Below are 57671 nucleotides of genomic sequence, written 5' to 3' on the forward strand. Positions count from 1 at the left end.
GGTTCACCAGCGAGGCACTCAGGTCACTGCTGATCAGAATCCCTGATCCCGTGTTTCCTGAGAAGGTCGTGTTCGCCACGGTCTCATCGCCGATTGTCAGGTTTGGAGCCGACGCATTGTCGGTCAAGCGAACGGCAAGTCCTTCCGCTCCGAAGTCAGGATCTGAACCACTTCGTGTCGAGCTGATATTGGTATTGGTAATGCGAAGATCTCCGGTCGCGTTCTGTGACAGTGAGATCCCAATCCCTGCGTCCACGTTGTTCGTGATCACGTTCAGGTCCGTATCTTCGCTTCCAGCACCTGCATCGAAGACCACGTTTGTGTTGTCTTTCGCATCGATACGAAGACCGAACGAGTTGTTCCCGTCGAGGTTGTTGCGGGAGAAGTCATTCACTTCGATCGAAGCAGAGTCCGAAAGGTCGAGACTGATTCCGCGATCCCCATGGAAGGCGATCGTGTTGTCGGTCATCGTGGTGACCATCGACTCAGTTCCATCGAGAGCGATGTTGATTCCGCGACCACCATTCGATCCGAAGGTGTTGCCGGTGAATTCGAGTTCAATCGTATTCCCGTTGGTCGTTGGATTCAGCATTCGGAAGGCGTCACCGTTGGCGTGATCAGTAATCACGTTTCCGGAGACAACTCCGCCGGTCAGATCACTATTGGTCAGACCAATGTTGATTCCGTGACCTTCGTTCATCTGAAGCGAAGCCAATGCTTCTGCACCAACTGCGAGTGCTGGCATGTCACCATACAGTGCTTCGAGGTTATCCATGTCAGCCACAACGCTGTCAGGACGCATGACGATTTCGTCATCTGCCTCGACACTGGCTGAACCGCCTGTGACGGCTGCCAGAACTGCTGGCGATGGATAGGTGTCCGCAACGTTTGGATCGACGACGTACCCGATGTCGGCAAGACTTTGAATCGTCAGCTCGCTCAACGGATTCGGCACACCATCGTTCAAGTATCCGGTCATCAACTCATTATCGAAGACAGATTCTCGCCAGTGCGATTCAACAGTTCCAGCACCACCGATGTTTTCAAGCGGCACGCTTGTTTCAGTCAGACCGAACAGTGAGTTGTAAGCATCGATCGTATTGGTTCCGGTGAACCGTGGATCGTTCGTTCCTGAACCGGAAACAAGACCAAGGTTGTTCCAGATCGTTCCAATTCCGAGAACGTGCCCCATCTCGTGCAGGATGATTTCATCCAGTTGACCGGCTGCTTCGCGATCAGCGAGGTCAGCTGTGTCGAACTGCATGACTCCCTGGAACGGCAGGAAGCTTCCGCCTCGCAGACCAGTCGGACCAGCTTGTCCGAGAATTCCGTTGACACCATCGATTGGAATTCCAGAAGCGTCAATGACCAGATCATCGATGAGTCCGACATCCAGAAGGTCTTCGGTAATGATCTGTTCCCATCGAAGCTCTGCCTGTTGGAAGAGAAGCTGCTGACTTGGAGTCAGACCACCTGAGAAGTTCACGATGATGTCGAATTCATTCGCAGGAGTGGGCATCAATGTTCCCATTCCGTTGTTTTCAATCAACAGACCGTTGATGTCGGAGTTGTCCATTTGCAGACTGATTCCGTCACGGCCGTTCATGTTGATATCAGCATGATCAACGATTTCGAGGTTGGTGACTGGCGAATCAACGAAGTCCAGAAGAATTCCGTCGCTGCCGTTGCTCATGACGCTGTTCATCGCCATTCGCATGTCATCCAGTCGCGATCCGTCAAACTCGAGGACAATTCCTCCACTCAAGTTGCTGCTGACGTTGTTCAGCTCAATCGTTCCTCCGTTCAGACCACCGACATCGCTGTCAGTTGCTGAGATCGAAATTCCGCGAGCGTTGTTGGACTCAACATCGTTCTCCGAGATGTTCAGAGATTGAATGTGTGATCCGTTTCCGGCGTTCAATTGGAAACCGTCTCCACCGTTTCCGACACCGGACAAGTCTCCACCGATCGATCCATCGCGAGAGAAGAAGATGTAACGACCGTCATGCATCGACTCGAGGCTGTTCTGAACCAGACTTGTCGCTGCGGGACCACTGTCGAGGAAGGCACCGTTCACACCTGATCCAGCAAGCTCGAATGAGGTGTCCACACCGTTGGAGTAACCAACCCGTGCGGAATCTCCGCCGAGACCGAATGCATCAGAACCACTGGCTTCGCCAGCTTCCCAGAGAATCTCGCCATAGTTGAACTCGATATCGAAGTCACCCGGTCGAATATCTGATCGGTCGACCAGGACCAGTTGGAACGAGTTCGTCGGAAGTCCGTTGTTTGTGCCTGTCACAGAGAAGTGACGCACGTCGAGCCAGTTGACGCCGAATGCCTGTCGGCCATTCACGACGCCTTGACCGAATGTGACTTCGCCAGACATGGCACCCGTCGAGTCAGCACGCGTATCAACATCCGCGAAGAACGGAGCGATGATCTGTCGGCTTGTGTCTTCCAATCCGAATGGAGTGAACGTTCCAAGCGGAGCATCAAAGGTGATGTTTCCGTTGTTGTTGACGAAGGCCGAATCGAAGAGCTGTCCGAAGAAGTTGGCATCGAAACCGAGAGGAATCAGGCCGGTAGACAGGTCATCGTTCGCAGCCAGCGTGTTGAAATCGAATCCGTTTCGGATCAGTGGCAGCGAATCGTCGATTGGAGTCGAAGGATTCGCGGTCGATCCAGGAAGAATTCCGAAGGTGTTCCCCACGACATTCAGGTTCTCGATGGGAGTATTGTCGAGATCCATTCGCATTCCGTTTCCAGTATTCACGGATGCGACGCTGTCGAGGATGTTCAAATTCGTGACCGAGCTGTCCGTCAGATCGATGTGAATTCCGTCAAACATGTTGAGGGTACTCACAACGTCTGCAAGTTCGAGAGTCTCGATCGTCAGGTTGGAACCAGTGATATCGAGACCGTGTCCGAAGTTTCCGGAAGTCTCGAGGTCGCTGACATTCAGACCCGCAACGGTGACAGTCTGAGTCAGAGTCGTGACATCGATATCACTCATGAGACCGACATTGTCCAACACAAGATTGAACCCGTCTCCGAGGTTTCCGGATGTTGTCGTCGTTCCGCTGTCGCTGTTCACGTCAACAGCCAGATTGGTGACATCCGTCGCTTCGACTGAGATCCCGTGACCGTTGTTTCCATCAATATTTCCGGAAACCTGGACCGCGAGTTGATCAATGTCCGCTCCGGTCACGCTGACACCGCTTCCGTTGTTGCCGGAAACGTCGTTTGGTCCGGTCATGATCAACGCAGCCATGGTGTTAGCTCCGGTGGCGTTCAACTCGACACCGTTTCCGTTGTTGCCGGTGATCTCCATGTTTCCAGTGTCGTCGGTGCTCGACAACAACTCTCCGATGAAGGCTCCTCCGTCTGCAACGTCCACCGAAATCCCGGCTCCGCTGTTGGAGTCAACGAGTGTGTTTTCGATGCTGATGCTCGACGTTGAGCCCGCACCACTCACTTGCCCCTGAATTCCGCTCAAGCTTCCGCTTTGCCCGTTGTTGGCAAAGGTGCTTGTCGTATCCAGAATTGTCAGGTCGCCGCCAGAAATTGCTTCGAAGGCAAGCCCTTCTTCACCGTTGTTCTGAACAAGCATTTCTGACGAAGTGACGTGCAGCTCTCCGTTCGATGTCGCTTCAAGATTGAAGCCTTTCTCAGCATTTGTGGCTGAGGAAACCGTATCGAGATTCAGATCGATGCGGCCGTTGTTGCGAGCTGTCGCTGTCAGACCGTCACCGGATGTTGCGTTCACCTGTCCGTTGTCGTTGAGTCCGACATCAGTCAGGTTGATCATGGTGTGTGTGTTTGCACCGTTAGTGTCGACGCTCAACCCATCTTCACCACTGAACGAGAGTGAACCGTCGCTGTAGTCGAAGACAAGTGTTCCCCCTGCGGAGTTGGTGAACAATGCCCCTTCTTCACCCGAACCCGTTGCAGGAGCCCCGGAAATTTGAACCATGGCTGTTGAGCCGATTCCGCTGACAGTTCCCTGAAAAGCGTTCCCCAGGTTGTTCGAGAAATCGTTGACCGAGTCCTCTGCTGTTGCAGCACTCAGAGTCGCTCGTGATGTGACATCAAACTGGAAACCGTCCATGCCGTTTCCGGTCGCCTGAACACCGTCCAGAACGATCATCCCCGTCGCACCATTTCCGGCGATCTGATAGTCGAGACCATCGCCACCATTTCCCTCGAGCGTTGTGTCCACCAACATCAGATCGAGAATGGAACCCGTTCCGCCCGAAGTCAATCGGGCGTCAATTCCGTCACCGGCGTTGTCATTGATCGCAACGTCATTAAACAACACGCCAACCTGTGAACCACCACCGACTGACTGAACAGTCACACCGGTCGAGTCTCCATTCGAGATCGAACCACGGATCCAGTTGACCTGCAGCTCGCCTTCGTTGTCTGATCGCAAGATGACGTTTCCGTCGCTCGCAAGGTTGTCCGCTGTGACATCGGTGAAGTTAACGTCAACCATGGAGTTCCCACCGGCTTCCACGTTAACAGCACTGTTTCCGGAGTCATCAAACGTTCCGTTTGTGAAGTTCGCAACGACGTTCGATTGGTTATTCACCATCATGTCGAGACCATCTTCACCTGATCCCGAAGCGTCGAAGTTCAGGAAATCAAGATTCGCGGTACTATGGTTTGTGACCGAACCGGCAATCGCATTGTCGATGCTGCCCGACATGTCCACGTCTTCGAACAGAGAGTTCAACGTGGAACCGGACGCGACGACAAATTCAAAGGCATTGTCTCCCGCTTCAACGAGTGAAGTCGGATCGACAATCAGATCAAGAATTGACTCGTCGAGAACAGTCGTGGCGATGTTGTCGTCACCGTTGCGATCGATCGTCGAATCGAGAATCGCAACTCCGAAGTCTGATCCATCCCCTGCAACGATTTGAACACCGTCGGCTCCGTTGTCGCTGGCATCAAGGCCAGTCGCGATGACGGAACCTGTCGCGTCGCTCAGCAGAATTTCAACCCCGTTTCCATCGTTGTTGCTGACAACAACGCCATCGAGTGTCGCAGACAGGTCAGCACCGAATCCGGCGAGACCCAATCCTGTTCCCGTTGTTCCGGAAACGTTGACGTCGTCGATATCAGCCAGCAAGTCGCCGGAATCCCCAACAAACGCGACTCCTGTATTTCCACCTGTGACTGTGACGTTGTCGACATCGAGAGCAAGTGGCTGATCAGGTGCCGTGAAGATGTAGGCACCAATTCCGTCGTCTCGCAACTGAAGATCGATATTGGAAAGTGTTCCAAAGCCAGATGCGTTTTCAATGATGATTCCATCGAGAACATCATCGCTGGAAACGGAATCAATCAGGAAGTTCTCAACACCGTCTCCTGCAATTCCTGTCATGCCTCGCAACTGGAAGCTGCTGACCACGTTGTTATTTGCGAGAGAAATGATCGGCAGAAGATCCGTCCCTTCACGAAGGATCGGAGCGGCTCCAGTCGAATCGAATGAATCTGGAAGCGGAATGACTCCCAGTTCTTCGGTGTCGATGAAGTGCTGAAGCCCTTCCCCGAACATCTGCTGATTGTCGAGCAAAGCGATGTTTCCGAGTGTCTCACCTGATCCCCGTCGAACGAGAATCAAGTCAGCATCGTCGGCTGTTCCTGGCAATTGATCGAAAGGATTCTCAAAGGACCCGTTTCCGCTCGAGCCATTCGTATTGTCGACCCAAACAATATCGATGGCGTTGCTGGTTCCAGGATTGCTGAGAGGAACGACGACGTCTTCTGTTTCAACAGTCGTTTGAATCGGCCAGACACGTCGAACCTGATCGTATCGGCGATCCGCCATCAACCCGGATTCGAAGCGGGTCGGCATGGTTCCTCGGAAGCGAACTTCGACTCCCAGGTTCACGTTTGTTCCGAACTCATCATCTTCGCTGACGACGAGGTTCAGATTCACACCTTCCATGAAGCGTGCTTCTGCACGTCCTCGGAAACCGACGGTTGAATCATTGTCGTGAGAAAGCTGATAGATCCCCGCATAGCCCCGAAGCCAATCCATTGCTCCCGGGACAGGTCCCCCTGCTTCCAGATCCCAACCGGCGAGACTTCGTTCAATCCGTCCGGTCGCATCGACAACAATGTTGTTGCCGCTGAAATAAGGATTGTCGCTGAAGCCCGAGACAGCGAGCATGTGTGACTCGTCGCCGACTGGAATGTAACCGTTCGCCCGAATGTCAAAGAACGGACTGAGATACTCAAGTCCGGTCGTGAACTGTCGATAGCGGTTTTCGTAGCTGGTTTCGTAATCATCAAACCAGCCATGAATTCCGATCAGGCCGTTTCGCATGGGAGTTCGATAACCACCCCCAACGTTGAAACCGACCTGACCACCGTCTGTGATCAACGCATGCAGCTCACCAAAAATGTGATCCGCACCCGGTTCCCAAAGTCTCGTTCGAACCCCGATCCGGGAGTATCCGTCATCGAAACCGGGACCATCCCCGATCATTTTCTGGAAGAGAATATAATTCCCTCCGTCGCTCGATAGGGCCATTGATCCACTAACATCGTCCAGAAAAACAACACCCCCATCGGATGTGGTGATCTGATCTTGTCCCTGAGCAGCATCAAACGTGCTCCAGGGTAGTAGACAAAGGCAAAGCAGGCCGACTCGCCGAGTCCATTGCATGAGTCTCTCCAACATCCGCTTGCAGGTAAAATTCTTCAGTTGATCCATCCGTCCCGAAAAGAGTGCCCCGGCACCGCTTCGAGCCCGATAGTGACACGCTTGCTTCCGCGTTGCTGACACATTGCTTGATCCGTCAAGCAGGTGCAGCAAGATTGAGGGCGCGGTATCTGCGCGTTCTTTCTGATTATTCGGACGATTCCCATTATTCGGTTGAGTCAAAACTTATGGGTTAAATCGAATGAAGCAGTTCTTCCGGCGATTCTGGCAACATGCCGACCACCTAAACCCTCCCATTCCCCCACAGCCACTCCAACGTATGAACGAATGTTGAACTTTGGGAAATGTCATCTACCACGATTCTGAGAATCTGCGAAGCCCAGAGAGTCTTCTGCCCTAATCGAACATGCTTCGTTCGGCAAATCTGACCAGTTGCGGGTTGGTCATGCGGATTTCTTCCACCAATTGCTTCGCTTTCGTGGCGATTTCGTGGCAACCCGGGTTCGCTTCCGAGTCACAAGCATCCGCAGCAGCCAGCAGGTATCGAACAATTGTTCGCTGGGTCGCGGAGTCCGAATGGTCCGGGCTGTTTCTCAATTCATCGATGAGATTGAGTGCGTCCCAGTCCTGCCAGCGAGTTAAGTCGATCACAGCCAGCATCGCCAACTCCGGATTCTTCAACAGCTTTCGCATTGAATTCTTCAAGCGATCGGGCGAAATCTCATGATCTTTGGACTCCCAAAGAAACCGAAGTGCCTGCATCGTCGAAAACCGAGCGTCTCGAGTCGCTGCGGGATTGTCGAGAAACTTCTCATCAACCTGAGTCAGCCCATCCTCTGAAGTCAGCAAAAGATAGCCCGCAATCAGACCATTCAATCCGATACGAACTTCGGTTGTCGGGCGAAAAATGGTCTCCGCTAGAAAGTCCGCATCCTCCGCTTCCCCGCAATAGCCCAACATCAGCCCATAAAGCCCGACCCGTGTCCATCGCCCCGGTGACTCGTCAACGGTATCAATCCACTCTCTCAATCGAACACGCGGGAGAGATTCTCGCAAAGCAGCAACATCCGTCGCGGAAACTTTCGCAAACTCTGAATACGCATCCATCGCGATTTCGGGATCGCTGTGCTCAAGATGGTCGATGCAATACTTCAGCCGAGAATCCGGACGGGTTTCAAGTAGACCCTGAAAATACAGTTCGATGCGCAGATTGGAATCCACAATTGAATTCCACTTCACGGACTCCGCATCACTCTGACCGAAGATGAGATATCGATCATTCGACCGGGCCTCCGGAAGTTGCTCCGACCGAACCGAATCTCCCCGGCTCAGAAGTTTGCCCTTCGACTTCAGAACTTTTTCGATTCGCCAACCCGAAACCGGGACATCTTCGGAAGTCGCTTCATCGCTTGAATCACGATCAACAAAGACAGCGACCGCGACGAATTCTGCGTCAGCTGCGTATTCAGTTAGCGTCCGCTGCGGTTCCATGCAAAACGGACACGCGAGAGTCGTCTGATGAAAGATGATCCCAAAGCACGCGATCAAAACGAGTGAGAGACCGAGCCGTTTTGTAGATGTCGTGATTCGCATTTCTGCCCCGCTCGATCAGATGGCGTTTCTGTTCACTCGTTTGAACGAACCCAACTCACGCGGAGTCATAGCACGTTCGGAGTTGTCGAGAAACGCCAATCTGGAGCAGCGGAGATCAGTTGAAAAAATCCGATCAGTCGAAGAAGTAACGCTCGGCCGCCTTCACGGTCTTCGGATCTTCCTCACGAAGTTTCGCAAGATATTCCTTGGCCTTGGCAACGTGTTCCGGGACTCCGCCATCCGCAGTCGTCGTCGAATCTTTTTCCGTGATCAGAAAATACCGAACGATCGAGCGTTTGATTGAGGGAACGTTGTACTCCTCAGAGTTGTAGATCGTGATCAGCCGATCCATCACACTCACGTCTTTCCATCGAGCCAGATCGACGATAACCAGATCGGCGAGATTTGGACGATCCAGCAAGATTCGCATCGATTGGCGAAGCCGCTCCGGAGCGATTTCCCCATCGCCACAAGTCCACATGAATCGCAGTGCCTGCATGGCAGCGAATGTCTCACTGAACGGAACGTCTCGGTTGGCGAGTTTTGATTCATCGAGAACATCAAGCCCCTTGTCGCCGGTCAGGACCAGATATCCTCCCATCACACCATCAATCCCCAGGCGGAAATCGTCGGTCTCTTCCAGAATCATATTCTTGAGAAACTCCGCGTCCTCTTCCTGCCCACACAACCCCAACATCAACCCGTAAAGACCATAACGGGTCGGAGTGGTCTGAGGATCGCTGAGCCATTTCCGGAGATCTTCGCGAGGCATTACAGAACGCAGGGGAACAATATCCTCATACGGTGCGTTTGCGAATTCTCCGTAAGCATCGTCAGCAATCAGCTTGTCCGGATACTCAAGAAACTTCATGAAGTAAGCAAGACGTTCGGTAGTCGCTGCTTCCTTGGTTGGAGCCTGCCGCATGTAGTTGTAGCTCGCTTCGGTCACTTCGAGCGGACTGCTCCATTCGATCCTTCCGTCGCTGAGAGTCCCAAGCAGAACGAACAAATCTCCTTTTTGAGCAGCTCGATATCGGTCGAGTTGGAGAACCTGCTCCTTCTCAAGACTTCCTGAATCATCGTGAACGATTTCCAGAACCTCGTAATTGGTCGTTCCCGCGAAGCTCTTTTCTCGATTGGGCTCCTCTCCTCCCGACCATTGAACCAGAACTGCCGCCTGCGAAGCATTCAACTGCTCAGTCAGAGTCAACGACGGAGCAGAGCAGAACGGACAGGCCCATGCGGAACTGGCGAACATCAATGCGCAACTGAGGAATGCCGCCACAACGACACGACGAGCAAGAGAATACAACATGAAACAATTCCTTTTCCGGCTGATCACTGCAACTGCCTGCTCTTAATGTTCAAGAACTTCAGCATCTTCGATGTGGTAGAGCAGATCGAGTTCGTCATCGAGAATCCACGGGTCAAGAACAAAAGTCCCGACGACATCAAACGGGCGACCTTCAATGTATCGAGTTGTTTCGCCCTCTTTTAAGGTGACCCCCAGTTTATCATAAAGCTTGGCCATTCGTCCAAAACAGCAAATCCCATTGTCCCGGACGAACAGAAAGCGTTTGATCCCTTCCGACTTGACCGTCGGAAACATCCAGCCTCTCAAGACAATCCGCTGACCATCCAGTTCTGTCAACCAGTTCGGAAGATGCTTGTCCGCGTCGACCGGGACCGGCTCCATGTTCAGCACTTTCAGAAGATCAATGTCATCGAAAGTGATTCGAAGCGCCCCGGTCTTTTCGTCCCGAGAAAATTCTTTATTGGGAATCAACAACTTGATTTCCCTCGGTTCACCTCCGGCTGCATCGTCCGACAATCCGAGCAACTTGGCTCTCATCGCAGCCATCTCTTCCTCAAGGCTCCGCGGTCGATTTGGTTTGGCGTTCTCCGACGGGTCAGTTTCTTCCGCAGATTCCGCCTCGGGATCTGCATCCGGGTTTTCGGAATCGAGAGTGGGAGAAGCATTACTATCCAGGCTCGCGAGCGACTCCTCTGAATTCACGTTCGGAGTCGGCATTGGCTCAGATTCGACAGCTGCATCGTCGCCGGTCGGAGCTTGTCCCGAGCCTGCATCAGCTTGAACTTCTGATAACGAATCATCAGCGTCACTTGCTTGATCGTTCGAAGCTTCAGTCGGTTCCATTCCTTGGGACGGCGTCACCGTTGCATCAACCGCGACAGATTCGGAATCGACGTCCTCGCCCTGCTGAGCGCCCGTTGTCTCTGCAGCACCAATGTCGCTGCTTTGAAGTTCGATTTCGGATTCCGGTTCCTCGCTGGAATTGTCGGAAACCTCGATCTCGCGAAACCCATCGTCCTGCCCGGAACAGCCCAGCATATTGAACGACACGATCACCACCAGGAAACCCAAAAAGCAGACCGAGTCACTCATCAACTGGTGCGAAGCGCGCGTTTTCATGAATTTAGACATCAGTTGAGAAGTCTCCCAGTCGTTACAAGGCTGTCTGGTGCACACGGTGCACAAACTCTTGTGAGTGAGCATCGAAGGCGAATCACATCGAAGCTGAAGACAAGGTCTCGACACTTCCCAGCGACGGCATTCCTTCGGTCGATTGAGTTAGAAATCGCTCACTCGGGTGGTGAATAGTTCCCCATCCAGAATGTAAAGCGGTTCCAACTGATCGGTATTCGTGAACTCATTATTGATTCGGAACGTCCCGGCAATCGCCACTTTCCCGCCGACGTAATCGATGGAGTTCCCATCTTGCATCACCACGCCAACTCGGTCAGTGACAGCTGGATTGGCTCCGAAGCAGCAATCCTGATTGTCTTTGACAAACAGAAATGAATGCAGGTCTTTCATCTTCCCTGTCTGATAAATGTATCCCTTCAGGAAGACCTTTTTGCCATCCAAAGATTTCACATCCGGATGAACATCTGCCACTTCCCCTTGGGGCACAAGCGGCTTGTCCGCAATGTCTTTCACAAAGCTGACACGAGTATAACCGTCGGGAACCTCTGTCTGATAGATGTAAATCTGAAGCGCGATTCCACCCGCGAAAAAGAGAGTCGACAAGATCACTCCAGACGCAGCCACGAATGTCCCGCCGTAGGCTCCTTTTGAACGTCGAATGACGACAATTGCCGCCACACTCAGCACCAATCCGATCAGGCACAACGGAAGCGCCAACCAGACGAACACTCCAATGAAGGAGAGCAATGCCACCACCAGCCCGGATACCGCGATCACGGGAACCGGACGGTAATTGAATTCGTTGAACCCATCGGCTCCAACCCCGAAGTCCGATGGAACATTGCTGGTTTCCCCAGCTTCAACCTCGGGACTTTCCATCACTTGGATCATGACGAGTCACCTCATATCTCAATAAGAGTGAAAGACCAAACAGCTGAGAGAATCCCTGAAAGAAATAATACGAAGCGGCACTCCCTCAGAAACGTCGCACTCAAATCAGCGCATATCGCCTCGTCTCAAATTATACGTACCCGCAATTCCGATTCCTCAAGGGGGAGCCTCAGATTGTCCAAGTTTTTCCCGAAAATCCAGATTTTGAGTCGGGTTCGGGCGTTCAGCGGAAGTGTTTCGAAACATTGCATTGTTTGCGGTGTTTGAATCCCAACGTCCCATCACAAGCAATTCACCCACAAATTTTCCAACACGAGGATTTTCATCATGAATCGGTTGACACTGCTCGCAACCGTCCTGACGACCTGCGGGCTCTCTGCCCCACTGTTCGCACAAGACGCAGATGATGTTTTTCAACGGCTCGACGCCAACGAAGACGGAATCTTGACCGCTGAAGAAGTTCCGGAAGCCCAACAGCGATTCTTCGATCGTCTCGTTCGATCCGGCGACAAAAATGAAGACGGAAAACTCTCACAGGCAGAGTATCAAGCCACTCTCACCGAGGACGACGCACCTCAGGACCGCGATCCAAGTCGACGTCCCGGAGAAGGTCGATTCGGCCAGGGACGCCCAGGTCAAGGACGTGGTCCAGGAGGCCCCGGCGGATCTGATTTCTTCGCTCGCTTCGACAAAAACGAGGATGGAAAACTCACCATCGATGAAGCTCCGGAACAAATGCGAGAACGCCTCCAGTCGATCATGGATCGACTCGGAACCGACGAAATTGACCTCGAACAGATGAATCGAATGCGAGGACGCGATCGGAGCGACCGACCATCTCGTGACGATGATGAATCCGCAATGCAGCGTGACCGACCTGATCGATACTCCTCCCGAAACCGAGACGATCGCGAAGATGCCGAACGCCGAGAAGGTGGCCGCCCGGAATTTGGTCGCCCACCCCGTGGTGGCGGATTCGCATTCATGCGGATTCTGGACGCTGACCGAAACGGATCAATCAGCAAGGCGGAAGCACTGGAAGTCGGAAAACTCTTCCGGGAACTCGATGCCAACGACGACGGAGAACTCGACGACCGTGAACTCATGGGATTCGATGGCGACCGACCACCTGGAATGGCGATGGGTCGAGGCGACGGACGACCACCATTTGGTCGACCAGAACCCGGTGATCGCCCCGAGGGAGCTTCGGATCGTCCGGAACGCGGGCGTCCAGAAGGCGACCGACCTGAACGAGATCGGCCCGAAGGCGGACCACGCGGACGATTTGGTGACAGAGGTCCAGGACAAGGACGAGGACCGAACCCGATGGAAGGCTTCATCGAACGGTTCGACACCGACAAAGACGGAGCAATCTCAAAGTCAGAAGCCCCCGAACGAATGGCTGAAGGCTTTGATCGTCTCGATACCAACGGGGACGGAAAACTCACCGCTGATGAATTCGAAGCAATGGCTGGCGGCCGACGTCGAGACGGCGATCGCCCCGGCTTCGGACGAGGAAGACCCGAAGAACGGACAGACCGACCTGCCCGCCCAGAAATTGAAGAGTAAACCGAACGCCACTGTCGCGCGGCATCGATACCCCTCGGTGTCGCGTGACAGCTCCTCCCAATAAAAAAGCCCTTCGGACCGCATTCGATCCGGAGGTTTTTTTTCGTAGTAAGAGTGACTTCACCTTTCGGTTTCAGCGAGTCGCCGAAGAACTCCGCAATCTCGCTTACAGTTCTTTGCGCATCAGAACATGAGAGATCCCAGCTTCGGTGAATGAATCACCATCTTCGACGTAGCCCAACTGTCGGTAGAATGGAATAACCACAGTTTGAGAGTGCAGCCAGACGCTCACGAGATCTTCCCGCTTGGCAATTTCCTCGAGAGCCCGCATGATCAGCGTTCCGAAATTACGATTTCTCGATCGCTCCAGAACAGCCAACCGTCCAATCTTTCCATCGTGTTCCAGATCGATTCGCCCTGTGCCCACGAACAATCCATCTTCCACCAAGACGACATGCTGAGAGACCTCATCCCGGTCGTCCCGCTCGATTTCTGGCGGAACACCCTGTTCAACGACGAAGACCTGCTCCCGAATCGGGATCACAATTGGGCCCAGCTCCTCAAATGACCCAACCCAGATACTTCGACTCACATTGAGCCCCCTTGAATCAGACGGAATGACAACTTGCGACGCAGCTCACGAGGGAATCCGCGAGGTCGCTCCTGCAAACAGGGACTTATCCATGCATCGACGAAATCACAGTTCGGAGCGATTTGAAGCGATCCGCTGAAACCGCTTCATGTGATGAAAGTCGGACTGCTGAAGCTGACCGCTGAATACCCGCGATGAACTGACTCTTGCAGAAGACGATCCAGATGAAAGAGCGACTCGCTCTAACCACCAAAGTCGTCGTATGCAATATTATCGGGTTCAACTCCGAGGCTGTCCAGCATATTCAGCACCGCCTGAAGCATCATCGGTGGACCACAGATGTAGTACTCGACGTCTTCGGGAGCAGGATGGTTCTTCAGATATTCATCATGCAGCACTTGATGAATGAACCCGGTATAACCTGTCCAGTTGTCCTCAGGAAGCGGATCGGAAAGCGCGATATTGAACTGGAAGTTCGGATGCTTTTCTTCCAATTCACGGAATTCATCGACGTAAAACAGTTCTCGAGCGGACCGTCCCCCGTACCAGTACGAGATCTTCCGGTCGCTGTTTCGTTCTTTCAGCAGCTCGAAAATGTGAGACCGCAACGGAGCCATTCCGGCACCACCGCCGATGTAGACCATTTCATTCTTGGTCTCTTTGATGAAGAACTCACCGTAAGGACCGGAAATGGTGACTTTGTCCCCGGGCTTGAGCCCGAAGATGTAACTCGAAACTTTTCCGGGAGGAACATCCGGCATGCGGGGCGGCGGAGATGCAATCCGCACGTTGAGCATGATCACGCCCTTTTCCCCGGGATAGTTCGCCATCGAGTAAGCACGATAGACAGGTTCTTTCACCACTGACTTAAAACGCCAGATGTCGAACTTGTCCCAGTCTTCGTGGTATTCCTCTTCAATCGCGAAGTTTTTGTAATCGACTTCATGGGCTGGAACATCAATCTGAATGTATCCACCCGGCTTGAAGTCGACAGCTTCATCCGCGGGGAGTTCCAGAACCAGTTCTTTGATGAAGGTGGCAACGTTGTTATTCGACCGAACCGTACATTCCCACTTCTTCGTTTCGAAGACTTCGGGCGGGACTTCAACTTCCATGTCCTGCTTCACAGTCACCTGACAGGAAAGCCGTTCGCCTTCACGCTCTTGCTTCTTATTGATGTGTGTTTTTTCCGTCGGGAGAATGTCTCCTCCCCCGGCGTGAATTTTCACTTTGCACTGAGCACAAGTTCCTCCTCCACCACAGGCGGAAGAAACGAAGATCTTATTCTCCGCGAGTGCGTTCAGAAGCTTTCCACCAGTCGGTACGGTCAAAGTCTTCTGATTGTTCACGACAATGGTGACATCACCAGACGGAACCAGAAGCTTCTTCGCCAACTGGATGCACAGCACCAGAATGATGACGATCACGGTGAAAAACAAAATGCCGAGGAGGATTTCAATCACGATTGCGAGATCAGGTTGAGGGTGAAGAAGCGAGTCGGGCGACAACTCGAATCAGATATCAATTCCACCAAATGCCATGAATGCCATCGCCATCAAGCCGACGGTAATGAAGGTAATTCCGAGGCCGCGAAGCCCTTCCGGAATGTCGCTGTACCTCAGTTTTTCACGAACACCAGCCAGGCAACAAATGGCCAGCGCCCAACCAACTCCGCTCGAAAATCCGTAAGTCACACTTTCCGCAAGCGTGTAATCACGCTCCTGCATGAAGAGCGAACCACCAAGAATCGCACAGTTCACTGTGATCAGCGGCAGGAAAATTCCAAGAGTGTTGTAGAGAGCGGGCAGGTAGCGGTCCAGAAACAATTCGAGAATCTGCACCATGGCCGCAATCGTGCCAATAAAGCTGATCAATCCCAGAAAGCTGAGATCGACGTTATTCAAGTAGGAAATTCCCGTCCAGGAAAGAGCTCCCTCGCGAAGGAAATTTCGGTAGATCACATTGTTCACAGGAACGGTCACGCCTTGCACGACGATGACCGCAATTCCCAGCATGAATGCGTTCTTGACGGTCTTGGAGACAGCCAGAAACGTGCACATTCCAAGAAAGAATGCGAGAGCCAGATTCTCTGAGAACACTGACTTGAAAAACATACTGCCTATTTCTTCGAGCGTCATTTTCTGACCTCAACCTCGGTTAGTCTCTGTCGTTCGCTGCTCTGCTTTGCAAACTCTGTGACGCTGACTGCCTGTGACAAACTCTAATGTCGCTTCAACTCTTCGTTTGGTTCGTTCTGACCGGAACCTTGTCTCATTAATCTCGTGTTGGATCTTTCGCTGCCTGATCCGTTCGGAACGAACGCAAGACCCAAATGAAGAGTCCAATCAGGAAAAACGCACTCGGTGGAGTGAGCATGAGTCCATTGCGAACGTAAAAGCCGCCTTCTGTCGCAAGCGGCAGAATCGTGAATCCCAGCAACGTTCCGGAACCGAGCAACTCGCGGAAGAATCCAACCGCAACCAAAATCAATGAGTAACCCAATCCGTTTCCAACGCCATCAAGGAAGCTCCGGAAAACGCCGTTCTTCATGGCGAAGCCTTCGGCACGTCCCATCACGATACAGTTTGTGATGATCAGTCCCACGAACACGGAAAGCTGATCCGCCACAGACGGAACGAACGCTTTCAGAATTTGATCGACGACAATCACCAGCGATGAAATCACGGTCATCTGAACGATGATTCGAATGCTGTTCGGGATAAAGTTCCGAATCAACGCAATGATCGCATTCGAACAGGCAACAACGACAGTCACCGCCAAGGACATGACGAGGGCTTTATCGAGCTGAGTCGTCACGGCCAGCGCAGAACAAATCCCGAGAACCTGAAGCGCAATCGGGTTGCTCTTGAAGACGGGGTCAAACAGTACGTCAGTCGTCTTACTGGCTGCCATATTTGATACTCTTCAAATGACGCGAACACGGCTCACACACAGGTGAGGTTCGCCTCACATCCTCATACTTGTTACTGAACTACTGCTCACGAATCCGATCGAGGAACGGCCCGTAAGCATCCTCTCCCAGCCAATACCGCACAGTTCTCTCAACACCACTCGATGTAATGGTCGCGCCTGAGAGACCATCCACCTGATTGTCCGCCGTCGCGTTCCCGGGTTTGGTGACCTTCAAATCAGGCACACCATCTGCGCTGATGATCTCTTTGCCGACCCACTGGGCTTTCCATTTGGGATTGTCGACCTCTCCTCCCAGCCCCGGTGTTTCCCCGTGCTGGTAGAAGGTAATTCCGCGGACTGTTCGGCAATCGGCTTCGAGTGCAATGTATCCGTAAAGAGTGGACCACAGTCCCTTGCCATAGATCGGAACGACGACGGTTTCCAACTTCCCGGAGGAGTCATTGACCAAATACGCCAAGCCGACCGTTTCGCGACGCTTAATTCCTGCGATATCGTCAACGTCTTCATCTGCAATAAAAATGCTCTGATGGGGGTCCTTCGCTGCTTTCACCTGATTGTAGGTGTTCAGATCGACCTCTTCGTTCAGAGTCCCTGGAATGGGGGCATCTTCCGCACGACCGGGCAGGTTCACAGCGACTGTTTCGATCGACTTGAACATCTCGGGGATGTCTTGATCGGTGGACGTTTCGGGATCCCACAGACCAGCAGCGATCAGAACATTCCGCTTCATCTTGTTTTCCTGATTGCGCTGCTGAATCGGTCTCAGGGCAACAGCTGCAACCGAGACGACCAGTGAGCAAACCAGACACAAGACAACGGCGACGGAAAGTGTGCCGATGAAGCTGTTCGGATTGAAACTCTCATGAGTTTCCTCCGCAGCGTCGTTCAAGTTGTCGTTCAGTTCGTTTTCAGAGTCCACAGCGAACTCGCCTTCGTCGAATGTTAAGTTGAATGACGCAGTAATCGATCAAGGGAGCGACCACGTTTCCAAACAGAATTGCCAGCATAATCCCTTCCGGATACCCCGGATTGATGACGCGGACAAGGGTTGTCGTGACTCCAATCACCAGGCCGTAAATCCACTTTCCTTTTTCAGTCATCGTTGCTGAAACAGGATCTGTCGCCATAAAGACCAGGCCGAATGCCAGTCCTCCCACGACGAGATGCCAGTGAGGAGGCATCAGGAACATGTTCGGGGTTTCGGCAGTCACACCGAGATTAAACAGCCAGGCCGATCCGAGTGCTCCAACGAGCACACTCACCATGATTCGCCACGACCCGATTCCGGTCGCGACGAGAATAATCGCCCCGAGCAGACAGGCCAGCGTCGAGGTTTCCCCCATCGAACCTGGAATGAATCCGAAAAACGCCTGTGACCAGGAAATCCCCAGCTGTTCAGTAATGACCGCCATTCCCGCATGTTGCTCGGGATCAGCCAGTGCTCCGAGCGATGTCGCCGCGGAGTAGCCGTCAACAGGTGTGGCGACCCAAACCTTATCCCCACTCATCTGTGCAGGATAGGCGAAGTACAGGAAAGCTCGGGCGGTCAGTGCCGGATTCAGGAAGTTCTTTCCAGTCCCGCCGAAGATTTCTTTTCCGACCACCACGCCGAAGATAATGCCAATCGCCACCTGCCACAACGGGATTGTGGGAGGCAACGTCAGTGGATAGAGCATCCCTGTGACGAGAAAACCTTCGTTAATTTCATGCTTGCGAATCGAGGCAAAAACTACCTCGCACGCTCCCCCGGCAATTTGCGTCACGATGAAGATCGGCAGGAAGTACAACGCTCCCAGCAGGAAACAGGAAACGAAGTTCCCGGGGCTGTACCCAATCGGGTCCATGATCGCGCCCCGCCATCCTCCGGCGGTCGCTTGCGAGATTTCGCCACTCTCAACAAGTGCCTGAATCGCGACATTCGTCTGATAGCCGGTATTGTACATGGCCATCAAGATGCAAGGTCCCAACGCGACGACGACCATGATCATCATTCGCTTGAGATCCAGGCCATCGCGGACATGGGTCTGGCCACGCGTCACGAGATCTGGGGTATAGAGAAACGTATCTGCCATCTCGTAGATGGCATAGAATTTCTCATACTTCCCACCCGGTTTGACGTGGGTGTGGAGCTCGTCGAGCTTTTTCCTCAGGAACTTCATGGGGTGCCAGTCGGCTGATCAACAGTGGGTCACAAAATTTCGATCACAGATCCGGTGCTATCTCAGTCATTTCAGATTCACGACGTACTTACGAGCACGAACAGAATCTAGCCTTCTCGCTCAATTCGAGTGAGCACGTCCCGCAGGACAGGTCCAAAATCGTGTTTACCCGGATCAACAAAAGTGAGGAGCGCGAGATCTTCTTCGTCAAGCTCTGTTGCCCCGAGGAGTTGCGCCTGCTCCGTATCACCCACCAGAAGCGCTTTCACAAGTGCGGTCGGTTCGATATCGAGAGGCATGACTTGTTCATAGGCTCCGATGGGAATGACCGCTCGATCACTCCCATTGCGGTTTGTCGTCATCGCAAAATTCTGCCCGTCTCCGGCAACAGCTGAGGCATACACAGGCTTGACGGAAAACTTGTCAAATCCAGGACTCTGCCATCCGAGGAATTCGCGGTCGCGACCTTCGAGAAGTGCAGAAACCTGCAGATCATAGCGTCCCAGATAAGCGTAGGGGCCTTCAGCAATACACCCTCGAAGCACAGATCCGGAGATCACCCGGTTTTCACCCGATGCGAGTTCTCCAGCAGTTAATTCGTCGATTGAGGCCCCGATCCGTGTTCGCAACAATCGAGGCCGTGTCACTTGCGGTCCCGCCAGTGAGATCACGCGATCGACCGACAACTCACCTGTGACAAACAATTTTCCAATCGCAATCACGTCCTGATAATTCAAATACCACGAAGGACGCTTGTCACTGGCAGCTGCCAGCTTATGAATATGAGTCCCTGCGAGTCCGGCTGGATGTGGGCCGTCGAACTGTTGCAGCTCAACACCTTCCACCGGGGCGTCGTCGGGGTTGGTTCCGGGAATATCGAAGCCGGGTGCCGAGCAAACGTAGACCGTCCCAGCGGTCAATCGCGTCAGCACTTGCAACCCGTATCGGAAATGAGCGGGATGCTCATCAATGACCAATCCGGGGAACGCCGCGAGAGGCCGGGTATCCATCGCTTGCACGAAGATCGCAAACGGCTCTTCGCTCAGCTGAGGAACTTTACTGTAGGGTCGACGTCGAAAAGATGTCCACAACCCGGATTGAACGAGGTTTTGAACGACAGATTCCCGATCGAGAGTCTGCAGGTCTTTGTTCTGATATGACTGAAATGTTTTCTGGCCGTCACCTTCAAGCTCGATCACAACTGATTGAAATCGACGCTTGTCTCCACGATTCACTTCGACCACGCGTCCGCAACCGGGGGAAGTGAAAGCGACTCCGGGATTCTTTTTGTCTTCAAACAGTGGGGCGCCAAGTTCAACCGAATCGCCAGCTTGCACGAGCATGGTTGGCTTCATGCCAACATAGTCGTCTCCCAGCAATGCCACACGTGTCACAGCCGCCCCGCGATCAATCTCCTGATCAGGGACTCCAGAAATCGGCAGGTCGAGGCCTCGTCGGATCCGAATCGGCATACGGTCTTGGTAGAGCGATCGTCTCGCTCTCCTCTCAGTGGTCCAACTCGATGGCCCTTGGAAGTCCAAAGTCTGCGACAAGCCAGTATCACAGAGAGTTCAACAAGGGAACGTCATCAAGAATTTTAAAGGAAGACATCATTCGAGCTTGAACACAAACTCGTCACCACACGCGTTCAAATGATACACGCGAAGAATGAGAATTGAAGCGATCTCGCGAACCTTCTCCAAGAGATCTTTGTTTCTCTAAGCACGAATGCCACGAACTCTCTCACAATCAAGAATGCAGTCTCAATTCCGGTGACCATTTCAGCACCAGGACGCCACATCCCATCAACGCACGCTGATTCCCTGATGGATCCCGGAACAAATCCGCGCGCCCCTGTCTGACCGAAAAGAGATCAGCTGCGGAAGCGGAGACTCATCAGAACCCAAGCGGCGGAGACAGCTTCTTTCATATTAATCTTCGTCACTCCAAATCGCCGTTCCTCGAAGGTGATCGGAACCTCGGCAAATGTCGCCCCGACACGCCGCAGCCGATAGAGAATCTCCTCCTGAAACGCATAGCCTTTCGCCTTTGACTGAGACCAGTCGACTTCAGCGAGTTTGGAGACCCGGTAGCAACGAAAACTCCCGGAATTGTCGAGCGTCTTCAGCCCCAGCATTGCCTTCGCATAGAAATTGATCCCCCGACTCATGAAGTGGCGTTTCGCGCCCCATCCCACAATTTCCCCTCCCGGAACGTAACGCGAACCGATCACGACGTCGTATTCATCTGTCTTCTCAATCATCGAAGGCATAAACCGCGGCGGATGAGAGAAGTCAGCATCGAGATTCAACAGCAGATCGAACTTATTCTCGATCCCGTAGTTAAACGCTGCAACTGTCGCTGTTCCCAACCCAAGCTTTCCCGAGCGATGAATTGCATGAATTTTGGAATTCTCACGCGCCAATTCATCAACGTACTCGCCGGTTCCATCGGGCGAATTATCGTCGACGACCAGGATGGATGCTTCGGGAACGTATTCGAAAATCTCCGGAATCAACTGTTCGAGATTCTCGCGTTCGTTGTAAGTGCAGAGAGTCACAAGAAGTGATCCAGACATCATGTCAGCTCACAATCTAGGCTTTTCGCTGTTTCCACTGTCACACCAGACCGATCAGGATCCGACCGGAGTCGAAACCCGGTGCGTCGGAACAGGTCGACCGGGACGGAACCGCTGAGTCTGACGAAACTCGAAGTTCACGTCCTGTTTCGCAGCGACATCAGCCACAGCTTCGTTCACCAGCGTTTCAAGGAGTTCCGGATCACACGCCACGCGAGCGTTGATGATCACTTCGGAGGTTCGAGCCTTTTGATTCGACGGAAGAGACAGTTCCACTTTTGTGTCGCTGCTGATCAGATTTGCAACACCGAAAAACCCTTCCCAAAGTCCAATGGCCTTCAAATGGGCGGGCTCAAGATTGGCCTCTTCGAGCTTTGTCTGAAGAGTTTCGACAACCCCGAACAGGAACGAATCCAGATCGAATTCGTTTTCACTTGTGAGCGTCAAGCTGCTGTTGAGCCAACCGAGCTCCGCTTCTCCATCAGCATAGATGTCGTAATCGATGTCGAGGATCTTCTTCCCGAAGTCCCCATCCTGCGAGAGAAACTCAACAAGCTCAGGAATTCCGGAACCAGTCTTTGCAGACATACGAATCAGCGGCGTTCCGGGAAGCTGTTGATCACAGAGGGCAGAGATCTCTTCGATTTCTTCGTTGGTCAATTCATCAATGCGATTGATGAGGATCAAGTCCGCTTCTTCGAGCTGCTTCTTAAGAATGTACTCCGCTTTCGGAGAAAACCCTCTCCGCTGCTCATTTTTGAGAATCCGGATTCCATGGCTCGGTTTGAGAATCACTGGATAGGGAGCAATGTCGAATTCCGCATCGAAGAGTTGCTTGATCGGCTGAATCACGGTCGCGACGAGATCGGTACAGCTTCCGACCGGTTCTGCGAGAATCACATCCGGCCTTTGCTCGGCCGAAAGGTTCCCCATGGTGTCGATGAGCTCGTTGAAGTTGCAGCAGAAACAGGCGCCAGCAACTTCCCCAACGTCAAAACCCATTCCGCGCAACGTATTAGTATCGACAAGATCGCTCGCCTGATCATTGGTCACAATGCCGACGTTTAAACCCTGCTCTCTGTAGTGGGCCGCCAATTTTCCAAGCGTCGTTGTCTTACCGGCACCAAGAAAGCCACCGATCATGATGTATCGAATTCGATGAGCCATCGATTTCACCTGCTCAATTGAGGAAGAATTACTCTCGTCGGGCTTTTAATCGCTACATCAAGAGTGTGGACATCCTGAGACGGAAATACAACGCAGCCACCGTCATTGCCGCTCCGCATGATTCTGCGTGAGACGAAAACAAGGCCGGAACAAGAAAGCAATTCGACGACTCACGTCAGCAAAAGCCTTCAACGCCCGCCGCATCAATACTGGCTCAGAATCGGAATAACTTCCTTCTGAAGAAGTCCACCCGTCACGTGAACTTGCCGATCCTTGTCAATATAAACGTCGACCTCGCAGCGAACCCCAAACTCCGGGAGATAAATTCCCGGCTCGATGGAGAAACAGGTCCGGGGAAGAATCAGCCGCTCGTCTCTCGTTTCGAGATTATCGAGATGCGCTCCGTTTCCGTGGACTTCCTGGCCAATGCTGTGACCGGTTCGATGCGTGAAATACTGGCCATAGCCAGCTTTTTCGATCACATCTCTCACTGCATCGTCGACCTGTGCACCGGGCAGAGGATCCCCGGATTCCATGGCTGCTTCGACTGCCGCAATTCCGGCGTCTCGCGCAGCAGCGACGATGTTGAAGATTCGCACATATTCTTCCGGAACGTCTTCACCGACAAATCCCGTCCGTGTGAGATCACTGTACACGCTGTCCGGTTTGTCCAGCTTGGCCCACAAATCAATGAGTACGAAATCACCAGACCGAATGCGCGTGTCGTCGCCGGTTCCGGTTTCGTAATGCGGCATTCCTGAGTGAGAACCACGAGCGACAATCGGCGGATGGTAGGTCGTCATCTTGTGGCGATCGAAGTGGTCCATGATCACATCACGGACTGCTGCTTCTTCAATCCCTCCGCTTAATCGAACCGCGTCGGCAATGGACTTCCAAGCCAGTTCAAACGCTGCATTGGTGACTTTCGATGCTGCCTGATGCATCTCCCATTGCTGGTCCGTCCAGACTGCTTCAAAGAGTTGGATCAAATCTCCGGACGAAATAACTTCCACTCCGAACGAGCGAACCAGTTCCACGGTCCCAGCATCAACGCGAGAAATGTAAGGGTTTCCGTTCTGGAACGAATACTCCATGGCGATGCGATTCTTTCCCGCCACGAATTCTTGAATCGCTGCTTCAAACTCCTGCCAGCGCAGATAAATCGACTTCGATCCGGGAAGATGATCAAGCGACGAATCTTCTATTCGATGCACGATCCGCACTGGTTCTCCGACTGCAGGGATGCCATAAACACATCGGCGAGATCCCATCGAATCGTCGGAGAGTTTCATCACTCTCCGTGCCAGCTGATTGCTGCCTCGAAAGTCGTACAACAACCATCCATCGAGGCCGAGTTCCTGAAGCGATTCCTGAATCTTTTCCAGCTCAAACATTAGCAGTCTCTGATGCCAAAGGATTCCTGGGGCGGCCGAACTCTGAAAGTAGACCGAGTTCTGAAAACTTTCCCCATCGTCGCGACTTACGTCCTTGACGGGAAGTGACATCGTCAAGATCCTGAAGCGCTTGACAGAATTGCGCGAAGAAAACGTTCACCTTCTGCCGTGTGAGCGGTAAAGAAATTTGGAGTCGGAAATGTCACTGGAAGATTATCGCAAAACGCTCAATGTGACCAAGTTTCAGAACGAGCCGAACACAGATTTCAGTCGCAAAAAATACCGCGACGACATAAAGCAGGCGCTCAAAGATGTTGAAGAACTGTTCGGTCAGGACTATCCGCTCAATATCGACGGCAAAGCCCAGGACGGACGGGCTCACATTGTTTCACGATGCCCTTTCGACAAAGAACTGAAACTCGGAGCCGTCGCTGCGGCCAGCCCCGAGCAGGCAGAACAGGCAATCGCCGCTTGTCTGCGTGCCTCGACACAGTGGAAGAAAGTGCCTGTCGATCACCGTGCTGAATACCTCGACTTGATCGCCGCCGAAATGCGATCACGCCGCTTTGAACTCATCGCATGGATGGTCTACGAAACCGGAAAGCCATGGGTCGAGGCAGACGCAGAAGTTTCTGAAGCAATTGATTTTTGCCGCTACTACGCGCTCGCCATGCGCGATCTCGATGCGGAACTCCGATGCGATTACCCAAGTGAAGAAAACGCACTCTTCTACCGGCCGCGAGGCGTGGCTGTGGTTATTTCCCCATGGAACTTCCCACTCGCGATACTAACGGGAATGGTGACAGCTGCTCTGGTCACCGGAAACACCGTGGTCATGAAACCTGCCGAAGAGTCATCGATTATCGCCTTCAAGCTGATGGAGATCGCCCGAGATGCTGGTCTTCCGACTGGAGTGCTGAACTACCTCCCCGGAATCGGAGAAGAAATCGGGCCAACCCTCGTTGGCAGCCCGGACGTCGACATCATCGCTTTCACCGGTTCTCGCGAAGTGGGACTCGAGATCAACCGTCAGGCTGCGAATCCTGAATCACAGCAAAATGGAGTCAAAAAAGTCATCGCGGAAATGGGCGGCAAGAACGCCATTATCATCGATGACGATGCTGACCTCGACGACGCCGTTCACGGAGTTGTTTCGTCAACGTTCGGTTTCGCCGGGCAAAAATGTTCCGCGTGCTCCCGAGTGATCGTCCTCAAAAACGTGTACGACACATTCCTCGAACGCTTAACCGGAGCGATCGAAAGCCTGAAAGTCGGACCAGCAACCGACCCCGGAGCCGATTTCGGTCCGGTCATCAGCCAGGAAGCTTACGATCGAATTCAGGATTTCATTGAAATCGGACACGAAGAGTGCGCAGCGATTGTCAACGTCGACTTGAGCGAAGAATTGCCGAACGGATACTTCATCGGTCCGCACCTATTCGAAGTTCAGGAAGAACATTCCCGCATCCTCGATGCCGAAATCTTCGGCCCGGTCCTTGCGATTCAGAAAGCCAAAGATCTCGATCAGGCATTGCAGATCGCCAATGAATCGGACTATGCGTTGACCGGCGGAATCTACAGCCGAAGCCCGAAAAATCTGGAACGGGCCCGCAACGAGTTTCTCGTCGGAAACCTCTATCTCAACCGGGGAATCACCGGAGCGATCGTCCAGCGACACCCATTCGGAGGATTTCGAATGTCAGGCATCGGAACGAAAGCTGGCGGACCCGATTATCTGCAGCAGTTCATGCTTCCGATCTCTGTGACGGAAAACACGATGCGCCGAGGATTTGCGCCGCCACCGGAAGAAGACTAACCCCTCTCATCCGCATTCGTTGATTCATCAGGCAGCCTGACCAGAGAAGCTGCGCGCGCACAGCGCGAACGCACTCTCCGGAACACCTTCCTCACAGCCTCTCCAATCCTCAAATTTTACCCAAACGCAAAAACCCTCCCGAACGGTCTGATCAGTCTTCCATGCGAATGATTGTTCTCCCCAAAAGGAAGATCCGATACGAAAAGAGAGTCACGCCCATTCCACACCACACGATTCGCCGCTCGGCAAGCGCATAACCTCAATTGGCGTCGAAAGACTCAAATCTGTTGAAGCCCTCACATTCATTCACACGACCGTGAATATTGGCCTCCAGGATGGAAACCCTGTGATGATTGTCAGATCCCCTTTGCTACTCAGAGTCCTGCTCCTCACAACGCCGGTTTTGTTGCCACCTGCAGTCGTTACCGCACAGGTTGTTCCTGGAACAGGCACCCTCATCAACACTGATGACTTCGAGGACGAATCCTTTTCGTTCGATATGAACTGGCCCAAGAGCAGTAAAGAGGAAGACGAAAACGTTCGCTATCCTCTCGGACGATCCAGCAACAACATGTGGATGGAAAGCCCGAAGCGGGGAATGCCCGACGTTGTCAAACGGGTCGAAACTCCCGCAGGTGGTCTCGAGGGCAGCAAAGGGGCCTTGTATCTCAGAAGCCGAGACACTGGAGTTCCAGGACGCCCCGGATTCAAACAGGCTCAGGACGATTTCATTCTGGCTGCAAAGCCGATGACACTCTCGTACTCTCCCAACTACACAGTTCGTGTTTATCTTCCAAGTTGGGATCAGTGGGAACAACGCTCCGGCGTGACCTTCGGAATTCGTTCCGGAATGCAGGGACCTGTTGAAGAGGAAGTCGAATCTCTCGGATTTGGACGTCGCCTCTTCCGCCGTCTGCGAAGAGAAAAGCAGACCAAAATGGAACCGTATTACCCCGGCTTCTTCATCTACCACGTGCCAGCTTCGGACCCGAACAACAAGACCGGCGAGCCGTACGCAAAGATCCTGATTCGAGCCAATCAGTTGGGACACGAAGTCGACGGACCAATCATCAAAGAAACCGGTTGGTGGACATTCGGAATGAGTGTCACTCCTGACGCTCGATGTCACTACTACGCCAGCCCGGGAGTTGACGATCTGACACCACGAGATTTCATCACCTCGCAGTATCCGTACACCATTCCAGGAACGCACTTCAACACGATCTTCTTCAACGTCTGCTCAGCCGACGACGGCAAGACGTGGTCAACTCCCTGGATTATCGATGACCCGAAAGTGTACTACTACACCGGTCAGCGAATTCAGGAAGCTCGCCGCTAAGCAAGCTGCTCTCCAGTGCACTCGCTTGAGCGATCCTACAAGCTCAACGGCTCTGTTTGCTCGTGCGAGAAGGATGCAGATCAATTCGAAAAATGTTCCAAGCGAGCTGAGTTCGACAATCATCTCAACACCGCTTTCGAAATCTTCGAGAGCGGTGTTTTTTGTTGCGCATTTCGGTTCGTTCGAAGTTCTCGAAGAGAAGTTGAGCCCGAGGAGAAGGAATGTGGAGTTGTGGCAGAGGAACGGTCGCACGACTGCGTAGGTTGTTGGTACAATCTCCGATACATATCAGCTGAGGAGTCTCCGGCTGACTTCTCGATCGCCTGCTCCGATCAAATTTCCCCAACGGTATCGGTAAAATAATGAGTTCTCGTCCGTTCGCTCATCTCCACTGTCACACTCATTACTCGCTGCTTGATGGGGCCAACCGAATTCCCGATCTGGTGAACAAGGTCAAAGACCTGGGAATGAATTCCTGCGCGATCACCGATCACGGCAACCTTTACGGCTCGCTCGAGTTCTACCAGACGTGCAAGAAGAACGACGTCAATCCGATTCTGGGATACGAAGCATACATCGCGCCCGGTCATCGCACCGACCGAAGTGCGTCGCGCATGAAGGAAGCGAGTTTTCACCTGACGCTTCTGGCAATGAATGCGCAAGGGTTTAAGAACCTCGTCAAAATGTCCTCGCGAGCTTACCTCGAAGGTTTCTACTACAAGCCGCGTATCGACAAGGAATTGCTGGAAGAATTCAACGAAGGAATCATCTGCCTCTCCGGGTGCGCGTCTGGCGAATTGTCTCGCCTTCTTCTGGCAGGCGAGAAGGAAAAAGCGGAATCGCTGACAAGTTGGTACACCGATGTCTTCGGCGATCGCTTCTATATGGAAATCCAGGACGGTGGAGTCGAGATTCAGACTTCCTGCGCGGAAGCAACGACCGACCTTGCCAATCGGATGGGGCTTCCCCTCGTTGCGACGAACGACGCGCACTACCTCTGCTCCGATGACGCAGACATGCACGACGTCTTGCTGTGCGTGAACACTAAATCGTATCGAAGCGACGAAAACCGGATGAAGATCGGAACAGACCAACTGTTCATTCGGTCTCCCGAACAAATGTACGAAGCCTTCTCCCGACAGGAAGAAGCTGTCGCCCGTTCTCAGGAAATCGCCGATCGTGTCGATATCGATCTCGACCTGACCACGCGTCACTTTCCGGTTTTCCATCCTCCAGAAAACAAAACAGACGTCGTGTACCTGCGGGAAGTCTGCGAGAAAGCGCTCGTTGAACGGTACGGAGAGAACCCCGATCCGGTTTATCAAGAACGCCTCGACTTCGAACTTGGCGTGATTGAACGGATGGGCTACTCCAGCTACTTCCTAATCGTCTGGGACTTTGCTCAATTCGCGATCGACAACGGCATCCCATGCACCGCTCGAGGTTCAGCATGTGGGGCAATTGTTGCCTATCTACTCGGTCTCTCGGACGTCTGCCCAATCAAGTACGACTTGCTCTTCGAACGATTTCTGGACCCGAGTCGTTCCGAAGCTCCAGATATTGATATCGACTTCTGCCGGGATCGACGGGAACTGGTCATTCAGTTTGTGAAAGACAAATACGGCAGCGAGAACGTTGCTCAGATCGGAACGTTCGGAACCCTCAAAGCGAAAGCGGCCATTCGGGATGTTGCGCGAGCGCTTTCCGTTCCGCTGAAGCGGGCCGACGAAATCGCGAAGATGGTGCCCGACACGCTCAACATCAAGTTGAAAGACGCGCTCAAGGAAAGCGCTGAGCTTCAACAGGCCTACGACACCGACTCGCAGATTAAAGAACTCCTCGATTTTGCCATGGCGATGGAAGGTCTGGCAAAGTCGGCGGGAACCCATGCTGCGGGTGTGGTGATCGCCGACAAACCGCTTGAGAACTACGTTCCACTCCAGAAAATTACCGGCAAGGATGATGTCCTCACACAGTGGACGGATGTCGAAACGGCCGGGCTGCTGAAGATGGACTTCCTCGGGCTGCGAAACTTGTCCATCCTCGACAAAGCCGTCAAGAACGTCGCCAAGCACCGCGGCATTCACATCGTCCCCAAAGATCTTCCGCTCGACGATCAGGAAACATTTGCTCTCCTGCAACGAGGAGAAACAAAAGGCATCTTCCAGCTGGAATCGGGAGGAATGCGCGACCTCCTCACCAAGATGAAGCCGGATAAATTCGCCGACATCATCGCGACCTCTGCTCTCTATCGACCGGGCCCTCTCGAAGGGGGAATGGTCATGACGTACGTCAACGTCAAGCACGGGCGCGAGCCGGTTCCGACCGTTCACCCAATTGTCGATGAAGTGCTGGCTGAGACCTATGGCGTGATGGTCTACCAGGAACAGGTGATGCGGATTTTGAATCGCCTCGGAGGAATCGAACTCGCCAGTTCCTACAAGTGTATTAAAGCGATCTCCAAGAAGAAACAGGAGATCATCGACAGCTTCCATGACCAGTTCATCGAAGGAGCCCAAACGCAGAACATGGCTGCCGAACAGGCTCAGGAAATTTGGAACCTGATCGAAAAGTTCGCGGGATACGGCTTCAACAAATCACACTCAACCGCTTATGGGGCGATTGCCTATCAGACAGCCTATCTGAAAGCACACTACCCGGAAGAATTCATGGCAGCCCTGCTGTCATGTGGAATGGAATCGAGCGAAAGAATTTCAGAACACACCGACGATTGCCGTCGGATGGGAATTGAAATTCTTCCCCCGGATGTCAACCGGTGCGACGTTGAGTTCACTGTGATCATCGACGACTCCACCGATCCCCCAACTCGCAAGATTGGTTTCGGACTGGGAGCGGTGAAAGGCGTTGGCGAAGCGGCCATGCACTCGATGGTCAATGAACGCAACGAGAACGGACCGTTCAAAAACATCTTCGATCTTTGCGAGCGATGTGACCCCAAAGCCCTGACAAAAGGCACACTGGAAACACTCGTCAAGGCGGGTGCGCTCGACGAATTCGGATTCAACCGCGAACAACATAGCCTGGCGATCGACCGGGCTGTCCAGGCAGCAATCTCGAAACAACGAGATCTCGCCAAAGGACAAATGTCTCTCTTCGGCGGAGACTCCTCCAGCGATGACAACTCCGTTGAAACAGATATCTCAATGCCGGTCGCAGAAGACTGGACTCACAGCTACAAACTCGCCTGCGAGAAGGAAGTGCTGGGATTCTATCTCACCTCCCATCCTCTCACCGAATACGCCGATCAGATCGCCACGTTCACGCAAAACATGGTCAAAGATCTCCGCGACCTCGGCGATCAGAAGGAAGTCACTCTGGGCGGAATGATTTCTTCCATCAAGAAAGCCCAAACGAAAAACCCCTCGCGAAACGGGCACAGCAAGTACGTCAACTTCGACCTCGAAGACTCCACTGGGGTCGTTCGATGCATCCTCTGGCCGGACGATTTCGCTGCGATCGGTGACAAGGTCGTTCAGGAAGAAATTGTCGTCGTGAAAGGACGGATCGATCTGCGGGGCCGCGAACCGAATGTCATCGTCAACAAGCTCTTCACTCTTGATGAAGCAGAGAAAGAGTTCACCCAGCAGATTGCCATTCGATTCCAACGCGGCCTGCACACCGTGGACGACATGCAGCGAGTCAAAGACCTGTTGGGACGATTCCCCGGAAAAACTCCCGTCACAATCGTCGTCGAGACGAACGATCCGAAACGCAATCGCGAGACAGATCAAGAGTCAAACGGCTTCAATTCCCAAGGGACAGCGACCGAAACAGCATCAACGACGACGTCCCGAATCCGTGCAATTCTCGCGACACCAATTCAGGTCTCAGCTCGTGGCGACCTGAAGGAAGAATTACTCAAGACTTTGGGCGAAGGGGGATTCCGCTTTCAATCGATTCCGTCGAAGTAAGCTGACGATAGAAACAACTGAAGAAGCAATTGACTTTCGCCAATCTGCCTTCATCAACCGAGCGGTTCAACATCGACGGAAACACTCAACGAGTGTGATCCGCCCCCGATAAAAACACCGCGAAGCGGAGGCACGTCGCTGTAATCTCGTCCCCACGCCACTGTGATGTGATCGAGATTCGGTCGCAGATTGTTTGTGGGATCGTAATCGACCCAGCCCTGGCTTGGGCCACAATAGAGAGAGACCCACGCGTGACTCGCGTCGGCACCGACAAGGCGTGGCTTTCCCGGAGGGGGGATCGTTCTGAGATAGCCACTCACATAGCGTGTTGGCAACTTCAATGATCGGAGCATCGCGATTTGCAGATGCGCGAAATCCTGACAGACCCCGCGGCGGATTCGAAAGACTTCTTCGACGGGTGTCGTGACTGTTGTCGCTCGATCGTCGAACTCAAAGTTTTCAAAGATTCGCTTGGTCAGATCTGCTCCCGCTTCCACGATTCCTCGTCCCGGTTCGAACGAAGCAGACGCATACGTCTGAAATTCTTCCGACAGTCGGATGCGTGGAGACTCGAACGTAAAGAGATAATTCTCAAGCGACTCTTTCGAACGGCCTTGGCAGACAGCGTCTCGAACGGATTCCCACGGAACGTCTTCTTCGCTGGAATCGCTCCGCGGCTGAACGTCGATCTTGCTCAACGCATTGACCTTCAACACCTCATAGCCCTGATTAAACGAGAACGATTCCACTTCGTTCCCGAACGCGTCAAATCGTGTTGCGCGAATTGACGGAGGAGGGGAGATGTCCAGAGAAAACGTCTCGCAGGTCTGATGAGCAAGAAGTCGCGGCTTGAGCCAGGACTGATTGTGACACACGGAAACGGGTTCTTTTCCGGCATAGGTCGTCGAATGCGTAATCGCATATTTCATGACAGGACTCCGCCCTGATCGACAATCTGGCGAAGATCTCCGGAGTGGAGCAGATACTTTCTTTCGAGCAGACTGGCGAGATCACGCATCGCCTGATCGACGATATCAAGAACGCTCACAAGACGAATCGTTTCCATCGCTCCCAGATCATCCGAGGTCAACATTTTAACTTGATGCACAGCCGACATCGCCAGTCGCGTTTCTTCCGTCCGAAGCGGATCGACCTTATTTCCCGGAAGTTCAGCCACATGCCCTGCGATCAATTCCAGTTGAGAGAGAATTGATCGCGGATTCGTCAGATCGGTGATGCACAAGTCAAACACGCCGTTCTGTTGAACGTCATCGAGGTATCTCGCCCGATACGTCATCTGAACATCACAGACCTCAATGACCATCTTCAATGTTGCCGGGTCATGACGAGCATCGGAATCGAGAACGCTTCGAGCAAATTGTGCCGTTGTCCGTGACCGCTCGATCCGACGTCCGAGATCCAGAAATCTCCAAGCTGGTCCGCGAATCATTCCGTTGTCGATCAATCCCATTGCCGACGCGAGTCCGAGAATCAGATCATCGAGTTCATCGGCAAACTCGGCCAGATCACTCGCTCCTGAAATCGCGTCCTGAAAGTCGCTGGCAGTGCGATGAAGCTGTTGCCAGGTCTCTGGAGAAATCCAGTCCCGAATCAGCGAACAAAGCCGGAGCAACTCCGAGACACTCTGCCCCAGGCCGCGTGATTGATTGTTATCGGCGATAATCGCTGGCAGCGAATCGTGCAACCGGGGAAGAGTTTCGACCAACCCGTTGACAACAAATCCCGGCTCAATCGCTCCCACATCAACGAGGCTTCGGAGGAGAACGGACGTTGCGTCGCTGTCCGTATCCACGGAATTGTGAACGCGAGAGAGAAGAGACCGGCACATCCGAGACAGTTGATCGGAACGATCGAGGTTCTGTCCTAACCAGAACAGATCATCGGCAACCCGACTCGGAAACTTGGCGGTCGTGCGATTCAGCTGCACGTTTCGGTGTTCGCCGGGGAGCAGTGTCATCGAGCGTTCGGGAGAAGATGTCTCCACCCACAGATCTTTGCTCGTTTCTCCGCCAGCGATCGACAGTTCCATCGGTCCGCTTGAGTCGGCAACTCGAACCAATCCTCCAGGCATCACGCTGTAAGAATCTTCATCCGCGACAGCGAAGACACGCATTGCGACATGACCGGAAGTCAATTTTCCTTCACCGCTCAATGTCGGAGCGGCCGACCGTCGGATCAGCTCTTGTGCAACAAAAGAGTGCGGGTGCGTGAGAATTCGTTTTCGCAGCTGGTTCTGCTCGTCAACGCTCAGGTTTTCTCCGATCACTTCTTCGCCGCCACTGGCACGAAAAGCTGGCTTGATCACCAGAGAACGCATGTTGTCAAACACATACTCTCGGGAACTTGCATCCCCGCACCACCATGTTGCGATCGACGGAATCTTGAGAGTTGTTCCCAGGTAAAACTGACAGAGTTTTGGAAGCACGGATTTGAAAACGGGAGACTCGATAATTCCGCTGCCGGGCATATTGGCGAGCGCAACCGTTCCGGATCGGATCGCCTGCAACAACCCCGGAACTCCATGAGGTGCCCCACCTCCGCACTCCACGGGATCAATGTCACCTTCGTCACCACGGACCACTAGGACATCAACGTTGATCAAACCTGCCAGAGTTTTCAGAAAGACCTGATCTTCCCGAACCGCAAGATCGCTGCCTTGAACGAGATCAATCCCGAGATAACGGGCCAAATAGACGTCTTCGAAATAATACGGATGTGTTGGACCGTTGCTGAGGATCGCGACTCGTGGATGATCAATCTTTCTCGGACTCAACGCCTTCAAAGTGGCCTTCAACTTGGCGAAGAATGGGGCCAGTTTGCGGATTTCGAAGGAGTTGCTCAGCTGCGGAAGAATTCGCTTGGTGACAATCCGATTCTCGAGTGCGAACCCGGCCCCCGCTGGAGCATTCGAACGGTCCGCCATCACCCAGAATTTTCCGTTTTCCGAACGAGCCAGCTCCGCAGAATAGAGAACGAGCGAATTTTGACGCGTATGCAGCCCATTCGCCGGGAACATAAACGCATTGTGTCCATACACCACTTCAGGGGGCAGAATTCCCGCCTGCACTGCTTCGAGATCCCCGTAAATGTCTCGAATCAGGAGGTTCTGAAGCTTCGCCCGCTGCTCAATTCCCTCAGCAATGTGGGCCCAGGTCTTTTCATCCAGAATCATCGGGATGAGGTCCAGCTTCCACGGACGAGGATTCCCGGAGGAGTCCGTCATCCCACCGAACGTCACCCCGTTTTCATTGAGCAGATGTTCTGCCTGGATCGTTCTTCGCTGAAGCTCAGCGGCCCCAAGCTGGTCGACTCGATTCCACAATAGTTTCCAATGCGGACGAGGAGCCTGTCGATCGAAGGCTTCGTCAAAAACACCAGTCGCAGGGGAATAGGTACCTGACATCGATTTCTGGGGCAGCACAGAGGACATATAACTCCAGAATGAGGATCTCGTCCGGATCGGACTCGAACCAGGTCAGGCAGTGTCTTTTTTTATTCGCTCAGCCGGAGGTCCAGCGTGTGCGGATACTCATTGTTGACGACTGCCGGACGGAAATCAATTCTGTTGCCAGTATGACCGAACTCGAAAAACCTGGAAGCTCGCCGACTCTCTGCTTCGAGCGAATTCACCGGGTAGGAACTCTGATTTAAACCGCCGGGATGTTCAATATGATATTGGCATCCTCCGATGGAACGATTATTCCAGGTGTCGACAATATCGACGATCAGCGGCGTGTGAACGGAAATCGTCGGATGAAGGCAGCTTGGAGGCTGCCACGCACGATACCGCACACCTGCAGCGAACTCTCCGTTGCGTCCCGTAGGAGAAAGAGGAAGCGTTCGGGAGTTGCAGGTCACCGAATAGCGATCCCAGAGACCGTTCACTTTCACTTGCAGACGCTCAACCGAAGAATCGACATACCGCGCAGTTCCGCCACCTGCTGGCTCTTCGCCCAGCACGTACCACGGCTCCAGAGCCTGCCGCAATTCGAGATGAACACCTTCCCGCTCGATCTCTCCAATGATCGGACATCGGAATTCCATGTGCGGCGTAAACCACTCCCGCTCCATCGGAATCTCGGCGGCACGCAAATCAGAAATCACTTCAGAGAAGTCATCTTCCAACCAATGCGGAAGCATGAACTGATCATGAATCGCCGTTCCCCAACGGATCAAGCGGCCGTTGTAGGGCTCTTCCCAGAACTTCGCCACCAGCGAACGAACGAGTAGCTGCTGCGCGAGACTCATCCTCGCATGCGGAGGCATTTCAAGAGCGCGGAATTCGACAAGCCCCAGTCGTCCGGTTGCTGAATCCGGGGAAAACAACTTGTCGATGCAAAACTCTGCCCGGTGTGTATTCCCGGTCAAGTCGACAAGAAGATGCCGGAAAATTCTGTCGACCAGCCATGATGGAATCTGCTGGGCATCCATCGGGTCCGGAACCTGAGCAAACGCAATTTCCATCTCATAGATCGAATCCCGGCGTGCTTCATCGACTCGCGGAGCCTGACTCGTCGGGCCGATAAACTGCCCGGAAAACAGGTACGACAACGACGGATGATTGTTCCAGTAACCGATCAAACTCTTCAGAACATCTGGCCGCCTCAGGAATGGACTGTCTTCCGGTGTTTTCCCTCCGAGGACCACATGATTCCCCCCTCCCGTGCCGGTATGTTTCCCGTCGAGCTCAAACTTCTCTGTTCCCAGCCGAGACAATCGTGCCTCTTCGTAGACCCCGAATGTGACGGATTTCAGTTCTTCCCAATCGGCTGACGGAGGAACATTCACTTCGATAACACCCGGATCGGGAGTCACTTTGAGAATCTCCAGTCGCGGATCGTGAGGAGGCAAATACCCTTCCAGAACGACCGGCATTCCGACAGCCAAAGCGGTGTCTTCGACGATTGCGATCAGTTCGAGAAAGTCTTCCAACCGTGAGACAGGCGGAAGGAAAACGTGAAGCCGTCCGTCCCGAGACTCCACACACATAGCTGTATTGATGATCGAAGAGGGTTCCAGCGGAGGAGCCTCTTCTTCCTCATAGGCCGCGTTGAGCTGCGCGACTTTCTCCAGTCGTTCAAGTGTCTTTTGTTGACCGGTGATGTTGGAATCGTGGCTTTCCATGCGGGTCGCCTGCGCAGCCCGTCTCAATTCGAGATAACCCGGCAGGACCGGTCGACCTTCAAACGGATCGACCTGATACAGAACTTTTTTGACTCCTTTCGGAAGTGAGTCGAGAGGCAATCGAAGGCCGATCGGAGAATCCCCCGGAATCAGAAACAATCGATCCATCCGAAATGGCCACGGCCCCGACGTCCACGCCGCCTTCGCCTGCCACCACGCTTTTTTAAGCGGAAGAACATATCCCACGGGCGTCGTCACACCACGTTCGAGAATCTTCGCCAGTCGTCTTCGGTCTTCGGAAGCATCCAGATCGAACTTCCGCGGGTCGACATCGACCGGAACCTTTTGCTCCAGTTCGACAGTTTGCCAGACGTCCTCATACGCGGGACGAATCCACTTTTGATCCACCTTGAGGCGTTCCGCAAACTCGACGAGAAACCCCCCCGCATCTTCGGGCTGCGTCTCACCTTTTTCCCAGACGTTGGCTAGCAATTCTGTTTCCGACCAGATCGGCTCGCCATCTTTTCTCCACATGCACGAGTAGGCCCATCGAGGAAGCGATTCCCCCGGATACCATTTTCCCTGACCGAAATGGAGCAAACCTCCCGGGGCAAAACGGTCTCGCAGCCGATGAATCAGCTCGACCGACTTCTTCTGTTTCATTTCTCCGACAGCAGCGGTGTTCCACTCCGGGCTTTCCATATCGTCGATAGAAACGAATGTCGGCTCCCCGCCCATCGTCAGTCGAACGTCATTGGCTTGCAATCGTTCGTCGACAAGACTTCCCAATTCGTCGATTGCTTGCCACTGTTCCTCGGAATACGGTTTCGTCACGCGCGGATCCTCATGAATCCGCGTGACTGTCATCTCGAATCCAAACTCACATTCGCTTTCGTCCACTCCTCCCGAGATCGGTGCCGCTGATTGCGGTTCCGGAGTGCACGCCAGCGGAATATGCCCTTCTCCGGCGAAGAGTCCCGAAGTTGGATCGAGACCAACCCACCCAGCCCCCGGCAAGAAGACTTCAGTCCAGGCATGCAAGTCGGTGAAATCCGTAGTAGGGCCTTCGGGGCCTTCGAGCGGTTTTTCGTCAGCTGTCAGCTGAATCAGATATCCGGAAACGAAACGAGCTGCCAGACCGAATTTCCGCAGCAGATGAACGAGCAGCCACGCCGAATCACGGCAGCTCCCCGATCCTTTGGTCAACGTTTCAGCAGGAGCCTGAACACCCGGCTCCATCCGAATCAGGTAGTCGACATCGTGCTGAAGCTGGGCATTCATCTTGACCAGAAAGTCGATCGTTCGCAGCTCTTCGACTTCGAACTGCCTGGCGTAGTCCTGAAAAATACTCTCGGACGTGGGCGGATCGAGAAACGGCTGAAGCTGCTTCGCGAGTTCCGGATCGTACTGAAACGGATAATTCTCAGCGTAGTCGTCGATGAAGAAATCGAACGGATTGACCACCGTCATTTCCGCGATGAGATCGACTTTCACTTCGAATTGTCGAGTCACATTTGGGAAGATCAGCCGAGCCAGAAAGTTCCCGTAGGGGTCCTGTTGCCAGTTCAGGAAATGCGGCTCGGGAAGAATTGACAGCGAGTAGCTTCGAATCGGTGTTCGACAATGTGGTGCAGGACGCAACCGGACAACCTGGGGACCCAGAGTCACCGAGCGGTCGTAGTCATAGCGAGTTTTGTGATGGAGCGCAACGCGGATCGGCATGGGTGTCTCTCAGCAGTCCGTAAGTCTTTGAAATCTGCGACGGGTTCGTGCTACCTCTGTGACTGAAACTGTCCAGTCCAAGGCTCTTCAACGGGTCGAATCGCGAAGAAAGTATCGTGAATCGCTGCACTCGCTTCGTTTAAGCGAACTTGCAGCGAGTCAATGTATTCATGGAGCCCAATCTCGCGGATACTCTCCACCTGCCGGTAATCCAACTCCGCCCTCAGTTGGCCGAAAAGCCTCTCAGCGGAATTCCGGGACGTTCCCATCTGTGTGCCCGAGATCGCGTGCAATGACGCGTCGGCCTCGCGAACACAGTAGTTGATTGTTCTCGGGAAGGTTCGATCAAGAATGAGAAACTCGATGATCCGCTCGACGGTGATTCCGTGATAGCGGCGACGGTAACTCTGAAACCCACTCACAGACCGCAAGACATCCGCCCACTGAAGATCATCTGTTGGTGTCCCCACATCACTGAGCGTCGGAAGCAGTGTAAAGTATTTCACATCCAGCAAGCGGGACGTTTTGTCCGCACGTTCGATGACTCTTCCGAGATTCGCGAAGTGCCATCCCAGATCATGCGACATCGTCGCATCTGCAATCCCGTTGAATAAGTGGCTTCCCTCTTTCACAGAGCACAGAAAATCGGACGGAGAATCAATCGTTGCGAACTTCGATTCCGCATCCTTCACACGATGATAGAAAGCGTTGAGTTGTTCCCACATCTCTGAAGAAACCGATTCGCGGACCGATCGAGCATTCTCACGAGCGAATCGCAGCGACGAAAGAATGGAGTTGGGATACTCACGATCGAAGACGAGAAACTGCATCACCGTTTCAGCGGAAGCATGTGGATAGTGTTCGTGAAAGTACTTCTCGTCACCGGTTGCCAGAACCAGCGGTTCCCATTGTTGCTGAATTCCGATCGGTTGATCGAGTGTCATATTGAGGGTGACATCGACGAACCGTGCCAGGTTTTCGGCACGCTCAACGTAACGTGCCATCCAGTAAATTGCTTCTGCGACGCGACTTAACATTCTGGACCCTTTGTTGTGTTTTCTATGGATTCCCTGAAGTTCAAGAGACCTTAATCGAGTCCAGTCAGTTCTTCATCAGAGTCGGCAACAACCCACGTATCTTTACTTCCGCCCCCTTGAGAAGAGTTCACGACGAGCGACCCTTTTCGAAGAGCAACACGAGTCAATCCACCCGGAAGCACTTTCACGTCCTCTCCGTAGAGAATGTAAGGACGCAAATCGACATGCCGGCCTTCGAAGACGCCATCGATCAGAGTCGGAACCCGTGACAGCGACAAGACAGGCTGCGCGATGTAATTCCGAGGGTTCTTTCGAATCAGTTCTTCGAACTTCTTTCGTTCTTCCGTGCTCGCTCGCGTCCCGATCATCATTCCATATCCGCCCGATTCATTGGCGGGTTTGACGACCAGTTCGTCGAGATGACTCAGTACGTAATCTCGATGCTCGGGAACTTCGCAGACGTAAGTCTGCACATTCGGGAGAATCGCTTCTTCACCGAGGTAGTACTTGATCATTTCCGGAACAAACGCATATACGACTTTGTCGTCGGCGATGCCTGTTCCCGGAGCATTTGCCAGAGCCACCCTGCCATTGCGGTAAGCTTCCATTAAGCCCGGAACTCCCAGCGCTGAATCTTCCCGGAAGACTTTCGGGTCGATGAAGTCATCATCAATCCGCCGATAGATGACATCCACACGCTGAAATCCTTCCGTCGTTCGCATGCAGACGAACCCATCCTTGACGACAAGGTCTCGCCCTTCGACCAGTTCGACTCCCATCTGCTGAGCCAGGAAGGAGTGCTCATAGTAAGCCGAGTTGTAGACCCCCGGAGTCAGCACAACGATCGTCGGTTCATTCGTATTCGGCGCTAAAGACTGAAGCGTCTGCAACAGACCGCTCGGGTAATCGATGACCGGCCGAACGCGACAAGCTTTGAAAATCTGCGGAAAGCTCCGCTTCATCAACAACCGGTTCTGCAGCACGTAAGAGACACCTGACGGGCAACGGAGATTGTCTTCCAAGACATAGATCTGCCCATCGGAATGCCGAATCAGATCCGTCCCCGTGATGTGAACCCACACCCCGCGAGGAGGATTCAGCCCGCGACACTGCTCTCGAAACGAACTGGCATTTTCGATCAGGGCTCGTGGAATCACTCCGTCGTTCAGAATCTTTTGATCGTGATAAATATCGTCGATGAAAAGATTGAGCGCGCGAATCCGCTGCTTCAATCCCTGCTCAACGGTTCGCCACTCCTTTGAACCGACAATTCGCGGCACAATATCGAATGGCCAGATTTTCTCGGTGCCCTGATCATCACCATAGACGGCGAAGGTAATCCCCATTCGCATCATCGCCTGGTCGATCGCTTCCTGTCGACGCAATAGATCTCCCGGCGGCAATTGGTTGATTGAGTCGACGAGTAACTGCGCCTCCGGTCGCGGCTTCCCATCGCTGTCGAAAACCTCGTCATAAAAAGACTCAGTATCATAGGCAGTAAAGTCAACACTCTTAGCCATTTCCTGACTCACCCTTCAAATGCGTCGACACATGGGACGACGCTCATTATCTGCTGCGGAAGCAACATGCACAACGCCTAATTTCTAAGCACATCGCTGTCTGCTCCGATCAATTCCTCTGAGATTTCTCAGAACGCATCAACAATGCGATCGACGTGCCAATTCACAATGGAGAGCCGAAAACAAAAAAGAGACCGCACCCTCAACTCTGTCCGCAAGACATCTCCACATCATCATCGGACGAAGTAGATGCAGCCCGTTGCGAATAATTACCGGATTGCCTTTTCAGGAACTCCAGTCCACAACTGGTGCGAATCGTGCAAGACAGTCAACAGCCATCAAGTGAACATTTGCGATTGGCAGGAACTGTTGATTCAGCAGAATACGACTTCGCACGGACCGGCACATTCGAAGGAAAAGGCAAGATCAGAGATCGGACAAACATCCCGCCGGGAGAAGTTCAACGGTACAGCAGGGTTGAACAAGATAGCGACGGCGAGATTGAGCACTCAAAGCATCAAGAGATGCGATCGAACCCTGAATCGACCACTCGTGATTGACCTTCGAAGTTCTTGTCCTTGAAGGGATCGTGAGTCTGAACAGTCCATGCTGCGTAAGCGGCAGCAAACCCCAAGATAACAATCGGCCCCCATACCATTGCATTTTCCAGAAAGGTCCGCTGATCCTGAGACGACTCCTCATTTTCACTGTCGTCCATACTCTCCTGAGTACGACGAATGATCTCGATCCGCTCCGCGCGTTTCTGAGCTGCAGTCAAACCCGAATTCGAACTCGGCTTAGTCGGAGCTTTGGGAACAGCTTTCTTGGGAGCCATGACAGCGACCCGCTCTTCGGTTCCCTGGTGATTTCTTGCGGTACGGATTAACCCCACAACCGAATTCGCTGGCTGCCAGTCTTCGAGATCAGCCCGACGAACTTCCCCGTCCTCAGGCAACTGATGATCGTGAATCAAGAACGCCACATCCTTGAACATCATCGGTCCCCGAACACCGCCAGATACTCGAACATACCATTGCGTTGCCATGACAACCAAGCCCCGAAATCACATCCTGATTTGTTGCTCGGACCAGCGTACCCAAGACAACTCAACTCAATAAAAGAATGATGTTCGACGACCAAACATCCAAGGCAAAGACTCCCGCTGTTCTTGCTATTCCATTCGTCGCCGATACTACCGACGCGATGTTAACTTTGAATGAATTCTCGAAAATTCTGCGCAATTTCGAAAACATCCACGCATCACGATATCAATACGCGTTGGCCGGGAATCCGGGAGAACATCGACCAACAAGCGTTGCCAACAAACAGGGCACGCCCCCGATGCCACGTGTCAATGGCAACAAGAGGCCCGCAATCCGAGCCTCTACCTAGCTGCGTTTCGCAAATGAAACGCAGCCCTGACGAAACCTCAGCCCCGACCGGAAAAACCGTGTCGCTGGCGAGATTCAGAAGCGACTCTTAGAAGGAGTCGACATTACAAGACGCATTGAGTTTAACGGGCCATTCCGATTGAGCGGATTTCTCGCATCACCACAACCTTCACCTCTCCGGGATAGGTCATGTTTTCCTCAATCGTGCTCGCAATGTCGCGAGACATCTTCGCAGCTTCGCGATCATTGATCCGCTTGGGATCGACAATAACTCGAACTTCTCGTCCAGCCTGAACAGCATAGACTTCGTTCACTCCCGGGAATCCACAAGCAATCGCTTCCAACTCTTCCAATCGCTTGATGTATTTCTCGAGTGTTTCGCGTCGCGATCCCGGTCGTGACGCAGAACAGGCATCCGCAGCGGCCGTCAATACTGTGTAAATGTATTCCGGACGAATATCGTCATGGTGCCCAGCAGCCGCATGGACAACCTCTTCACCTTCGCCGTATCGCTTCAGCAATTCTGCACCAATCGCGGGGTGGCCTCCCTCCATTTCGTGGTCGGCCGCTTTTCCGATGTCATGACAGAAACCACAACGCCGGGCAACTTCAACATCCAGCCCGAGTTGCTCCGCCATCATTCCCGTCAAATATGCGACTTCGATTGAGTGCTGCAACACGTTCTGGCTGTAGCTCACTCGAAAATGCAGCCGCCCCATCAGTGCCAGCAGTTTGGGATGAAGATTCGGCACCCCAGCCTCTTCCGCAGCGCAGGTTCCGAGATCGATAATCCGCTCGTCCATCTCGCTTTTTGTTTCCGAGACGATTTCTTCGATCCGAGCCGGATGAATTCGACCATCCTGAATCAGTTTCAGCAGTGCATTCTTCGCAATCTCCCGCCGAACGGTATCGAATGCGGAGACGACAACGACGCCAGGAGTGTCATCAACAATGACATCAACGCCCGTTTCTTTCTCAAACGCGCGAATATTCCGTCCCTCACGCCCGATAATCCGACCCTTGATTTCATCGCTCGGAATATCGATGGTCGAAACAGTCGTTTCCGATGTGTGATCGGAAGCGTATCGCTGAACAGCCATTCCGATGATCTCGCGAGCGAGCTTTTCGGAATCTTGCTTGAGTTGCTGTTGATGCTTGAGAATTAAGCTTCCCGTCTCACTCTTCAGCTGTTTATCAAGCCGACTGAGGAGCCGTTGAGTTGCATCTTCTTTCGAGAGCCCACTGATTGTGTAGAGCTTTTCCTGTTCCTCTTCGACAATCTTCTCAAGCTCCTGCTCACGCTTTTCAATGAACTTCGACCGCTCTGCAATGCGGTTTTGCATCTGCTCAAGCATGCGTTCACGCTTCTTCAGACTCTCGCCTTGATCATCAAGACGCGTTTCCCGCTTGTCGATTTCCCGCTCTTGCTGCCGAAGCTTGTCACGAACTCGATCGAGTTCCGATTCGATTTCTTCACGTCTTTTAAGAAGTTCTTCCTTCGCGGTGAGCTCGCTCTCTTTTCGAAGGTTTTCCGCCTCGCGTTCGGCATCTTTAATGAGATCATCGCGAGTTCGATAAGCGCTCCCCATACGAATTCGATCGAAGAAGAAGCCGATGACAGAACCGAGCGCGAGCCCGATCCCTACCTCGAAAATTGGCACGACATGATCCTTTTGGAATCGCACCCCGGAGTCGCTACTTACCGTCGAAACTGGATCAAATCGCGAAAACACCACTCAGCGCCGTCTTGAACAATGAGAGAACTGACAAGTGTGGGCGGAACGAGAGAATTCAGACGTTTTCTGTCGTAGCTGGTGCGAATCTCAACGGCCGACAATACGCCATCGCCGAATCGCGGGATGCCCCACCATTCAGAGAATGCGCACGCAAATCGGTCGACTCCATCCACTCGACGACACGGACAGCTGTCCTGAGTTGCCATCTGACGACAACTTTCCGTGGTTTTCAGAGTTCTGCAAATTGTATGCAGCAACACCAGCAGAAAGCATATCACTGTAAACACCGAAGACTCGCCCAGCATGATGACACCAAAACGGTTCAATCGATTACGAGTTGAGCGGCGACACAGCACCCGCTCTTACGATCCCTGTCGAATAAAAAAGTTGTGAAGAAGAACACAATAATAAAAAATGACACGAACCGGATGACTCAAAACGGTTTGAAATGATCGTGGTTTCCGCGAGATTCCAGCCATAATATTCTGGCAAGAGACCCGAAGATGCATTGGACTTGGTTGAATTGATTTCTTATTCAGGCACATCGTCACAATGACGACCCACCCGACGGAAATGTTATCAGATTGAACAGAGTCTGCAATCTCACCCGTTACGGCACCAGTCGCCACCCGAATGAACAAGGATCAAAGCACGATATCTTCCCGATGACTGACAAGCTCACACCGACCAATTCTGCAACCTGATGGATTGCGAATTGCCCGAAGCCCCGCAGAGTGGTAACATTCTTACGGAATTATTGTGCAATTCCTCACCGACCGAGACCCGCTTCAGATGGATATTCGTCAATCACCGCTGATTTTGAGCATTCCGCTCGGACGATGGTTTGGCGTTGACGTCCGAATGAGCGTCTGGTTCGTCGGTTTGATCCTGATTTTCTGCCTCCGGCTGGGAGGAGCCCTCGGGCTGGCGGTTTCCGCGATCCTCTTCTGCAGCATCCTCGCACACGAGTTTGCCCACGTATTCGGAGCCCGGGCAACGGGCGGCGAAGGTAACGAAATCCTGATGTGGCCGCTGGGTGGCCTCGCATTCGTTTCACCCGCACCCTCTTTCTACTCCGAATTCTGGACAACACTGGCTGGCCCCTTGAGCAATGCTGCAATTTGCATCATCTGCGCCCCCGCTGTTGCCTCAAGCGGAATGCTACTTGAGTCGCTTCACCCCATTTTGCTTCCCTATGTCGACTTATCGCTGAGCAGTCCTGCGGTATTCTTGAACTCAATCTTCGTTCTGGCGTTCTCGATTAACTTCAAACTCCTGCTACTCAACCTTCTTCCGATTTATCCCCTCGATGGAGGACAAATCGCGTTCTACATCGCAAAACTCCACTGGGAACGGGGAGTTGCGCGACTCGGAACCCTCTACCTCGGGGCAGTCATCACGATTATTCTGGCCCTCGCCGGAATGCTGACAGCCTCGACCGACCTTGTTTTCATCGGATTCCTCTTGATGGTCTTCGTTTTACAGGCACACATGACGACCGTCTTTGCCCAGAGATTCGGTGAAGTTGGGCTGGGCTACGGACTCGAAGACGAAGGCGAGAGCTATTTGAACTACCTGGATGAAGACGAAGACCCGACGCCTCGCCCCGGACCGATTCAACGCTGGAAAGCCCATCGCCGAGAAAAACGACTTGAGCGCGAAGCCCAGCAACAAGCCGAAACGTCGCAGCGAGTGGACGCTCTTCTCGAGAAAATCAATCTATCCGGGTTCAACTCGCTCACAGATGCCGAGAAGAAGTTCCTGCAGCAAGCGAGTTCAAAATACCGCTCCCCGAGCGAATAAAGCCCCAACGGGCTGACATTCCGAACAGCTCGGGCCACTCTTTCCGACGATTCACCCCCAGACCGCTTCTCTGTCAGCGACTTTTGCAACAGGTTGTACGAGTAAACAGAGTCTCTCACGACCTGAACCGGCAACGACGATCGACTCATCGCGACTTTCGCCAGCCATTCTCAGTTCCAGACTCGACAGGCTTTGACGGAATCGAGAACATGCCCCCCAGTGATCGCAAGCCGAACGCATCAAACTTTTCGAGTCATTCACACGACTTCAAAAACAGCCTGAGCTTCAGGCTTCCGAAGCATCTCACGGCGAAACTTTCACACACTCGCGAGAGGAAGTTCGGCCTCAGCCGCCTCCATGCGAGTGCACCGACACAATAATATGTCCCGAAATCATTCTGAAACACAGTCTGACAAACGCGACTGACAATTGAGGATAGACGAGTGCGCTGGTCACAAACATTAATCCCAACCATGAAAGAAACCCCGGCAGATGCCGAGATTCCCAGCCACCAGCTGATGCTCCGCGCGGGCCTCATCCGCCAACTCATGGCTGGCGCCTACACATATCTCCCACTTGGAACGCGCGCCATTCGAAAAGCTTCCGAAATTGTCCGCCAGGAAATGGACCGCACCGGAGCTGTCGAACTCTCCATGCCAGCGCTCCAGCCGATCGAACTCTTCGAACGAACCGGCCGCAGAGACGCCTTCGGAAACGTGCTCATCAATTTTCCAATCCGAAGACGTGACCACAACGTTCACCTGGCACTCGGACCAACCCACGAAGAAGTCGTGACCGACCTGATGTCGCGACTCATCAGCAGCTACCGACAACTTCCGATGACCGTCTATCAGATTCAAACGAAATTCCGGAACGAAGAACGGCCGAGATTCGGGGTCCTTCGCACAAGTGAATTCCTGATGAAAGACGCCTACAGCTTCGCGACAACCGTCGAACAGCTCAACGAGTCTTATCAGAAAATGTACGATGCCTACTGCCGCATCTACTCCCGCTGCGGACTCGAATTCATCCCCGTGGAAGCAGAAAGCGGTCCCATCGGAGGCGATGCATCTCACGAGTTCATGATTCCCGCCGACAATGGAGAAGACCGAATCGTCCGCTGCGATTCATGTGGATACGCAGCGAACCTTGAACGAGCCGACACCGGCCGCAACCACCAAGCCCCCGCCTCAACCGAAAATCAACCGCCACCCGAAACTGTCGACACCCCCGGATTAGGAAGCATCGAAGCTGTCGCCAATTTCCTGAAGATTCAACCCAGCGAGATGATCAAAACACTCATCTACCTCGCTGATGACAAACCGGTCGCTGTCCTGCTTCGCGGGGACCACGAAGCGAACGATGGGAAAATCCGCAGGGCCCTGAGTGCCCAAACCCTCGAAATGGCCGATAACGCGACCATCGAACGCTCGACAAACGCCCCCGTCGGATTCGCCGGACCAGTGGAACTCAAGATCCCGATTCTGGTCGATCATGATGTTTCTCTGATGTCCACCGCAGTCGTGGGAGCGAACGCCGAAGATAAACACACCACCGGCGTGGTCCCTGGACGTGATTTCACATTCGACACGACTTTTGACCTTCGCAACGCAGAAGCAGGCGATCCCTGCCCAAAATGCGAGTCGAAGCTCGAATTCGTCCACGGAATTGAAGTGGGCCACGTCTTCAAGCTGGGCACGAAGTACAGCGAAGCCCTCGAAGCCGAATTCCTGGACGAGAAAGAACAGAGACACCCGCTCATCATGGGTTGTTACGGAATCGGAGTGAACCGGATCATCGCCGGACTCGCTGAAACATGCCATGACGAAAATGGCCTCATCTGGCCAGTCTCCGTCGCACCGTACGAAGTTGAGCTCATCCCCCTGAATGTCTCGGACCCGGAGGTGATGAAGCACGCCGAATCCATCTATTCCGAGCTGCAACAAGCCGGAATCGACGTCCTCATGGACGATCGCGATGCCCGTCCCGGCTTCAAATTCAAAGACGCCGACCTAATTGGGATCCCTCTGCGCATTATTGTCGGAGGAAAAGGACTCAAAGAGGGAATCGCCGAAATCAAATGGAGACGCGGCGGAGACGCGGAGAAAATCCCCCTCGCCGAAGCTGCAAATGACGCAATCAACAAGATCCAGGCCGAACAAAATCGGCTCTCGAACCAGTGACATTGCAGATACTCACTGCTCAGATCGCTGACTTATCTAAAATCCTGTCGTGTTCGGTTGCGACCGCCGACCTTCACCGATATCATTCTCTGCTCGCCTGACGGCGACACCGGGCGTGTAGCTCAGTTGGTTAGAGTGCAGCTCTGATAAAGCTGAGGTCCCAGGTTCGAATCCTGGCACGCCCACTAGGGATTTTTCAAACGCAAGCCGTTCGACAAATCCCGCCTGGGGACGTAGCTCAATTGGGAGAGCACCTGCTTTGCAAGCAGGGGGTTGTCGGTTCGAGCCCGATCGTCTCCACTTTGTTTCACGGCAGTTACTGGATGGCCAAAACCTCCACTGGCAAATGTGAAACAAAATCGCGAGTTCACTTTACTCGCAGACTTGCCACACCAGGCAAAGCTCGATAAAGTCCCGCGACTCAGGCTGAATCCAACTGACCGACGTCAAATGTCATCAAGTTGTGGACACAAGCCGACTGAGGGTTTCGTACCTCTGCTGCTCGCAAGCAACAGAAACATCGAAACACCTCAGAGGGGATTCGAGAAAAGAATTCTTCAAAAAAGAATTCACAGTCGCTTGACAACAACTTCTCGTTCCCCTAACATGCCTCCCCGCCTTGAGCGAAACGACTCAAGCGGACAGCAAGCCAACAAGACTCAAATGCACGCAAGTGCAAGAAAGCAAACGGCTTGCGACAAACCCAGAGAGGGTTTGATTGATCTTTGACAACTTGGCAGAAAGACGCGTGGCATCAAACGTTGCTAAAAAGCTGAAAACTTTTCAGCAAACGCAACGAAAGTTTGAAGAGCTCTTAGAGGTTGCACGTTTTGTGCACGGTGTCGTCAACGTGACGATTATCACTGTTTGCCTCTTTGGTTTCGTGTTGCACACCGCACGCTTTGCGTGTGGGGCGTGATTGAAACTAAAGTGGTCAAGCTAATAAGGGCACATGGGGGATGTCTTGGCGTTGGTAGGCGATGAAGGGCGTGGAAGGCTGCGAAATGCTTGGGGGAGCCGTCAAACAGGCGTTGATCCCGAGATTCCCGAATTAACCCGAAAGGGTGGCTAACGTGGGGAACTGAAACATCTAAGTACCCACAGGAAGAGAAAGAAATTTCGACTCCCTGAGTAGCGGCGAGCGAAAAGGGACTAGCCCAAACCGTGTGCTACGGCACGCGGGGTTGTGGGACCGACAACATGCATTGTGAATTGCTAGAGGAATCCGTTGGAACACGGAGTGACACAGGGTGAGAGCCCCGTACTCGAAAGCATGAAGCAGCTAGTCGGCACCCGAGTAGGACCGGTCACGTGAAACCCGGTCTGAATCTAGGAGGCCCATCTCCTAAGGCTAAGTACTCACCAACGACCGATAGTGAAAAGTAGCGCGAGCGAAAGATGAAAAGAACCCCTTTTAGGGGAGGGAAAGAACCTGAAACCATGTGCCTACAAGCTGTCGAAGCACTGTACTCTTCGGAGTCGTGTGACGGCGTGCCTTTTGCATAATGATCCGGCGAGTTATCGTCATTGGCTGGTTAAGATCTTACGGATCGAAGCCTAAGGGAAACCGAGTCTGAATAGGGCGAATTTGTCAATGGCGGTAGACGCGAACCCTGGTGAACTACCCATGGGCAGGTTGAAGCGCGGGTAAGACTGCGTGGAGGACCGAACCCACCTGTGTTGAAAAATAGGGGGATGACCTGTGGGGAGGAGTAAAAGTCTCATCAAACCAGGAGATAGCTCGTTCTCTCCGAAATAACTTTAGGGTTAGCCTTAAGAAACTACGCATCGGGGGTAGAGAGACTGATTTCGGCTGGGGCCCCTCCCGGGGTACCCACTGTGACCAAACTCCGAATACCGATGTGATTATCTTAGGAGTTAGTCCGCGGGGGATAAGCTCCGCGGTCGAGAGGGAAACAACCCAGACCACCTGCTAAGGTCCCTAAGATTTACTGAGTCAGAAAGGATGTTTAGATGCAATGACAGTCGGGATGTTGGCTTAGAAGCAGCCACCATTTAAAAAGTGCGTAATAGCTTACCGATCGAGCATTTTTGCACCGATAATGAACGGGAGTAAGTAAATCACCGAAGCAGTGGATTCGTAAGAATGGTAGGAGAGCGTTCCAATTCAGCAAGTGGTACCGCAAGGAGCCATGTCGGGAATTGGAAGTGATTATGCCGGAATGAGTAACGATAAGGCAGGTGAGAATCCTGCCCACCGTAAGCCTAAGGTTTCCTGGGGAAGGTAAATCCGCCCAGGGTTAGCCGGTCCCTTAGTCAAGCCCGAAAGGGGTAGACGATGGATAGCAGGTTAATATTCCTGCGCCGCAGTATGGGGGACGTTGTCATGAAGATGATCGGACTGTTAGATTAGTCCGTGCCGCAAGGCCGAGTCCCTGATGATGAAGTCATCAGATTGACAATCAAGAAAAGCCCATACACTAAACGCGACCGTACTAAAACTGACACAGGTAGGCGAGGCGAGTAGCCTAAGGTGCTCGGGAAAACGCTGGTTAAGGAACTCGGCAAAATTGCCCCGTAACTTCGGGATAAGGGGTGCCACCGCAAGGTGGTCACAGCAAAGCGGTTCCGGCGACTGTTTACTAAAAACACAGGACTCTGCGAACTCGTAAGAGGATGTATAGAGTCTGACGCCTGCTCGGTGCCGGTAAGTTAAGGAAGGGGGTGCAAGCTCACGACCGAAGCTCCGGTAAACGGCGGCCCTAACTATGAGGGTCCTAAGGTAGCGAAATTCCTTGTCGGGTAAGTTCCGACCTGCATGAATGGCGTAACGACTGGAACACTGTCTCAACCAGCGACCCGGTGAAATTGTAGCCGTGGTGAAGATGCCACGTACCCGCAGCGTGACGGAAAGACCCTATGAACCTTTACTGTAGGCTGGTATTGGTATTAGGTATGTTTTGTGTAGGATAGGTGGGAGGCTTTGATCTGGCAGCGCTAGCTGTCAGTGAGCCGTTGGTGAAATACCACCCTGAACCTACTTGATATCTAACTCCAACAACAAATTGGTGGACAGTGCCAGTTGGGCAGTTTGACTGGGGCGGTCTCCTCCTAAAGAGTAACGGAGGAGCTCAAAGGTACCCTCAGCCTGGTTAGCAATCAGGCGAAGAGCGTAAACGTAGAAGGGTGCTTGACTGCGAGATTGATGAATCGAGCAGAGACGAAAGTCGGAGTTAGTGATCCGGCGGTTCCGAATGGAAGGGCCGTCGCTCAACAGATAAAAGGTACTCTGGGGATAACAGGCTGATCACACCCGAGCGTCCATAGCGGCGGTGTGGTTTGGCACCTCGATGTCGGCTCATCACATCCTGGGGGTGAAGAAGCTCCCAAGGGTTCGGCTGTTCGCCGATTAAAGTGGTACGCGAGCTGGGTTTAAACCGTCGTGAGACAGGTTGGTCCCTATCTGCTGTGGGCGTACGAAATTTGAGGGATTTTCTCTTTAGTACGAGAGGATTTAGAGGGACGTACCTCTGGTGTTCCTGTTGTCTCGCTAGAGGCAGCGCAGGGTAGCTATGTACGGTTCGGATAAGCGCTGAAAGCATCTAAGCGCGAAGCCAGTCCCAAGATTAGATTTCGATGAGTCCCCTGGAAGACTACCAGGTTGATAGGCTGGCTGTGTAAGATTGGCAACAATCTCAGCTGACCAGTACTAACGGACAAACGCTTGACCATTTTAGTTTTGATCGTGCCAGAGCAATGCGATCTCAACGAGGTCTTCAAAGTTGGTATTACGCGTCTTCTGCCTTTTTATTCCATTGTGTTGTCTAACCGCAACACAGTGGCTTTCCGGTGACTACATCTATGTGGAAACACACGTTCCCATTCCGAACACGACCGTTAAGCACATAGAGCCGATGATAGTGCCGAAAGGTGCGAAAGTAGGTTATTGCCGGTTATTTTACCTCACACATCTTCGGATGTGTGAGGTTTTTTTATGCGCTGAGATGTTTTTCTGTCCGGATTCTGGATGAGTGTTTCATGCTTCTACAGGTTTGCCGGTGACTACAAGAAGCCGTTCAACGATTGTGACGAGTTGAGACGACGAGCGTAGCTGAGATTCTCCTCGACGTCATCCGTATCATTGACCCATAACTTGATGATGCACGTCTTTTCCGGCTGTTGTTGATAGACGGTTTGCTTCGCGATCTGCAGCCCTTTGATGATCGATCGAATGCATCGTTTTCTGGTGAAAGCTGTGCGCCAGCCGAACGGATCCAGGCGGTTCTCTTGGAGATCCCATATCGCGCTGAGTGTGTCGTTTGCTTGTCGATGGCATGCAGCTACCGTTTCATTGGAATCAGTGAACTGCTCATTGTGGAATGACCACGCCCCTTGATCTCTCCGGTGCAGTGCAATTGCTTGTGGCAGATTCGTTCGGGACGTGGGAAAGCGTTTCTGAGTCTTACTGAGCCAGTTTCTTGAGTACTCTTCGAGAGCTTGCTCCGAGTTTGCTGTCCAGTAGCAACTCGTCACATCGTGATCGACGCAAACGGCGAAAGCGTAGATTTCCCGATCTAGATCGTCTTCCTGAAGGGCCGCCATTCCAGCAATTGCCATGGCGGCCATGTGATCGGCCAGGTTGATAAAGTTCGAAGCCATTAAAGATTCCGTTCGTATCGTTGCAGTTCCAGCTCGTCACTTCACCTCGCTGGTGAAAGCTTTGAGAAACTGTTTAAGTTGAGTTATTTTCAGATTTGCCTTAGAGGTGAACTGAATCTGAATGGCTTCTTTCCCTGAGCGGTGCGGTTCGAGCTTTCGGTTCTTCCCGAGAGTTGTGACTTGCCCCAACGCGAATGTTCCTGGGTCAGATAGAAGCGAAAGAACAATGGATTCTCGACGCTTTGTTTGCAGCTCCGCCACGAGGTCTCCACTTTCTGGATGCTTGAACTGAATCGTTGTCTTGTTTGACCAATCGATTGGAAAGTCGGAGAGTTCTGTTTCGAGAATCTGAAAAAGGCTCTCCAGAGTTTCGAGCTTCCAGGCAACTCGTTTACTCGAAGGGAACCCCTTTCGGGAGAGATGCCATTGTTTCTCGAGCACTTTCCATGGCATCAGATCGGCCGGATCTTTTTTGGCCACCTGATCGACATGAGAAAGATACGCGGCGGCAGCTTCTTTAAGGAAAGCGGCAAATTCGGGAGTCTCGATTTCCTCTCTCCAGTGAACATCGAAGATGATTTCTTGAAATGGCCCCTTCGCGTTATTGGTTCGAACACGGTCGCTGCGGTTGTAGATGGGCAATTCATCAAGTTCGTTGACAGACTTGAGTCGAATCCGTTTTTGCAGCTCGCTTTCGTCGAAAGTCCCTTTGGGAACTCGAAAATAGAGCCGCAGCAACCACTCATCGCCAGTGAGTGCGTGAAAGAACCAACCTGAGCCAACTTTTTGTTCGGCTGTGATTTCGACGCGGGCCTGATCTTTCCAATTGGCCGGTTTCAATCCTTCGGTGTCGGCGAGTTGGTCAACAACGTAATTGAGGGCATCGCCTTCCCACCGACTTTGTTTTCCATTGCGAGCAATTCGCGTTTGGGTATGCCATTGTCGGCCATCGACTTCCCAGGGGGCAGCGATATCCTTGCCGAACTGACTGATATCGACGTCGCCTTCGCGTTTTTTCGCTACGGACTTCGCATCGAAGACTTCGACTTTACCTTTCGGTTCAGATTTCAGAATGTCCGCGAGCAGTTCTCCCGTCCAACTCCTCATCTGTTTTAGGTCGGATCCGTTTTTGGAAACTTTTCGCCGCTTCTTCGTCTTGCTCTTTCCTTTTCCTGAGCCGATGACCTGTTCTGCGTAGTCCGCCACTTCTTCGGGAGTCCCGGAAACGACGATCCATCCTCCTCCAACCCCAGCTTCCGGTCCGAGGTCGACAATCCAATCGGCGGTTTTGATGACATCGAGATTGTGTTCGATGATGACGACGGTATTTCCTTGCTCAACGAGGCTGTTTAAGACCTTGAGCAGCTTTGCGATGTCGTCGAAGTGGAGTCCGGTCGTCGGTTCGTCGAGCAAATAAAGCGACCGACCGCTATTAGGCTTGGCGAGTTCCGCAGCGAGTTTGACGCGTTGTGCTTCTCCTCCACTGAGAGTCGTTGCAGATTGCCCGAGAGTGAGATAATCGAGGCCAATGGCAGCGAGCGTAGCGAGAGGAGCACGAATTTTCGGAATGTTCTCGAACAATTCGAGTGCCTGACCGATGCTCATCTCAAGGACATCTGAAATCGATTGTCCTTTATATTTCACGGCGAGAGTTTCGATATTGAATCGTTTTCCGTGGCAGGTTTCGCATTCCACCCAGACATCGGGCAGAAAATGCATCTCGATTTTTTTCTGTCCCATCCCTTCACAGTCTTCGCAACGCCCGCCAGCACGATTGAAGCTGAATCGCCCCGGTTTGTATCCGCGAATTTTTGAGTCGGGAAGTTTTGCATAAAGTTGACGAATGTGGTCGAAAACGCCGGTGTAAGTTGCTGGGTTAGAAGCGGGTGTCGCGCCAATCGGATTTTGATCGACTGCCATCACCCGGTTAATTTCCTCAGCTCCGCGCATTTCCCGGAATGGGCCGGGGGCGGGTCCTTTGAGACGGAGATGTCTCGCCACCGCGCGGGCGAGTGTTTCCTGAATCAATGAACTTTTCCCCGATCCGGAAAGTCCGGTCACACAGGTCAGTGCCCCGAGTGGGATTCGAAGATCGACATTTCGGAGATTGTTCTGCTGACATCCCAGAATCTCGAGCCAGCCTCCTCCGGGAGGTTTCCGATATAAATCGGTTAACAAATCACTCGAATCGGCGGAATTGGATTCGTCGGCGACTCGCTCCATGCGACGCGTGTTCGGAATGACAATTCTTTTGGTTCCGGAGAGATAGGCTCCGGTGAGAGAGGTCTTCGAACGTCTTTGAATCTGCTTTGGTGTTCCTTCGGAGGTGACATTTCCGCCGAATCTGCCAGATCCGGGGCCAAAGTCGAAGAGACGGTCGGAAGCTTCCAGGACTTCCCGATCGTGTTCGACGAGAACGACGGTGTTGCCGAGATCTTTCAGTTTTTTGAGGGCTTCAACGAGGCGGCCGTTGTCGCGGGGGTGAAGACCGATTGTTGGTTCATCAAGGACGTAAAGGACACCAGTCAGTGCTCGCCCAATTTGGCCGGCGAGACGAATTCGCTGGGATTCGCCGCCGGAGAGAGTTGGCATCCCGCGATCGAGCGTCAAATAGTGGAGGCCGACGTCGACGAGAAATTTCAGTCGATGAATCGCTTCATTCAGCAAATCTCCAGCGATTTTCTTCTGACTCTCCTCAAGGGTAATTGATTCGAGAAAACCGAGAACTTCATCCAGTGGTCGCTGACACAGTTGCGGAAGCGTCGTTTCTTTCAGTCGCACGGCTGCGGAATCCGCCCTCAATCGAGTCCCGTTGCAGACGGAACAGGGCTTAACTCCCACCAAATCCTGGAATTTTGCCCGGTAGGGATAAGAGACTCGGGCTGCCTCTTCGATCGCTGGATACAACCCTTTATATTGAATTTTGACGGGCGACTTCGTGTTCGGGAACTGGACCTCAACTTTCTCGTCTCCCGAGCCGTGAAGAATGACTCGCTGGTGCTGCGGGCTTAGTTGATACCACGGGATGTCTCGCGGAATTCCGAACTGATCAGTCAATGCTTGAATGACTGCTGCAAAAGATTTGTTTTCTTCCGGCGATGGCCACGCCGAAACCGCTCCCTGATCAATGCTGAGATTGGGATTGGCCACGATGACCGATTGATCTGTCCCGACTTCCGTTCCCAAACCTTCACAGGCAGAACACCAACCCAATGGGCTGTTGAAAGAAAAATTCTGAGGAGTGAGTTCTTCGAACGTCCGTGCCATGCTCGGTAATCAATTCGTGCCTGAAGGTTCAACAACGCAAGATGGTCCACTGCGAATCATTATTACCGCCCATTCGTTTGCCTCAACTCGTGAGAGAAGAAAAGGCTCACTCCTGTTTCAACGGTCGAAGCATCAAGCTGTTGGTCGCTTCGACGGGAGATTTTCCTCGAAACAGCACCTGATAGACTTCATTGACGATTGGCATTTCGACATTTCGAGATTTCGCCAGGCCATAAATCGCTTCGGTTGTTGTGACCCCTTCTGCGACGGAACTGGTAGTGGCCAGAATTTGATCGAGCGATTCCCCTTTTCCGAGACGTTCTCCCACGGCACGGTTTCGACCATGTGGGCTGACACAGGTCGTGATCAAATCACCAATCCCGGCAAGTCCCGCGAATGTTTCCGGTTGGGCTCCCAGGGATTCTCCAAAGCGGCTGATTTCCACAATTCCACGGGTCACCATCGCGGATTTCGCGTTGTCTCCGTATCCGAGGCCGTCACAAATCCCGGCTGCAATTCCGATGATATTTTTCAGCGCGCCTGCCAGTTCGACGCCAATCAGATCAGTGTTGGTATAGACCCGAAAGCGGTCTGTCGTGAACATTTCCTGAACTTGTTCGGCGAGGCCGACATCTTCTGAAGCGGCGACGACACTCGCTGGAAGCCGTTTGGCGATTTCTTCTGCGTGACTGGGACCGCTCAAAGAAACGAATGGCCTTTTTCCGAGGACTTCGTCAACGATTTGGCTCGGGCGGAGAAATGTATTGATTTCGATTCCCTTCACCACACTGATGACGGGAAGCCCGCCGGGAATTGCTGGACTCAAGGCCGTCAGTGAATTCCGCAGATGTTTGGAAGGGATCGAAGCGACAAGAAATTCCGCATCCGCGACAGCTTCGGAAATGTCAGAAGTGATGCGAATTCCTTCCGGGATGTGAATGCCGGGAAGGAGTCGACGATTCTCGCGATTATTCTCCATGTCTTCGGCATAGTCGGGATTTCGCGCCCAGATGGTGACAGCCTGTTGGGGATGATCTGCAAGCAGAATGGCACACGCCGTCGCCATCGCTCCGCCACCCAAAATCGTCACTTTTCCTGCCATAAAGCTGCACTTCTGTTCTTGAGAAGAGTTTTCTATGTGATCTGCGTAAAGACCATTGTTCTCCGCCGATTCTGCCAATCGCCAGAATACAATTGCTACAGGCGTTACAACACGCACATTCGCACAGAAAAAATTCGCGGGAATGCCTGTGAGCTGGAGATTCCGCTGCACCGACGGCTGCTCAATCTAGTGTATTAAGAGAATCTCAAAATAGGAGTCCAACATGCAGGTCACGACACCCAATGAGGAAACGTTCGTCGACCGGAGATCGGCAGGTCCTTCCGGACAACCGCCTCCACACGAGAGAAGGCAATTCTCCGATGCACGCCGATCTGATCGACCCGAAGTCGATGAACTGGCGAAGGCGATTGATGAGTACAAGCTCCGCAATCGGCGTCGCTTCATCACTTTCGAAGAGATCTACGACGTGATCGTCTCGCTTGGCTATCACAAGTAAGCGAGATTGACGAACCTCGTTTTGCGAGAGCGTCTACCCTCCTCTCTGTCTTTCCCAGACAGAGAACTTCACCGTCACTGATGGTGAAACACGTCCCCCCCATTCGTTGAACGTGCGGTCTCAGCCGGTGTTCCATCGGCTGAGACTTTTTTATGCGCGTCTGCAACGGTTTCGAGACGCGAAGTTTTCGAAACGTGAAACTTCTCCGGCTGACTTGACGCCCCTGCTTCGTCGGCCGATGCTCAGAGACTCAGGCTCGTCTCGATCAACGCAATCGTTGCAGTTTCTTTTGCGTCGCGAGACGATCGCATCTCTTCATCAATTTGCAACACGATCTTGTGCAGCTCTGGATTTTGCAATGCTTCATGCAGTGATTATGGCAGGAGGAAGTGGCACCCGGTTCTGGCCTCTGAGCCGGCGACTCTCGCCAAAACAGTTTCTGACACTTGGTCGAAAACGCTCTTTGATTCAATCTGTCTACGATCGCTGCCATCCGATGATCGCATCGGAACGGTTCTGGGTTGTCACGAATCAACAGCTAACTTCGACGACGCAAGAACATCTTCCACGGATCCCGGTATCTCAAATCATCGCGG

Annotated in this window: 33 protein-coding genes, 2 tRNA genes, 2 rRNA genes and 1 pseudogene (2 of these 38 running past the window's edge); 12 read left to right on the forward strand and 26 right to left on the reverse strand. The window is 52.9% G+C overall.

Going from position 1 to position 57671, the window contains the following annotated elements; genetic code table 11:
* The 5 genes from KOR42_RS09740 to KOR42_RS09760 all read right to left on the reverse strand — a co-directional run.
* On the reverse strand, positions 1 to 6802 hold the 5' portion of the coding sequence (locus tag KOR42_RS09740) for a right-handed parallel beta-helix repeat-containing protein (protein WP_146509218.1). It extends 1907 nt beyond the left edge of the window; 6802 of the gene's 8709 nt are visible here — the first part of the coding sequence; its start codon is at positions 6800 to 6802; the stop codon falls past the left edge of the window.
* Positions 6803 to 7075: 273 nt separating this feature from the next.
* Positions 7076 to 8272 (reverse strand): hypothetical protein, encoded by a 1197-nt coding sequence (locus tag KOR42_RS09745; protein WP_146509220.1) that lies wholly within the window; start codon positions 8270 to 8272, stop codon positions 7076 to 7078.
* 133 nt (positions 8273 to 8405) lie between these two features.
* Positions 8406 to 9587: a hypothetical protein gene (locus tag KOR42_RS09750; RefSeq protein ID WP_146509222.1), complete on the reverse strand. Its 1182-nt coding sequence runs from the start codon at positions 9585 to 9587 to the stop codon at positions 8406 to 8408.
* Positions 9588 to 9629: 42 nt separating this feature from the next.
* Positions 9630 to 10706 carry a prolipoprotein diacylglyceryl transferase gene (locus tag KOR42_RS09755; RefSeq protein ID WP_197441022.1) on the reverse strand — a complete coding sequence of 359 codons (1077 nt, stop codon included), beginning with the start codon at positions 10704 to 10706 and terminating at the stop codon, positions 9630 to 9632.
* Between the two features lie 159 nt (positions 10707 to 10865).
* On the reverse strand, positions 10866 to 11600 hold the full coding sequence (locus tag KOR42_RS09760; protein WP_231740827.1) for a hypothetical protein: 735 nt from the start codon (positions 11598 to 11600) through the stop codon (positions 10866 to 10868).
* A gap of 339 nt (positions 11601 to 11939) precedes the next feature.
* On the opposite strand from KOR42_RS09760, the gene KOR42_RS09765 reads away from it, so the two are divergent.
* A complete protein-coding gene (locus KOR42_RS09765) occupies positions 11940 to 13181 on the forward strand; it encodes a hypothetical protein (protein WP_146509228.1) in 1242 nt (413 codons plus the stop codon).
* Positions 13182 to 13347: 166 nt separating this feature from the next.
* Here the strand turns inward: KOR42_RS09765 and KOR42_RS09770 are convergent, their stop codons facing one another.
* From KOR42_RS09770 to KOR42_RS09815, 10 genes are all read right to left on the reverse strand, one after another.
* Positions 13348 to 13773 carry a GNAT family N-acetyltransferase gene (locus KOR42_RS09770; RefSeq protein WP_146509230.1) on the reverse strand — a complete coding sequence of 142 codons (426 nt, stop codon included), beginning with the start codon at positions 13771 to 13773 and terminating at the stop codon, positions 13348 to 13350.
* A 242-nt stretch (positions 13774 to 14015) separates the two neighbouring features.
* The gene (nqrF, locus tag KOR42_RS09775; protein ID WP_146510059.1) at positions 14016 to 15233 is read right to left on the reverse strand and encodes an NADH:ubiquinone reductase (Na(+)-transporting) subunit F; all 1218 of its coding nucleotides are present in this window, start codon (positions 15231 to 15233) and stop codon (positions 14016 to 14018) included.
* Positions 15234 to 15287: 54 nt separating this feature from the next.
* Positions 15288 to 15887 (reverse strand): NADH:ubiquinone reductase (Na(+)-transporting) subunit E, encoded by a 600-nt coding sequence (gene nqrE / locus KOR42_RS09780; RefSeq protein ID WP_231740829.1) that lies wholly within the window; start codon positions 15885 to 15887, stop codon positions 15288 to 15290.
* Between the two features lie 160 nt (positions 15888 to 16047).
* The gene (locus KOR42_RS09785; RefSeq protein ID WP_146509234.1) at positions 16048 to 16686 is read right to left on the reverse strand and encodes an NADH:ubiquinone reductase (Na(+)-transporting) subunit D; all 639 of its coding nucleotides are present in this window, start codon (positions 16684 to 16686) and stop codon (positions 16048 to 16050) included.
* Positions 16687 to 16765: 79 nt separating this feature from the next.
* The gene (locus tag KOR42_RS09790) at positions 16766 to 17626 is read right to left on the reverse strand and encodes a Na(+)-translocating NADH-quinone reductase subunit C (protein ID WP_231740830.1); all 861 of its coding nucleotides are present in this window, start codon (positions 17624 to 17626) and stop codon (positions 16766 to 16768) included.
* Complete coding sequence (locus tag KOR42_RS09795) at positions 17616 to 18866, reverse strand: NADH:ubiquinone reductase (Na(+)-transporting) subunit B (RefSeq protein ID WP_146509236.1); 1251 nt, start codon at positions 18864 to 18866, stop codon at positions 17616 to 17618. The genes KOR42_RS09790 and KOR42_RS09795 overlap by 11 nt, the downstream gene beginning before the upstream one ends.
* Positions 18867 to 18973: 107 nt before the next feature.
* Positions 18974 to 20338, reverse strand: coding sequence for a Na(+)-translocating NADH-quinone reductase subunit A (locus tag KOR42_RS09800; RefSeq protein ID WP_146509238.1), 1365 nt, complete (start codon positions 20336 to 20338; stop codon positions 18974 to 18976).
* A 401-nt stretch (positions 20339 to 20739) separates the two neighbouring features.
* Positions 20740 to 21447, reverse strand: a complete 708-nt coding sequence (locus KOR42_RS09805) for a polyprenol monophosphomannose synthase (RefSeq protein ID WP_146509240.1) — start codon at positions 21445 to 21447, stop codon at positions 20740 to 20742.
* A gap of 51 nt (positions 21448 to 21498) precedes the next feature.
* Entirely contained in the window at positions 21499 to 22611 is a 1113-nt protein-coding gene (locus KOR42_RS09810; RefSeq protein WP_146509242.1) for a GTP-binding protein, read from the reverse strand.
* Between the two features lie 203 nt (positions 22612 to 22814).
* Positions 22815 to 24005 carry a M24 family metallopeptidase gene (locus KOR42_RS09815; protein WP_146510061.1) on the reverse strand — a complete coding sequence of 397 codons (1191 nt, stop codon included), beginning with the start codon at positions 24003 to 24005 and terminating at the stop codon, positions 22815 to 22817.
* 199 nt (positions 24006 to 24204) lie between these two features.
* Between KOR42_RS09815 and pruA the strand changes: the two genes are divergently transcribed.
* From pruA to dnaE, 3 genes are all read left to right on the forward strand, one after another.
* A complete protein-coding gene (pruA, locus tag KOR42_RS09820) occupies positions 24205 to 25821 on the forward strand; it encodes an L-glutamate gamma-semialdehyde dehydrogenase (RefSeq protein ID WP_146509244.1) in 1617 nt (538 codons plus the stop codon).
* Between the two features lie 349 nt (positions 25822 to 26170).
* Positions 26171 to 27160 (forward strand): hypothetical protein, encoded by a 990-nt coding sequence (locus tag KOR42_RS09825; RefSeq protein ID WP_197441025.1) that lies wholly within the window; start codon positions 26171 to 26173, stop codon positions 27158 to 27160.
* 362 nt (positions 27161 to 27522) lie between these two features.
* Positions 27523 to 31092: a DNA polymerase III subunit alpha gene (gene dnaE, locus KOR42_RS09830; protein WP_146509246.1), complete on the forward strand. Its 3570-nt coding sequence runs from the start codon at positions 27523 to 27525 to the stop codon at positions 31090 to 31092.
* Positions 31093 to 31145: 53 nt separating this feature from the next.
* On the opposite strand, the gene KOR42_RS09835 is transcribed toward dnaE, so the two are convergent.
* From KOR42_RS09835 to KOR42_RS09870, 8 genes are all read right to left on the reverse strand, one after another.
* Positions 31146 to 32021 (reverse strand): transglutaminase family protein, encoded by an 876-nt coding sequence (locus KOR42_RS09835; RefSeq protein ID WP_146509248.1) that lies wholly within the window; start codon positions 32019 to 32021, stop codon positions 31146 to 31148.
* The gene (locus KOR42_RS09840; RefSeq protein WP_146509250.1) at positions 32018 to 34543 is read right to left on the reverse strand and encodes a circularly permuted type 2 ATP-grasp protein; all 2526 of its coding nucleotides are present in this window, start codon (positions 34541 to 34543) and stop codon (positions 32018 to 32020) included. Before KOR42_RS09840 ends, KOR42_RS09835 begins: the two co-directional genes overlap by 4 nt.
* A gap of 62 nt (positions 34544 to 34605) precedes the next feature.
* Positions 34606 to 37959 (reverse strand): transglutaminase family protein, encoded by a 3354-nt coding sequence (locus tag KOR42_RS09845; protein ID WP_146509252.1) that lies wholly within the window; start codon positions 37957 to 37959, stop codon positions 34606 to 34608.
* Positions 37960 to 38009: 50 nt separating this feature from the next.
* Positions 38010 to 38996, reverse strand: coding sequence for an alpha-E domain-containing protein (locus KOR42_RS09850; RefSeq protein ID WP_146509254.1), 987 nt, complete (start codon positions 38994 to 38996; stop codon positions 38010 to 38012).
* A gap of 50 nt (positions 38997 to 39046) precedes the next feature.
* Complete coding sequence (locus tag KOR42_RS09855; protein ID WP_146509256.1) at positions 39047 to 40516, reverse strand: circularly permuted type 2 ATP-grasp protein; 1470 nt, start codon at positions 40514 to 40516, stop codon at positions 39047 to 39049.
* 517 nt (positions 40517 to 41033) lie between these two features.
* Positions 41034 to 41561 (reverse strand): DUF4339 domain-containing protein, encoded by a 528-nt coding sequence (locus KOR42_RS09860; RefSeq protein ID WP_146509258.1) that lies wholly within the window; start codon positions 41559 to 41561, stop codon positions 41034 to 41036.
* A 468-nt stretch (positions 41562 to 42029) separates the two neighbouring features.
* A complete protein-coding gene (gene rny / locus KOR42_RS09865; protein WP_146509260.1) occupies positions 42030 to 43568 on the reverse strand; it encodes a ribonuclease Y in 1539 nt (512 codons plus the stop codon).
* Between the two features lie 38 nt (positions 43569 to 43606).
* On the reverse strand, positions 43607 to 43849 hold the full coding sequence (locus tag KOR42_RS09870) for a hypothetical protein (protein WP_146509262.1): 243 nt from the start codon (positions 43847 to 43849) through the stop codon (positions 43607 to 43609).
* Positions 43850 to 44402: 553 nt separating this feature from the next.
* Here KOR42_RS09870 and KOR42_RS09875 point away from each other — a divergent pair.
* The 6 genes from KOR42_RS09875 (at position 44403) to rrf (ending at position 51545) form a co-directional block, all read left to right on the forward strand.
* Positions 44403 to 45446, forward strand: coding sequence for a site-2 protease family protein (locus tag KOR42_RS09875; protein WP_146509264.1), 1044 nt, complete (start codon positions 44403 to 44405; stop codon positions 45444 to 45446).
* 443 nt (positions 45447 to 45889) lie between these two features.
* Positions 45890 to 47629, forward strand: a complete 1740-nt coding sequence (locus KOR42_RS09880; RefSeq protein WP_146509266.1) for a proline--tRNA ligase — start codon at positions 45890 to 45892, stop codon at positions 47627 to 47629.
* A 111-nt stretch (positions 47630 to 47740) separates the two neighbouring features.
* Positions 47741 to 47814: transfer RNA gene (locus KOR42_RS09885), tRNA-Ile, on the forward strand.
* Between the two features lie 42 nt (positions 47815 to 47856).
* Positions 47857 to 47929, forward strand: a tRNA-Ala gene (locus KOR42_RS09890).
* 632 nt (positions 47930 to 48561) lie between these two features.
* Positions 48562 to 51322: ribosomal RNA gene (locus KOR42_RS09895) — 23S ribosomal RNA — on the forward strand.
* Between the two features lie 113 nt (positions 51323 to 51435).
* Positions 51436 to 51545 (forward strand): 5S ribosomal RNA (rrf, locus tag KOR42_RS09900).
* A 107-nt stretch (positions 51546 to 51652) separates the two neighbouring features.
* Here rrf and KOR42_RS09905 read toward each other — a convergent pair.
* The 3 genes and pseudogenes from KOR42_RS09905 to KOR42_RS09915 all read right to left on the reverse strand — a co-directional run bounded on the left by KOR42_RS09905 (position 51653) and on the right by KOR42_RS09915 (position 56618).
* A complete protein-coding gene (locus tag KOR42_RS09905; protein ID WP_146509267.1) occupies positions 51653 to 52249 on the reverse strand; it encodes a DUF4303 domain-containing protein in 597 nt (198 codons plus the stop codon).
* Between the two features lie 36 nt (positions 52250 to 52285).
* Positions 52286 to 55516 (reverse strand): annotated as a pseudogene (uvrA, locus tag KOR42_RS09910) (excinuclease ABC subunit UvrA); the annotation flags it as partial.
* Positions 55517 to 55622: 106 nt separating this feature from the next.
* Positions 55623 to 56618, reverse strand: coding sequence for an NAD(P)H-dependent glycerol-3-phosphate dehydrogenase (locus tag KOR42_RS09915; RefSeq protein ID WP_146509271.1), 996 nt, complete (start codon positions 56616 to 56618; stop codon positions 55623 to 55625).
* A gap of 223 nt (positions 56619 to 56841) precedes the next feature.
* Here KOR42_RS09915 and KOR42_RS09920 point away from each other — a divergent pair, with 223 nt between their 5' ends.
* Positions 56842 to 57075, forward strand: coding sequence for a hypothetical protein (locus KOR42_RS09920; RefSeq protein ID WP_146509273.1), 234 nt, complete (start codon positions 56842 to 56844; stop codon positions 57073 to 57075).
* A 358-nt stretch (positions 57076 to 57433) separates the two neighbouring features.
* Positions 57434 to 57671 carry the start of a mannose-1-phosphate guanylyltransferase gene (locus KOR42_RS09925; protein ID WP_146509275.1) on the forward strand. Its footprint extends 830 nt past the window's final position, so the window shows 238 of its 1068 coding nt (coding positions 1-238); its start codon is at positions 57434 to 57436; the stop codon falls past the right edge of the window.

Source organism: Thalassoglobus neptunius, assembly GCF_007859735.1.
Taxonomy (GTDB): Bacteria; Planctomycetota; Planctomycetia; order Planctomycetales; family Planctomycetaceae; genus Thalassoglobus; species Thalassoglobus neptunius.

Bases quoted from the DNA above. Each gene is read 5' to 3' on its own strand.
- KOR42_RS09745 (WP_146509220.1), bottom strand. From the start codon at position 8,272: ATGCGAATCACGACATCTACAAAACGGCTCGGTCTCTCACTCGTTTTG.
- KOR42_RS09750 (WP_146509222.1), bottom strand. From the start codon at position 9,587: ATGTTGTATTCTCTTGCTCGTCGTGTCGTTGTGGCGGCATTCCTCAGT.
- KOR42_RS09755 (WP_197441022.1), bottom strand. From the start codon at position 10,706: ATGAAAACGCGCGCTTCGCACCAGTTGATGAGTGACTCGGTCTGCTTT.
- KOR42_RS09760 (WP_231740827.1), bottom strand. From the start codon at position 11,600: ATGGAAAGTCCCGAGGTTGAAGCTGGGGAAACCAGCAATGTTCCATCG.
- KOR42_RS09765 (WP_146509228.1), top strand. From the start codon at position 11,940: ATGAATCGGTTGACACTGCTCGCAACCGTCCTGACGACCTGCGGGCTC.
- nqrE (WP_231740829.1), bottom strand. From the start codon at position 15,887: ATGTTTTTCAAGTCAGTGTTCTCAGAGAATCTGGCTCTCGCATTCTTT.
- KOR42_RS09785 (WP_146509234.1), bottom strand. From the start codon at position 16,686: ATGGCAGCCAGTAAGACGACTGACGTACTGTTTGACCCCGTCTTCAAG.
- KOR42_RS09795 (WP_146509236.1), bottom strand. From the start codon at position 18,866: ATGAAGTTCCTGAGGAAAAAGCTCGACGAGCTCCACACCCACGTCAAA.
- KOR42_RS09800 (WP_146509238.1), bottom strand. From the start codon at position 20,338: ATGCCGATTCGGATCCGACGAGGCCTCGACCTGCCGATTTCTGGAGTC.
- KOR42_RS09805 (WP_146509240.1), bottom strand. From the start codon at position 21,447: ATGATGTCTGGATCACTTCTTGTGACTCTCTGCACTTACAACGAACGC.
- KOR42_RS09810 (WP_146509242.1), bottom strand. From the start codon at position 22,611: ATGGCTCATCGAATTCGATACATCATGATCGGTGGCTTTCTTGGTGCC.
- KOR42_RS09815 (WP_146510061.1), bottom strand. From the start codon at position 24,005: ATGTTTGAGCTGGAAAAGATTCAGGAATCGCTTCAGGAACTCGGCCTC.
- pruA (WP_146509244.1), top strand. From the start codon at position 24,205: ATGTCACTGGAAGATTATCGCAAAACGCTCAATGTGACCAAGTTTCAG.
- KOR42_RS09825 (WP_197441025.1), top strand. From the start codon at position 26,171: ATGATTGTCAGATCCCCTTTGCTACTCAGAGTCCTGCTCCTCACAACG.
- dnaE (WP_146509246.1), top strand. From the start codon at position 27,523: ATGAGTTCTCGTCCGTTCGCTCATCTCCACTGTCACACTCATTACTCG.
- KOR42_RS09835 (WP_146509248.1), bottom strand. From the start codon at position 32,021: ATGAAATATGCGATTACGCATTCGACGACCTATGCCGGAAAAGAACCC.
- KOR42_RS09840 (WP_146509250.1), bottom strand. From the start codon at position 34,543: ATGTCCTCTGTGCTGCCCCAGAAATCGATGTCAGGTACCTATTCCCCT.
- KOR42_RS09845 (WP_146509252.1), bottom strand. From the start codon at position 37,959: ATGCCGATCCGCGTTGCGCTCCATCACAAAACTCGCTATGACTACGAC.
- KOR42_RS09850 (WP_146509254.1), bottom strand. From the start codon at position 38,996: ATGTTAAGTCGCGTCGCAGAAGCAATTTACTGGATGGCACGTTACGTT.
- KOR42_RS09855 (WP_146509256.1), bottom strand. From the start codon at position 40,516: ATGGCTAAGAGTGTTGACTTTACTGCCTATGATACTGAGTCTTTTTAT.
- KOR42_RS09860 (WP_146509258.1), bottom strand. From the start codon at position 41,561: ATGGCAACGCAATGGTATGTTCGAGTATCTGGCGGTGTTCGGGGACCG.
- KOR42_RS09870 (WP_146509262.1), bottom strand. From the start codon at position 43,849: ATGGCAACTCAGGACAGCTGTCCGTGTCGTCGAGTGGATGGAGTCGAC.
- KOR42_RS09905 (WP_146509267.1), bottom strand. From the start codon at position 52,249: ATGGCTTCGAACTTTATCAACCTGGCCGATCACATGGCCGCCATGGCA.
- KOR42_RS09915 (WP_146509271.1), bottom strand. From the start codon at position 56,618: ATGGCAGGAAAAGTGACGATTTTGGGTGGCGGAGCGATGGCGACGGCG.
- KOR42_RS09920 (WP_146509273.1), top strand. From the start codon at position 56,842: ATGCAGGTCACGACACCCAATGAGGAAACGTTCGTCGACCGGAGATCG.